Annotated in this window: 43 protein-coding genes, 1 rRNA gene and 2 pseudogenes; 24 read left to right on the top strand and 22 right to left on the bottom strand. The window is 63.6% G+C overall.

Features of this window, described 5'->3' with window-relative positions; translation table 11 throughout:
* The first annotated feature begins 2 nt into the window (after positions 1 to 2).
* The 3 genes from rrf to J9889_RS06455 all read left to right on the top strand — a co-directional run bounded on the left by rrf (position 3) and on the right by J9889_RS06455 (position 4,105).
* Positions 3 to 117: ribosomal RNA gene (gene rrf / locus J9889_RS06465) — 5S ribosomal RNA — on the top strand.
* A 373-nt stretch (positions 118 to 490) separates the two neighbouring features.
* Positions 491 to 808 carry a PTS system regulator TmaR gene (tmaR, locus tag J9889_RS06460; RefSeq protein WP_010672687.1) on the top strand — a complete coding sequence of 106 codons (318 nt, stop codon included), beginning with the start codon at positions 491 to 493 and terminating at the stop codon, positions 806 to 808.
* A 213-nt stretch (positions 809 to 1,021) separates the two neighbouring features.
* Positions 1,022 to 4,105, top strand: a complete 3,084-nt coding sequence (locus J9889_RS06455) for a transglycosylase domain-containing protein (RefSeq protein ID WP_210556144.1) — start codon at positions 1,022 to 1,024, stop codon at positions 4,103 to 4,105.
* Between the two features lie 86 nt (positions 4,106 to 4,191).
* Here J9889_RS06455 and yjgA read toward each other — a convergent pair whose 3' ends face one another.
* Entirely contained in the window at positions 4,192 to 4,716 is a 525-nt protein-coding gene (yjgA, locus tag J9889_RS06450) for a ribosome biogenesis factor YjgA (RefSeq protein WP_010672689.1), read from the bottom strand.
* A 114-nt stretch (positions 4,717 to 4,830) separates the two neighbouring features.
* On the opposite strand from yjgA, the gene pmbA reads away from it, so the two are divergent.
* The gene (gene pmbA / locus J9889_RS06445; protein ID WP_109112262.1) at positions 4,831 to 6,174 is read left to right on the top strand and encodes a metalloprotease PmbA; all 1,344 of its coding nucleotides are present in this window, start codon (positions 4,831 to 4,833) and stop codon (positions 6,172 to 6,174) included.
* A 74-nt stretch (positions 6,175 to 6,248) separates the two neighbouring features.
* On the opposite strand, the pseudogene J9889_RS24015 reads toward pmbA, so the two are convergent.
* The 6 genes and pseudogenes from J9889_RS24015 to hemC form a co-directional block, all read right to left on the bottom strand.
* Positions 6,249 to 6,643: pseudogene (locus J9889_RS24015) on the bottom strand (DDE-type integrase/transposase/recombinase); the annotation flags it as partial.
* Complete coding sequence (locus tag J9889_RS24475; protein WP_010672691.1) at positions 6,625 to 6,759, bottom strand: hypothetical protein; 135 nt, start codon at positions 6,757 to 6,759, stop codon at positions 6,625 to 6,627. The gene J9889_RS24475 and the pseudogene J9889_RS24015, both read right to left, overlap by 19 nt.
* A 58-nt stretch (positions 6,760 to 6,817) precedes the next feature.
* The gene (locus J9889_RS06440) at positions 6,818 to 7,981 is read right to left on the bottom strand and encodes a heme biosynthesis HemY N-terminal domain-containing protein (RefSeq protein ID WP_128273497.1); all 1,164 of its coding nucleotides are present in this window, start codon (positions 7,979 to 7,981) and stop codon (positions 6,818 to 6,820) included.
* Between the two features lie 10 nt (positions 7,982 to 7,991).
* A complete protein-coding gene (locus J9889_RS06435; RefSeq protein ID WP_039039811.1) occupies positions 7,992 to 9,068 on the bottom strand; it encodes a uroporphyrinogen-III C-methyltransferase in 1,077 nt (358 codons plus the stop codon).
* Positions 9,065 to 9,799, bottom strand: coding sequence for a uroporphyrinogen-III synthase (locus J9889_RS06430; RefSeq protein ID WP_039039810.1), 735 nt, complete (start codon positions 9,797 to 9,799; stop codon positions 9,065 to 9,067). The genes J9889_RS06435 and J9889_RS06430 overlap by 4 nt, the downstream gene beginning before the upstream one ends.
* Before the next feature lie 46 nt (positions 9,800 to 9,845).
* On the bottom strand, positions 9,846 to 10,775 hold the full coding sequence (hemC, locus tag J9889_RS06425) for a hydroxymethylbilane synthase (RefSeq protein ID WP_160836842.1): 930 nt from the start codon (positions 10,773 to 10,775) through the stop codon (positions 9,846 to 9,848).
* Between the two features lie 322 nt (positions 10,776 to 11,097).
* Here hemC and J9889_RS06420 point away from each other — a divergent pair, with 322 nt between their 5' ends.
* On the top strand, positions 11,098 to 13,617 hold the full coding sequence (locus J9889_RS06420) for a class I adenylate cyclase (protein ID WP_210556143.1): 2,520 nt from the start codon (positions 11,098 to 11,100) through the stop codon (positions 13,615 to 13,617).
* A 186-nt stretch (positions 13,618 to 13,803) separates the two neighbouring features.
* Here the strand turns inward: J9889_RS06420 and J9889_RS06415 are convergent, their stop codons facing one another.
* Both J9889_RS06415 and cyaY read right to left on the bottom strand, forming a co-directional pair.
* Complete coding sequence (locus tag J9889_RS06415; RefSeq protein WP_210556141.1) at positions 13,804 to 14,457, bottom strand: alpha/beta fold hydrolase; 654 nt, start codon at positions 14,455 to 14,457, stop codon at positions 13,804 to 13,806.
* On the bottom strand, positions 14,454 to 14,768 hold the full coding sequence (gene cyaY / locus J9889_RS06410) for an iron donor protein CyaY (RefSeq protein WP_010672698.1): 315 nt from the start codon (positions 14,766 to 14,768) through the stop codon (positions 14,454 to 14,456). The genes J9889_RS06415 and cyaY overlap by 4 nt, the downstream gene beginning before the upstream one ends.
* A 73-nt stretch (positions 14,769 to 14,841) precedes the next feature.
* Between cyaY and J9889_RS06405 the strand changes: the two genes are divergently transcribed.
* The 7 genes from J9889_RS06405 (at position 14,842) to J9889_RS06375 (ending at position 20,218) form a co-directional block, all read left to right on the top strand.
* Positions 14,842 to 15,042, top strand: coding sequence for a lipoprotein (locus J9889_RS06405; RefSeq protein WP_210556138.1), 201 nt, complete (start codon positions 14,842 to 14,844; stop codon positions 15,040 to 15,042).
* A 20-nt stretch (positions 15,043 to 15,062) separates the two neighbouring features.
* The gene (gene lysA / locus J9889_RS06400; protein WP_039039806.1) at positions 15,063 to 16,313 is read left to right on the top strand and encodes a diaminopimelate decarboxylase; all 1,251 of its coding nucleotides are present in this window, start codon (positions 15,063 to 15,065) and stop codon (positions 16,311 to 16,313) included.
* A gap of 62 nt (positions 16,314 to 16,375) precedes the next feature.
* A complete protein-coding gene (gene dapF / locus J9889_RS06395) occupies positions 16,376 to 17,206 on the top strand; it encodes a diaminopimelate epimerase (RefSeq protein WP_210556137.1) in 831 nt (276 codons plus the stop codon).
* 79 nt (positions 17,207 to 17,285) lie between these two features.
* Positions 17,286 to 17,966, top strand: a complete 681-nt coding sequence (locus J9889_RS06390) for a DUF484 family protein (protein ID WP_041212252.1) — start codon at positions 17,286 to 17,288, stop codon at positions 17,964 to 17,966.
* Positions 17,959 to 18,936 (top strand): tyrosine recombinase XerC, encoded by a 978-nt coding sequence (gene xerC / locus J9889_RS06385; RefSeq protein ID WP_069652019.1) that lies wholly within the window; start codon positions 17,959 to 17,961, stop codon positions 18,934 to 18,936. Before J9889_RS06390 ends, xerC begins: the two co-directional genes overlap by 8 nt.
* Before the next feature lie 95 nt (positions 18,937 to 19,031).
* Positions 19,032 to 19,742 (top strand): HAD-IA family hydrolase, encoded by a 711-nt coding sequence (locus tag J9889_RS06380; protein ID WP_069652018.1) that lies wholly within the window; start codon positions 19,032 to 19,034, stop codon positions 19,740 to 19,742.
* Between the two features lie 71 nt (positions 19,743 to 19,813).
* Entirely contained in the window at positions 19,814 to 20,218 is a 405-nt protein-coding gene (locus tag J9889_RS06375; protein WP_069652017.1) for a hypothetical protein, read from the top strand.
* Between the two features lie 151 nt (positions 20,219 to 20,369).
* Here J9889_RS06375 and J9889_RS06370 read toward each other — a convergent pair whose 3' ends face one another.
* From J9889_RS06370 to J9889_RS06360, 3 genes are all read right to left on the bottom strand, one after another.
* Positions 20,370 to 21,140 carry a gamma-glutamyl-gamma-aminobutyrate hydrolase family protein gene (locus J9889_RS06370; protein WP_043154048.1) on the bottom strand — a complete coding sequence of 257 codons (771 nt, stop codon included), beginning with the start codon at positions 21,138 to 21,140 and terminating at the stop codon, positions 20,370 to 20,372.
* 363 nt (positions 21,141 to 21,503) lie between these two features.
* Positions 21,504 to 22,313 (bottom strand): sugar-phosphatase, encoded by an 810-nt coding sequence (gene yidA, locus J9889_RS06365; protein WP_210556136.1) that lies wholly within the window; start codon positions 22,311 to 22,313, stop codon positions 21,504 to 21,506.
* A gap of 113 nt (positions 22,314 to 22,426) precedes the next feature.
* On the bottom strand, positions 22,427 to 24,091 hold the full coding sequence (locus tag J9889_RS06360) for a FapA family protein (RefSeq protein WP_349237005.1): 1,665 nt from the start codon (positions 24,089 to 24,091) through the stop codon (positions 22,427 to 22,429).
* A 394-nt stretch (positions 24,092 to 24,485) separates the two neighbouring features.
* Between J9889_RS06360 and J9889_RS06355 the strand changes: the two genes are divergently transcribed.
* Positions 24,486 to 25,001 carry a metal-dependent hydrolase gene (locus tag J9889_RS06355; RefSeq protein WP_010672710.1) on the top strand — a complete coding sequence of 172 codons (516 nt, stop codon included), beginning with the start codon at positions 24,486 to 24,488 and terminating at the stop codon, positions 24,999 to 25,001.
* Here J9889_RS06355 and J9889_RS06350 read toward each other — a convergent pair.
* Together J9889_RS06350 and J9889_RS06345 are read right to left on the bottom strand one after the other, a co-directional pair.
* Positions 24,998 to 26,173, bottom strand: a complete 1,176-nt coding sequence (locus J9889_RS06350) for a CinA family nicotinamide mononucleotide deamidase-related protein (protein ID WP_069652015.1) — start codon at positions 26,171 to 26,173, stop codon at positions 24,998 to 25,000. The two genes, J9889_RS06355 and J9889_RS06350, sit on opposite strands and share 4 nt — an antisense overlap.
* A 58-nt stretch (positions 26,174 to 26,231) precedes the next feature.
* Complete coding sequence (locus J9889_RS06345) at positions 26,232 to 27,470, bottom strand: DUF3391 domain-containing protein (RefSeq protein WP_069652014.1); 1,239 nt, start codon at positions 27,468 to 27,470, stop codon at positions 26,232 to 26,234.
* Positions 27,471 to 27,614: 144 nt separating this feature from the next.
* Here J9889_RS06345 and metA point away from each other — a divergent pair, with 144 nt between their 5' ends.
* Entirely contained in the window at positions 27,615 to 28,562 is a 948-nt protein-coding gene (metA, locus tag J9889_RS06340) for a homoserine O-succinyltransferase (protein ID WP_010672713.1), read from the top strand.
* A 6-nt stretch (positions 28,563 to 28,568) separates the two neighbouring features.
* Here the strand turns inward: metA and J9889_RS06335 are convergent, their stop codons facing one another.
* The gene (locus tag J9889_RS06335) at positions 28,569 to 29,087 is read right to left on the bottom strand and encodes a tyrosine-protein phosphatase (RefSeq protein WP_069652013.1); all 519 of its coding nucleotides are present in this window, start codon (positions 29,085 to 29,087) and stop codon (positions 28,569 to 28,571) included.
* Positions 29,088 to 29,236: 149 nt separating this feature from the next.
* Between J9889_RS06335 and J9889_RS06330 the strand changes: the two genes are divergently transcribed.
* Positions 29,237 to 29,707: an Lrp/AsnC family transcriptional regulator gene (locus tag J9889_RS06330; protein WP_010672715.1), complete on the top strand. Its 471-nt coding sequence runs from the start codon at positions 29,237 to 29,239 to the stop codon at positions 29,705 to 29,707.
* 55 nt (positions 29,708 to 29,762) lie between these two features.
* On the opposite strand, the gene J9889_RS06325 is transcribed toward J9889_RS06330, so the two are convergent.
* Positions 29,763 to 31,727 (bottom strand): LTA synthase family protein, encoded by a 1,965-nt coding sequence (locus J9889_RS06325; RefSeq protein WP_200164295.1) that lies wholly within the window; start codon positions 31,725 to 31,727, stop codon positions 29,763 to 29,765.
* Positions 31,728 to 31,984: 257 nt separating this feature from the next.
* Between J9889_RS06325 and J9889_RS06320 the strand changes: the two genes are divergently transcribed.
* Together J9889_RS06320 and J9889_RS06315 are read left to right on the top strand one after the other, a co-directional pair.
* Positions 31,985 to 32,263 (top strand): DUF2442 domain-containing protein, encoded by a 279-nt coding sequence (locus J9889_RS06320; protein WP_043154040.1) that lies wholly within the window; start codon positions 31,985 to 31,987, stop codon positions 32,261 to 32,263.
* A 117-nt stretch (positions 32,264 to 32,380) separates the two neighbouring features.
* On the top strand, positions 32,381 to 33,997 hold the full coding sequence (locus tag J9889_RS06315; RefSeq protein ID WP_160836814.1) for an alpha-amylase family protein: 1,617 nt from the start codon (positions 32,381 to 32,383) through the stop codon (positions 33,995 to 33,997).
* 55 nt (positions 33,998 to 34,052) lie between these two features.
* Here the strand turns inward: J9889_RS06315 and J9889_RS06310 are convergent, their stop codons facing one another.
* Both J9889_RS06310 and J9889_RS06305 read right to left on the bottom strand, forming a co-directional pair.
* A complete protein-coding gene (locus J9889_RS06310; RefSeq protein ID WP_160836811.1) occupies positions 34,053 to 34,583 on the bottom strand; it encodes an MgtC/SapB family protein in 531 nt (176 codons plus the stop codon).
* A 24-nt stretch (positions 34,584 to 34,607) separates the two neighbouring features.
* Complete coding sequence (locus tag J9889_RS06305) at positions 34,608 to 36,050, bottom strand: RimK family alpha-L-glutamate ligase (RefSeq protein ID WP_010672720.1); 1,443 nt, start codon at positions 36,048 to 36,050, stop codon at positions 34,608 to 34,610.
* Positions 36,051 to 36,237: 187 nt separating this feature from the next.
* Here J9889_RS06305 and J9889_RS06300 point away from each other — a divergent pair, with 187 nt between their 5' ends.
* From J9889_RS06300 to J9889_RS06285, 4 genes are all read left to right on the top strand, one after another.
* On the top strand, positions 36,238 to 36,711 hold the full coding sequence (locus J9889_RS06300; RefSeq protein ID WP_210556135.1) for an N-acetyltransferase: 474 nt from the start codon (positions 36,238 to 36,240) through the stop codon (positions 36,709 to 36,711).
* Positions 36,708 to 36,944 (top strand): DUF3624 domain-containing protein, encoded by a 237-nt coding sequence (locus J9889_RS06295; RefSeq protein WP_041212265.1) that lies wholly within the window; start codon positions 36,708 to 36,710, stop codon positions 36,942 to 36,944. Before J9889_RS06300 ends, J9889_RS06295 begins: the two co-directional genes overlap by 4 nt.
* 42 nt (positions 36,945 to 36,986) lie before the next feature.
* A complete protein-coding gene (locus tag J9889_RS06290) occupies positions 36,987 to 37,733 on the top strand; it encodes an SDR family oxidoreductase (RefSeq protein WP_052815614.1) in 747 nt (248 codons plus the stop codon).
* Positions 37,734 to 37,958: 225 nt separating this feature from the next.
* The gene (locus J9889_RS06285) at positions 37,959 to 38,384 is read left to right on the top strand and encodes a hypothetical protein (RefSeq protein WP_029313593.1); all 426 of its coding nucleotides are present in this window, start codon (positions 37,959 to 37,961) and stop codon (positions 38,382 to 38,384) included.
* Positions 38,385 to 38,465: 81 nt separating this feature from the next.
* Here J9889_RS06285 and J9889_RS06280 read toward each other — a convergent pair whose 3' ends face one another.
* Entirely contained in the window at positions 38,466 to 39,050 is a 585-nt protein-coding gene (locus J9889_RS06280; protein WP_052815615.1) for a hypothetical protein, read from the bottom strand.
* A gap of 185 nt (positions 39,051 to 39,235) precedes the next feature.
* Between J9889_RS06280 and J9889_RS06275 the strand changes: the two genes are divergently transcribed.
* Positions 39,236 to 40,411, top strand: coding sequence for an iron-containing alcohol dehydrogenase (locus J9889_RS06275; protein ID WP_080989986.1), 1,176 nt, complete (start codon positions 39,236 to 39,238; stop codon positions 40,409 to 40,411).
* 123 nt (positions 40,412 to 40,534) lie between these two features.
* On the opposite strand, the gene J9889_RS06270 is transcribed toward J9889_RS06275, so the two are convergent.
* From J9889_RS06270 to J9889_RS06260, 3 genes are all read right to left on the bottom strand, one after another.
* On the bottom strand, positions 40,535 to 41,164 hold the full coding sequence (locus tag J9889_RS06270) for a glutathione S-transferase (RefSeq protein WP_160836805.1): 630 nt from the start codon (positions 41,162 to 41,164) through the stop codon (positions 40,535 to 40,537).
* Positions 41,165 to 41,272: 108 nt separating this feature from the next.
* Positions 41,273 to 42,541: an O-acetylhomoserine aminocarboxypropyltransferase/cysteine synthase gene (locus J9889_RS06265; RefSeq protein WP_052815620.1), complete on the bottom strand. Its 1,269-nt coding sequence runs from the start codon at positions 42,539 to 42,541 to the stop codon at positions 41,273 to 41,275.
* Positions 42,542 to 42,680: 139 nt separating this feature from the next.
* The gene (locus J9889_RS06260) at positions 42,681 to 42,857 is read right to left on the bottom strand and encodes a hypothetical protein (protein WP_210556134.1); all 177 of its coding nucleotides are present in this window, start codon (positions 42,855 to 42,857) and stop codon (positions 42,681 to 42,683) included.
* A gap of 100 nt (positions 42,858 to 42,957) precedes the next feature.
* Between J9889_RS06260 and sgrR the strand changes: the two are divergent.
* Positions 42,958 to 44,675, top strand: a pseudogene (sgrR, locus tag J9889_RS06255) (HTH-type transcriptional regulator SgrR).
* A 50-nt stretch (positions 44,676 to 44,725) separates the two neighbouring features.
* A complete protein-coding gene (locus J9889_RS06250) occupies positions 44,726 to 45,121 on the top strand; it encodes a thioesterase family protein (RefSeq protein ID WP_103858697.1) in 396 nt (131 codons plus the stop codon).
* The last annotated feature ends 172 nt before the right edge of the window (positions 45,122 to 45,293 follow it).

Genomic DNA, 45,293 nt, shown 5'->3' with positions numbered 1-45,293 from the left:
TGCCTGGCGGCAATAGCGCAGTGGAACCACCTGACCCCATGCCGAACTCAGAAGTGAAACGCTGTAGCGCCGATGGTAGTGTGGCATTCGCCATGCGAGAGTAGGACACTGCCAGGCACCCAATACAAGAAACCCCGCTCACTCGATCGGGGTTTTTTATTGCCTGAAATTAAGCACTCACTGGAGTGCAAGCGGGCACTATGGTGCTGTTCGTCGTTCACTTGTTGCCTGTACCGGAAAAAGTTGCGCCTGCTCTGGCCGCATTGAACCCACATATTGGCTCTCTCCGTTCTCATCATTTTTAGCGTAATAACCCAGTCGGAGCCGTTCTGTCTAAACCCACCGCCCGCGCTGCGATTGGGGTTGTATCTGAATCATAACTCGGTAGAGTAAGGGGCATTCCGGGTTTGCCCGTGCCATGGTCTCGGTTTCTTTTTCTGGTATGGGACTCTCCGCCTGTTTTCATTCACCTTCACTCAGTGGTACCGATATGGAACAAGTAAACAAGTCAACCTTCAACGATGTGCTGGAATATGTGCGTATGTCCCGTCGTCAGAACAAGCTCAAGCGTGAAATCGCGGACAACGAGAAAAAGATCCGTGACAACCAGAAGCGGGTACTGTTGCTCGACAACCTGAGTGACTATATCAAGCCCGGTATGAGCATTGACGAGGTTCAGGCCATCATCGCCAACATGCGGACCGATTATGAAGAGCGCGTAGATGACCATATCATCAAAAATGCCGAGCTTTCCAAGGAGCGCAAGGAGCTGAGTACCAAGCTGAAGAGCATGAGCACCAGCAAATAATCCCGCCCCGCTCTCGTCAACACCGGCCTCTGGCCGGTGTTTCATTTTCATGCCGCAGCTCGGATCTCTTGCCGCGTTGCAACAATCGGCTCCCATTTTCACAATCGCCCTGTTAACATCGCTGCAAAGCGGTCAATAGATTTCAAGCCCTTGACTTGAAACGACTAAGCTTGATTGAAAGACAATAAATTGCGCAACCATGGTGGGGCTGATATGGGCGCATCAAAACAGACGGATTCAAATAAAGTGGCATCTCAGGATTCATCCGTACCTAACGCGGACGGACAACAACAGCGTAAACGCCGACCTTGGTGGCGCTGGTTGTTCTGTTTTATCTTCTTGCTTTGCCTGGCTGCCGTGATCGCCCTGGTGGGTTATGAAATGAAGACCTCCCGACTGCAGTCACAGGAGATCTCCCGCTATGCGGCCACCCTGACCTATCAGCTCGAACCCGGCCCCAGCAAGCAGATAGCCTTCCCCGACGACGGCCCGTTCGACAAGCGACTCGGTTATGTGCTGATGCCCATGATCCAGGAACGTCTCGTTCAGCGTGGCTACCAGGTGAGCGAGCAGGTCCGTTTTTCCGATGCGCTCTACAACTACGCCAGCCACGGTTTCTTCGTGCCTTATACCGAGAAGGTCCAGGCAGGATTGACACTCTATGACTGCCGTGCTGAGCCTTTCTACCAGTACAAGTATCCGACTCATTACTATCCGGATTTCAATGCCATACCGCCCTTGGTCATCCAGTCTCTGCTGTTTATCGAGAACCGTGACCTCCTGAGCAACAAGGAACCGCTGGCCAACCCGGCCGTAGACTGGCCGCGCTTTGCCAAGGCGGCGCTGTCTCAGGTGGGCAAGGCGCTGGATATGCAGGATCAATCTGCTGGCGGCAGCACCCTGGCGACCCAGGTGGAAAAGTATCGTCATTCTCCCGATGGACTGACCGTTTCGCCGACCGAGAAGATCCGCCAGATGGTCTCGGCCAGCGTTCGTGCCTATCGGCTGGGGCCCGAGACCCTGGAGGCCCGCAAGCTGGTTGCCTGGGCCTACCTCAACTCGGTCCCGCTCTCTGCGGCGCCCGGTTATGGCGAGGTGCACGGTCTCGGTGATGGCCTCTGGGTCTGGTTTGGCGCCAATGTCGATGAGGTGAATCGACTGCTGGATCCCGCTCGCAACCAGGATTCTACCCTGGCCGAGCAGGGTCTTGCCTTGCGCCAGGTTGTCTCTCTGATGATCGCCCACCGCCGTCCTTCCTATTACCTGGCGCAGGGGAGAGAGGCACTGTCTACCCTGACAGACAGCTATCTGCGACTCTTCGTGCAGGAGGGAATGATCACCCCCCCCCTGATGGAGTCGGCTCTCAAGGCCAAGCTGGTCTTCCGCGATTTCCTGCAGGCACCTGCCATCACTCGAGTCAACAACAACAAGGGGCTGCAGGTGGCTCGCACTCGTCTCAGTCGTCAGCTCGGGGTGCAGCTTTATGACCTGGATCGCATGGATCTGATGGCCAACACCACCCTCAATATGCCGCTGCAGAACGAGGTGTCACGGTATCTGCAGCAACTGGCAGACCCTGCATTCGCAGCCCAGGTGGGCCTGTTCGGTGAGCGCCTGCTCTCGCCGGAGAAGACGGGTGATGTGAAGTACAGCTTTACCCTGTTCGAGAAGACGCCGGAAGGGGTCAAGGTGAGGGTGCAGACCGACAACACGGACCAGCCGTTCGATATCAACGAGGGCAGCAAGCTTGAACTGGGATCCACCGCCAAGTTGCGGGTGCTGACCACCTATCTCGAGATTGTCACCGAGTTGCATGACAGCTACGGCAATATGCCGGTGGAGAGCCTGCGAAAGATCGAAGTGTCCGATCAGGACAACATCAGCCGCTGGGCCATCGCCTATCTGATGAGTGCCAAGGACAGAAGCCTGCCGGTGATGCTGGAGGCCGCACTGGACCGCAAGTATTCCGCAAGTCCCTATGAAGGCTTCTTTACCGGCGGTGGCATGCACACCTTCAACAACTTCCGCAAGGAAGACAACGGTCGCATCCCGCCCATTCGCGATGCGCTGCGGGAATCCATCAACCTGCCCTTCGTGCGCTTGATGCGGGACATCGTCCGCTACAGCCTCTACAAGGAGGGAAATCGTGCCCAGTTGTTGAAAGATGACAGGGATCCTCGCCGTACCGAGTACCTGGCCAAGTTTGCTGACAAGGAGGGCCAGACCTACCTGCTGAGGTTCTGGCGCAAATATCGTGGCAAGAGTGCAGAAGAGCAGCTCGATACCTTCCTCGATGGTCTCAAACCCAGCGCGGTGCGTCTCGCCGCCGTGCATCGCTATCTGATGCCGGAAGCCTCCCAGGCCGACTTTGCCGCTTTCCTGGCCAAGCGCCTGCCGCGGGAGAAATTGACCGAGAAGCGCATCGAGCAGCTCTATACCAATTACGGCCCTGGCAAATATTCTCTGCCGGATCAAGGTTATATCGCACGGGTGCATCCACTTGAGCTGTGGTTGCTTGCCTATCTCAAGGAGTTTGACAAGGCCACCTTTACCGATGCGGTAACCGCCAGCCGTGACGAGCGTCAGGAGGTCTACAGCTGGCTGTTCAAGACCCGTCATCGCAGTGCCCGGGATAGCCGGATCCGCACCATGCTGGAGGTTGAGGCCTTCCTCGACATCCATCAGCGCTGGGCTCGCCTGGGCTACCCGTTCGATCACCTGGTTCCGTCCCTGGCGACCGCACTGGGCAGCTCGGGCGATCGTCCTGCTGCGTTGGCCGAGCTGATGGGGATCATCCAGAACGGCGGCATTCGTGCGCCGACCCTGCGCATCGAGCACCTCTCCTTTGCCAAGGGGACCCCCTTCGCCACCGTCTTTGAGCCGGCGAACACCCAGGGGGCACGGGTGATACCTGCCGAGGTGGCCAACGCCTTGCGCAATGCACTCTCCAAGGTGGTGGAAGGGGGGACGGCGCGGCGCATCGCCGGGGCCTTCGCCTTGCAGGATGGTACTGTCCTGGCCCTGGGGGGCAAGACGGGGACCGGGGACAACCGGATCGAGACGGTGGGTCGCTACGGCAATGTGACCAGTTCACTGGCTCGCAACCGGACTGCGACTTTCGTCTTCTACATCGGGGATGATCACTTCGGCACGCTGACGGCCTATGTACCCGGCAGCCAGTCCGACAAGTTCCGCTTCACGTCGGCGCTGCCTGTACAGGTGCTCAAGGGGATGGCCCCCCTGCTGGTCCCCTATCTGCAACCCGCTACTCACACCCAGTGCGTGGCGGGCAGCTGAGCGGATAGCGTATGAAAAAACGGGGCCATTGCGGCCCCGTTTGATTGTGTACTGCACGCCGCCCTGAGGCGGACGTGAGTCATCACTTACAACAGATCTTCAATTTCACCGCGCAGGTACTGGTACATCTCGCGATAGGCTACCGGCGGCTTGTTCAGCTCCCGTTCCTTGTTGGCGGTGCGGATCAGCTGACGCAGCTTCTGGCGATCCAGCTCGTGGAACTGGGACATCAGCTCGTTAAGGGCGCTGTCGCCTTCGGTGATCAGCCGCTCGCGCCACTGTTCGAGGCGGTGCAGGCGGGCGTTCACGGTGGAGTGACGCATCTTGATGATGGAGAGGGCCTCTTCAATGGGGGCCACATCGCGGCTACGCATCAGACGGCCGATGAACTGGAGATGGCGACGGAAGGACTCATCCTTCTTCGGCTTGAGCTTGCGACCCAGCTCGACCGCTTCGGCGAGCTCTTCATCCAGGGGGATCTTCTCCAGCTCGCTGTGACTTAGGGAGACGATCTCTTCCCCCATCTTCTGCAAGGCCTCGGCATCACGCTTGAGCTGGCTCTTGCTGGGGCCCCAGTCTTCCCACTCGTTGTCGTCTTGATATTGACTCATCGGTCTCTGTATTCCTGTCATTCACGTTTGGCGGATATGTTACCAGCTTCTCCCGCTGGGCGCAGGGGTCTGATATGCTTAGCCCCTTTCCTTCCCTTCATACAGATGTGAGTTATGGACCAGCAAGATCAAATCCGCCAGGATCAATCCCATCTCGAGGCCGTGGTCGCCGAGGCCCTTGAGATAGCGAAAGGGCTGGGCGCCGGGCTTGCCGAAGTCTCCATCAGCAAACAGACCGGCCTCTCGGTGAACACCCGGGGCTGCGAGCTGGAAAGCATCGAGTTCAACAAGGATGGCGCACTCGGCATCGCCGTCTATCGCGATGGTTGCAAGGGGTCCTCCTCCACCACGGATCTGACCAAGCCGGCCATTCGCGCCGCCGTGGAAGCGGCCATGGAGATCGCCCGCCACACCTCTCCCGATGACTGCGCCGGTCTTGCGGATGCGGATCTGCTGGCCTGGGATGCCCCGGACCTGCAACTGTGCCACCAAATCGAGCTGGATCCCCAGCGTGGCATCGCGCTGGCCATCGAGTGCGAGCGGCTGGCCCTGGGACGGGATGCCCGCATCAAGCACTCTGACGGAGCCAGTTTCTCCAGCCACCTGGGCGTCAAGGTTTATGGCAACAGCCACGGCTTCGTCAAAGGCTATGCTGCATCGCGCAACTCCCTGAGCTGCGTACTGATCGGCGAGCAGGATGGCGACATGCAGCGCGACTACGGCTACTCCTCCAGCCGCTCCCTGGACGGGCTGTGGAGCCCCCAGCGCATCGCTGACGAGGCGGTGGAGCGCACTGTTTCCCGCCTGGGGGCTCGCAAGATCAGCACCCGCCATGCCCCTGTGCTGTTCCACCCCGATACCGCTGCCGGTCTGTGGGGCCATCTGGTGATGGCCATCAGCGGGGGCAACCTCTATCGCAAGTCGAGCTTCCTGCTGGACAAACTGGGCAAGCAGATCCTGCCCGAGTGGCTCACCATCCAGGAGTTCCCCCACTTGCCGGGAGGACATGCCAGCACCCCGTTCGACGGGGAAGGGGTTCGCACCCGCGACATGGACATCATCCGCAACGGCGAGCTGATGAGCTGGCTGCTCACCTCCTACTCCGCCCGCAAACTGGGCCTGACCACCACGGGCCATGCCGGGGGTATCCATAACTGGCAGGTTTCCAATACCGGCCAGGACTTCCAGGGCATGCTCAAGGAGATGGGTACCGGCCTGCTGGTGACCGAGCTGATGGGGCAGGGGGTCAACATCGTCAATGGTGATTACTCCCGCGGCGCAGCCGGTTTCTGGGTTGAAAATGGCGAGATCCTCTATCCGGTGGAGGAGATCACCATTGCTGGCAATCTGGCCGACATGTTCAGCCATATCGTGGCGGTGGGTAGTGATGAGGATGAGCGTTCCAGCCTCAAGACCGGCTCCGTACTGGTCGAGCAGATGAAACTGGCGGGGCACTGATCCCCTCCGTCCGATCTGGACTATGGTGTCTAGTCCTGAGATAGGTCTACACATTTTCAGCTAGCTTTTAGCACTCAGAACCCCCGATGCGTCACATCAGGGGTTCTGTATTTCAATGCCTGATGCGGTTGCTCCAGGTTATAAGTATCCACTGCCTTTCGCACTTTTCCCCGCCTGCGCCAGCCTCTGCAGGCTTTGCAGCAGTGACTCTCTTTTCAAGATCTCAGTGCATTTTGGTGACAGTTATGAGTATCTGTCATCAAGCATTTGACCCCGTGTTGTTCATGCAATGACTGATACAACCCCGAACAATACTGCACCTGGTGGTCCGAATGATGAATAAGCTTTCCGTGGTCACGTTGTTGCTTCAGTGTTTTCTCGATCACCATCGACTCGGCATTCATCTCTTAGTTGCCACTATTTTGCGTGAGCAGGTGTCCGTCACCTAGCTCAGGTAGAGCGGCCCTGAGTGTCATAACGCGTCTGCGTCTGTTTATAGGTGAGCTTGCCTTCTTCAATCTGCTCGACCAGGGCCAGTTTAAAAATCAGAGTAATTGTGTTGTGTTCGTTTACGCCCTGTCCCATCGAGATCTCCATCTATTCGGAGGAGAAGATGCAAACCATATTCAGGCAGATGCGCCGATCAGACGTCGGCCAGCTGCAATGCCTGGCGGTAGTACTCGTTGGCCTTGTTGGTCAGGCGGCGCTTGTCCATCACCTGGCCGAGGGCGTGGTAGAGGGCGGCATCCGGCGCCTTCGCCACTTCCTGCTCCAGCAGGCGCTGGGCGTCGTCCAGTTGGCCGGCCAGCAGGCAGACCCGGGCCAGCGCGGCTTCGGCGCCAGGCTGATCCTGGATCTTTCTGAGCAGGGTCAGCATGGGCTGGTAGTCGTCCAGTTTGAGCTTGGGCAGGCGGGCGAACAGCTCGGGGGAGGGATCCTTGCGTAGAGCCTCCAGCCAGAGATCGGCGGCTTCGGCATCGGCCCCCAATCGGCGCAGGCGATCCCCGTAACTGGCCAGCAGCACGGGATCCTGGCGCTGTTTGCGGGGCAGACCCTGCCAGACCGTGCGCAGGGTGTCGAGGGAGCCGCTGGCGGCCTCCAGACGACCGCACCACGCCTGGTGCAGCAGGGCCTCTTCCTGCTGGGCGGTCAGCTTGCCCACCTTGCGCAGGGCAGGGGCGAGATCGATGAGGGCCGCCCAGTCTTCACGGGCCAGATACACCTGACGCAGCTGATCCAGCACCATGGGGTGGCGCGGGTTGAGGGCATAGATGGACTCGAGGCGACCGAGGGCGCTGTCGTACTGGCCCTGCTCAATCTGCAACTGGGTCTGGATCAGGGTCAGTGCCAGCTCTGCCTTGGGGTTCTCTTCCTGAGCTTTCTGCAGGTAGTGATCCCGGCGCACGTCATCGCCCCGGGCCTGGGCCACCCGGGCGGCGCTCAGGTAGTTGAGCAGCGGGGTGTCGCTGTTGTCTGCGCCCTTGATGAGGAGCTTCTCGGCCTGGTTGTAGTGCCCCTCTGCCATGGCCAGGGTGGCATTGACGGTTTGCAGGTTGGCCTTGCGGCGGCGGCGGGAACCGAACCAGCCCTGGGTCTTGCGACGCAGGCCGAACAGGCGGGCCAGCACCCATTCCACGATGAGCAGGGCGCCGTAGAACAGCACCGCCAGGATCACCGCGCTGGTGACCGAGGATTCCACCGTGTAGTTGCCCAGCGAGATGAGCACATAGCCCTTGTTGCCGGAGGCTTCGGGCCCGAAGATGAGGCCCGCCACCATCACGGCGACTATGACGATCAGACGAATCATGGTCTCCTCCTCAGTTGCCGGCCAGGATGCGTTGCAGGCGTTCGGTCAGCACCTGTTCCAGCATGGTCTGGGTCTTGAACTGATCCGGGTAGTCAAACTGGATCTGCTCGCCTTTGAGCTTGTCGAGCTCGGACTGCATGTACTGGGTGGCGCTGTTGTCGGCATCGAAATACTGGGTCAGCCAGCGCTGGGCCTTCTCCAGGCTGTCGACATAGAGTGACTGCTGTTCACGATAGACGGCGAGCTGGGCCTGCAGCAGCTTGGTCTTGAGGTTCTCCCGCAGGAAGATCTCCTGCTGCGGGGAGAGCAGGGCTTCCACGGCGCCATCGCGGCGACGGATGGTGATGAAGTTTTCGGTGAACTTGACCCAGTTCTTCTTCAGGTTGCTCTGCCACTCGTCCGGGTTGGTGCTGACGGTCTGGTCGGGCTCGCTCTTGGCTTCCGGCATGCTGACGGTGGAGAGGGGCAGCAGCTCGATCTGGTCCGAGAGGGCGGCCAGCTTCAGGGTCAACCCTTCGCGATCGACTCGCGGCATCCCCTTGAGCTTGGCGATGTCTTCCGCCAGCGCCTTGCGGATGGGCATCAGGCTGGGGTCGTTGAGCGCCTTGATGCGCTCGTCGGCGTTGCCGAGCAATGTGATGGCGGAGACGATGTCGTGTTCGAGCCACAGCTTGCGGCCCGCCATGCGCACCAGGTATTCGGATTCGGCCAGCATCCAGTCGTTGGGGCGCTTGTCGTCCAGATCCAGCACCTTGGTCTGCAAGGCGTCCAGCGCCTCCTGCAACTGCTGCTGGCTCTTGCCGAGGGCACCGATCTGTTCGGCATCCTTGCTGCTGCCCTGATCAATCCTGGTCATGGCGTCGGCCAGTTGCTGCTTGAGGGCTACCAGTTCGGCCTGCTGGGCAACGGCGTTCTGGTGTCCGTGCACATAGAGACCACCGGCCAGCCCCAGGGCCAGCAGGATGGCGATGCCGCCAAGCACGGTGCCAGAGCTGCCCTTCTTGCTCCCTGTTGTTCCGGGAGCGGGCTTGTTGTTGTCGGCCACGGTGGCCGCGGCACTCGGCTGGACTTCTTGCTGTTCAGTCATTCCATCTTCCTCAGTTCCAGGGCGGCCACCAGAGCCTGGTTGGATGCACCTTGGGCAATCACGATACGGGTAAAACCAGCCCCTTCTGCCATCTCGGCCACCCGGGGACTGGGCACCACCAGCAGGCGGTCATAAAGCCAGGGGTGCTGCGGGCCGGGCACCAGGGCCAGCAACCGCTGCAACAATTCGCCACTGGTGATGAGCAGGCTGTCGAGCCCGGCTGCCTGCCAGTGGCGGGTCAATGCATCCCCGTCAAGATCGGGGTAGTGGCGCTCGTAGGTGGCACAATAGTGCACCAGTGCGCCCCGTGAGGCCAGCGTCCGGGCGATGAGATCCCGCCCGTCGTTGCCGCGCAGGATCAGCACCCGGCGGCCACTCACCCCTTGCAGTGCCGGCAGGGCCAGCAGCCCTTCGCTGCGGGGATCGGCCGGGCACAGGGCCTGGATGCCCGCCTCGGCGAAGGCATCCGCACTCGCCTGGCCGACTGCAAAGTAATCAATATGTGGCCAGGTCTGACCAGTTTGCAACAGAAAATGATGTGCAAAATGAACGGCATGCATGCTGACGGCGATAACGAGGTCCGCCTCCCGCAGCATGTCACCCAGGTGAGGGAGGTCGCATCCCGGCCGGGTTTCCAGCAACGGACAGCAGAGCGGTGCGTGACCCAGCTGGTGCAGCATCTGCACCAGCTGGTTGGCCTGGGCGGCCGGGCGCACCACCAGGGGGACCATCAGGGGGCGCTCCGAGCAGATGACCGCGAACCTGGCTGTGCTGCACTCATGCCCGGTAGACCTCGGCCAGGATGACGTCGGCGCCGGCGGCCAGCAGGCGCTGGGCCAGGGTGTGGCCCAGTGCCTCGCCTTCTGCCAGGGGGCCGCGGATCTCGTCGCGAATGACGCGGCTGCCATCCGGGCTGCCCACCAGGCCGCGCAGCCATACCTCTTCTCCCTGTACCAGGGCATAGGCCCCGATAGGCACCTGACAGCCCCCTTGCAGGGCGCGGTTCATGGCGCGCTCGGTCAGCACCCGGATGCGGGTCTCGGGGTGTTCGAGCGGCGCCAGCAGGGCGTGCAGCTCGTGATCGTCGAGGCGGCATTCGATGCCGACCGCCCCCTGGCCGTTGGCGGGCAGGCTCTGCTCGGGCTCGATGAAGGCGGCGATACGATGGGCCATCTCCAGTCGTTTCAGGCCGGCGGCGGCCAGGATGATGGCGTCATAATCACCGGCATCCAGCTTGGCGAGGCGGGTGTTGACGTTGCCCCGCAGGTCGCGGATCACGAGATCAGGGCGCGCAGCGCGCAGCTGGCACTGACGGCGCAGGCTGGAGGTGCCGACCACGGCCCCTTGAGGCAGCTCGTCTATCTGGTTGAAATAGTTGGAAACAAAGGCATCACGCGGGTCTTCGCGCTCACAGATGGTGTGCAGGCCGAGTCCGTCGGGGAACTCCACAGGTACGTCTTTCATGGAGTGGACAGCGATGTCGGCACGCCCTTCCAGCATGGCAGTCTCCAGTTCCTTGACGAACAACCCCTTGCCGCCGACCTTGGCGAGGGGGGTGTCGAGGATCTTGTCACCCTGGGTGCTCATGGGCACCAGTTCGACCTGCAGATCCGGATGGAGTGCCTCCAGCCGATCTTTCACAAAATTGGCCTGCCACAGGGCCAGTGGGCTCTTTCGAGTGGCAATTCTCAGGGTTCGGGCTGCCATATCAATCAGTTGTTTCATCTTTTGAGAGGAAAACGATCTTACCACCCTTTGCAGGGGCTTTCATGGCGCAGCCCGCAAAAGCGGGGCCAAGCTCAAAAACGGGGGCTGAAAATTATTTTCATTCAGCCAATAATTGATTTTAAGTTATTGAAAACAAGTAATTTTATTGCTTTCCGCTGATACCGTTACGAACGGGGTCAGAAATAATCCGGTGATTGTGTGCGGGCTTGTTTACCACTGCTGTTTGCATTGTTAACATGATCACACTTTTTTGACGTCTCCCCGTTTTGGTGCGTCATTTCTCTTCCCCATAGGTAGGGCATTGCTGGTTAAACTCGACACGCTGGTGGCGCGCTACGACGAACTCAATCGTCTCAAGACGCAACGAGCGCTGGATCTCATGAGTCGCTACGGGCAGCAGGTTTTCCACTTGCTGCCTGTCATGCTGCACTTCAATCACCCCCTGTTGCCCGGTTATGTGGCAGGGGATGTGCCTCATGGTATCTGGAGTTTTGTCGCCAACGAGGCCCAGCAGGCCTTCATCCAGGATCTCTGCCAGAACGCCAACTGCCAGGGCGGTCTCAGTACCCACGACAAGTCCATCCAGGGCCTCTACTCCATGGGGAGCACCTCCTCCATCGGTCAGTGCTGCCACTCGGATCTCGACATCTGGGTCTGTCATGTGGCTGGTCTGTCGAGCGAGCGCCTCGCCCTGCTGGAACAGAAGTGCCAGCACCTCTCCATGTGGGCCGAGCAGCGGGGGGTCGATCTCAACTTCTTCCTGATCCCCGAAGACAAGTTCCGTCAGCGCAACGATGCCCAGATGCAGGGGGAGAGCTGCGGCAGCGCCCAGCACCTGCTGCTGCTCGACGAGTTCTACCGCAGCGCCATGCTCATCGCCGGCAAGCGGCTGCTCTGGTATCTGGTGCCGGCCGAATATGACGATCACTACGACGACTACGTCAACGGCCTGTTTGCCCACGGCAAGTTGAGCCAGGATGACTGGCTCGATCTCGGCGGCTTTGATCGCATTCCTGCCGAGGAGTATTTCGGCTCCGCCCTGTGGCAGCTCTACAAGGGGATCGACTCCCCCTACAAGGCGGTACTCAAGTCGGTGCTGATGGAGGCCTACTCCCACGAGTATCCCAACACCCGGCTGCTGTCGGTGACCAGTCGCGACTGGTTCCAGCACAACGAGGGGATGCACTACCGCCTCGACAACTACTGCCTGATGCTGGACAAGGTGACCAACTACCTGAAGTCCATCGGCGACATGCAGCGCCTCGATCTGGTGCGTCGCTGCTTCTATCTGAAGGTGTGCGACGGGCTGAGCCATCCCAAGGAAGATCACTCCCCGGACTGGCGCCGGGAGCAGATGGCCCAGCTGGTGGCCTACTGGGGCTGGAGTCCGGAGCGCCTTTACCACCTTGATCACCGCCAGGAGTGGAAGGTGGAGGACGTCAAGGTGGCCTACGCCGAGTTGCTGGAGGCTCTGATGCAGAGCTACCGCAATCTCATCCAGTTCGCCCGGCGCAACAACATCAGCGAGTCCATCAACCCGGAAGACATCGGCATCCTGTCGCGCAAGCTCTATGCCGCATTCGAGAGCCTGCCGGGCAAGGTGCAGCGCATCAACCTCAAGATTGCGCCGGATCTCGGCGAGCCGGATCTCAGCCTGGTACAGGTACCCCACGGCCGCCTGAATCGCGCCGGCTGGTATCTCTACAAGCATTCCCTCGAACCCGCCGACATCATCGGCCGGGCGCCGCTCGAATATAACGGCTACATCAGCAAGCTGGTGGCCTGGGCCTATTTCAACGGCCTGCTGACGCCCCAGTCCCGGGTGCACCTGTTCAACCAGGGCTCGGATCTGCACATCGACAACCTGCATCAGTTCTGTCGCGATCTCTCCGGGACCTTCCCGGTCAAGTATCCCCGCGCGACCAACCTGGCCCTGAGCCGGCCGTGCGAGATCCGCCAGCTCTCCATCTTCCTGAACCTGGAGACGGACCCGTCCAGCCACTGGGTGGGGCAGGTGATCGAGTTCGATGCCAACGCCGCCGATGTCTTCTCGTTCGGTCGCAACCAGGAGTGTCTGGTGGGATCCGTGGATCTCGTCTATCGCAACTCCTGGAGCGAGATCCGCACCCTGCACTTCGAGGGGGAGGAAGCCGTGGTGGACGCCCTCACCACCATCCTCGGCAAGATGCACCAGGACGCTGCGGCCCCCGAGATGATCGAGGTGTTCTGCTACAGCCAGCACTTCCGCTCCCTGGTGCGCACCCGCTTCCAGCAGCTTGTGGCTGAATGCATCGAGTTGCGCCTGGCCCGGGACAAGCAGCAGTTGGTCAAGACGCTGGCGCTCGGCAAGGAAAAGTACGGCATCTTCTTCGAGCGGCGCGGGGTGTCGGTCAAGAAGCTGGAAAACGCCATCGATTTTTACCGTCACATCTCCCACAACAAGCTGGATCACCTGCCGCTGCGTCTCGACAAGACTCACAGCCAGCACCTGCCCGGCATTGTCGACGCCTACGCCAGCGAAGGGCTGGTGCAGTTCTTCTTCGATACCCGGGATGCAGGCACCAACATCTATATCCTGGACGAGGCGAACCGGGTGGAGATCTACCAGCACTTCGCCGGCAACAAGGACGAACTGGTACAGGGGGTGAACCGGTTCTACACCTCGGGTCACGAGCGATTCAGCAATGCGGGTCAGTTCAGCAACTTCAACCTGCCCCAGTACTACGAAATCGTGCAGGTGGGTGACAAACTCGATGTGATCCCCTACCGCAGCCAGAGCCCGCAGCGGGACACCCCAGGCGCGGCGCGGGAAGTAGGGTGATGTGCTGATAACAGCACCGGCAAGATGGCAAACGGCCTGCTGATGCAGGCCGTTGTCCTATCCGTGGTACGGGAATCAGGCGTGGAGGGGGCCGCAGCCCGTGGGGGATGCCGTCGAGCATCGCCGTCAGAGATGAAAGCAAACGGCCTGCTGATGCAGGCCGTTGTCTTACCCGTGAGCCGACAATCAGGCGCCGAGGCGGGCCAGCAACCAGCTGCGAATGTCGCCCAGCTGGGGGCGGCAGATCTCGTGGCGCATGGGGTATTCGTGCCACTCGGGGCTGAGTCCCACCGCTTCCAGCCGGTTCTTGGCGTCCCAGCCCATGGAGAGGTTCACCACGTCGTCATAGATGCCGTGCATGTAGCAGATGGGCAGGGCGCGGGCCGCCTCGCTCATCTCGCCGGGCAGGGTGTTGGGCGCAGCCTGGTAGGTGGACATGCAGAGCAGGCCTGCCAATGGCACCGGATGGCGCAGGGCGGTGAAGGAGGCGATGACGCCCCCCTGGGAGAAGCCGGCCAGCACGATGCGCTCGGGGGCGAAACCCTCGGCCACCAACTGTTCGATCAGCGAGGCGATACGGGCCGCTGACTCCCTGACATGGGACTCCACGGCGCGATCCGCCGGATCCTCGAAGCTCTTGATGTCGTACCAGCCGCGCATCCGGTAGCCCATGTTGATGGTGATGGGGCGTTCGGGCGCATCCGGCAGCAGATGGCGGACGGGCAGGTCGGCGGGCAGGGCCAGCGCCTCCACCAGGGGGGCGAGGCCTGCGCCGGAGTCCCCCAGCCCGTGCAGCCAGATCACCGCATGGCGGGCACCTTCGGGATGCAGATCCGTCATGAGAAGACCACGGGCTCGCCGGCCTGGGTGGTGCAGGCCCGGGTCAGCAGGGCCTTGAGCTCGTCGCCGAAGCGGTTGTCGATCCAGCTGTCACCGCGCAGCTCGAAGTGGAAGCCGTTCTCCCGGGTGGCGACCCAGATCTGGTGCAGGGGCTCCTGCTTGTTGATGATGACCTTGGTCTTGTTCTCGAAGCTCAAGGTCAGCACCCCGCCGGCGCGTTCGCAGTCGATATCCGGATACCCCTCGTCGATGGTGTCTTCCACATACTGGAAAAAGGCGTCGGTCAGGGCGTGATACTCGTGATCCTTCATCGGTTTATCCTGTTGCTTTTAACAATGTGAGTGCGATTATAGAGGGCCAAAAATTTTTTCGCAGCGAACCATTATGATTACCCAGTTCACCAAGTGCCTGTTTGCCGCGTCGCTGTCGCTCGGGTTGGCCGCCTGTGGCCTGACGGGGCCGCTTTACATGCCGCCGGCCGAACAGCCCGTACCTGCAGAGCAGACACAGCCCAAGACAGAGAGTACACCGCAAGCCGCCTCGCCTGCGACCGCTACACCGGCCTCAGAGGCCGCGCCGCAATAATCTAGGAAGGAACCGCCCCCTTGGATCACTTTAACTACGACGCAGACGGTCAGCTTCAGGCCGAACAGCTTCCCCTGCAACAGCTTGCCGACCAGTACGGCACTCCGCTCTATGTCTACTCCCGCGCCACCCTGGAACGCCACTGGCATGCCTTCGACCAGGCGGCTGGCGACATTCCCCACCTGATCTGCTACGCGGTCAAGGCCAACTCCAACCTGGCCCTGCTCAATCTGCTGGCACGCCTTGGTTCGGGCTTTGACATCGTCTCCGGCGGCGAGCTGTCCCGGGTGCTGGCGGCGGGCGGTGATCCGGCCAAGGTGGTCTTCTCCGGTGTCGCCAAGAGCGAAGCCGAGATGCGCCTTGCGCTGGAAAAAGAGATCCTCTGCTTCAACCTGGAGTCCGAAGCCGAGCTGGAGCGCCTCAACCGGGTCGCAGGCAGCATGGGCAAAAAGGCGCGGGTCTCGGTGCGGGTCAACCCGGACATCGACGCAGGCACGCACCCCTATATCTCCACCGGCCTCAAGCAGAACAAGTTCGGCATCCCCATCGAACAGGCGCCCGCCATCTACCGCAAGGCGGCGGCCATGGCCCACATCGAGATCAAGGGCGTGGATTGCCACATCGGCTCGCAACTCACTGAATTGAATCCCTTTATGGAGGCGGCGGACAAGCTGCTCAAGCTCATCGACGAGCTGGCGGCGGAAGGCATCCACATCCATCACCTGGACGTGGGCGGCGGTCTGGGGGTCAACTACGGCGCCGAGCAGCCGCCGCACCCCACCGAGTATGCCGAGGCGCTCAAGCAGAAGCTGGCGGGCCGGGATCTGACCCTCTTGTTCGAACCGGGCCGCGCCATCGTCGCCAACGCCGGTGTGCTGCTGACCCGGGTCGAGTTCCTCAAACCCGGCGAGACCCGCAACTTCGCCCTGATCGACGCCGGCATGAACGATCTGCTGCGCCCCTCCCTCTACGGCGCCTGGATGAACATCATCGAGGTGGACAGCCGGGCGACCCACGAGAAGGCACTCTATGACGTGGTGGGCCCGGTGTGCGAGACCGGCGACTTCCTCGGCAAGGAGCGTACCCTGGCGATTGCCGAGGGCTCCCTGCTGGCGGTGCGTTCCGCTGGCGCCTACGGCTTTACCATGTCCTCCAACTACAACACCCGACCCCGTGCGGCCGAGGTGCTGGTGGACGGTGACCAGGCGCACCTCATCCGTGAGCGTGAGCAGTTGGCGGATCTCTGGCGTGGCGAGCACCTGCTGCCGTGATGGATGGATTTTCAGCGTTCCTCCATGTGAGAGCGTGATTAACGGTGAGACAGGAACGCGCGATGTTGATTGAGTTTTCCAAAATGCACGGCCTCGGTAACGACTTCATGGTGGTGGATGGCGTCACCCAGAAGGTGTTCTTCAGCAACGACATCATCAAGAAGCTGGCGGATCGTCACTTCGGTATCGGCTTCGACCAGCTATTGCTGGTGGAGCCGCCCTATGACCCCGAGCTCGACTTCCACTACCGCATCTTCAATGCCGACGGCAGCGAGGTGGAACAGTGCGGCAACGGGGCCCGTTGCTTCGCCCGTTTCGTGCGTCTCAAGGGGCTGGTCAACCGGGATCGCATCGCGGTCAGCACCGCCCGGGGCCGCATCACCCTGCAGCTGGAAGGGGAGAACCAGGTCACGGTCAACATGGGGGTGCCCCAGTTCGAGCCGGGCAAGATCCCGTTCCGTGCCCAGAAGGCGGAGAAGACGTATCTGCTGCGGGCCCAGGATCACACCGTGATGTGCGGCGCCGTCTCCATGGGCAACCCTCACTGCGTCATCGAGGTGCCCTCGGTGGCCGATGCGCCGGTGGAGACCCTGGGACCCATCATGGAGCGCCACGAGCGCTTCCCCGAGCGGGTCAACGTCGGCTTCATGGAGATGGTCAACGCCAGCGAGATCAAGCTGCGGGTCTTCGAGCGCGGGGTGGGGGAGACCCTGGCCTGCGGGACCGGGGCCTGTGCGGCCGTGGTGATAGGCATCAGCCAGGGCAAGCTCAAGGAGCGGGTCACCGTCACCCTGCCGGGTGGCAATCTGACCATCGCCTGGAAGGGACCGGGTCAGCCCGTCTACATGACGGGGCCGGCCGAGCACGTCTTTGACGGCCAGATAGAGTTGTAGACAAGGAGCGGGTGATCCCGCTCCATCAACGGATCATATCGGGGCCCTTGGCCCCTTTTTCGGATGGATCAACCAAGTTATGAGCGAACTCAAACGGCAGGAATCACTGGTGGATGAAGCCACAGTGCTGGAGTACCTGGCCCGTTATCCCGAGTTTTTCCTGCGTCACGGGGCCATGCTGGACAAGATCCGCATTCCCCATGGGCAAAAGGGCACCATCTCCCTGGTGGAGCGCCAGCTGGACAGACAGCGGGAGCGCATCGAGCAGCTGGAGCAGGAGATCACCGAACTGATGGGGGTCGCCAGCGAGAACGAGCGGATCTTCCGGGTCTATGCGGATCTCTACGGGGAGATCTACGGTTGCCAGACCCTGTTCGAGCTGAGCGCCGTGATGGGCAAGGCCTTCGTCCAGCGGCTGCGACTCACCGGCCTGCGGCTCTGGCTCAATCCCAGGCATTTCCAGCTGAGCGGCCCCGAGCAGCGTTTCCTGGCGCAGGGCAAACAGCTCGAACAACTGCTGGGCCAGCGCCTGCCTGGCACGGACTACTATTTCGGTCGCCTCAACCAGAGCGAGAAGCAGGCGCTGTTTGGCAATGATGTGCTGGTCAACTCGGTGGCCCTGATGCGGCTCGGGGAGCTCGGCGTGCTGGCCTTCGCGAGCTCGGATCCCAGCCACTTCACCCCCCACAACGACACCCTGCTGCTGGGTCAGCTGGGGCGTCTGCTGCAACTGCGTCTGCCCGAGCTGGCCCGTGGCTAAGGCAACGACCCGATCCCCTGCCAGGACGCCCCCTGCCGCCGACCCCCTGCCGGTCGCACTGGCGGAGGAGCTGGACGCCTTTATCGAATACCTGCGGGTCGAGCGCCAGCTCAGCCCCCACACCCGTAGCAACTATCAGGCCCACCTGGAAGCCATGACCGCCGAGCTGGTGAAGCTCGGGGTCGACGACTGGGCCCGGCTCGAGGCGAGCCAGGTGCGCAGTCTGGTGACCCGGATGCACAAGGGAGGGCTGGCGCCCCGTTCCCTTGCCACCAAGGTGTCGGCCCTGCGCAGCTTCTGCGACTGGCAGGTGCGCCAGGGGCGGCTCACCGCCAACCCGGCGCGTGGCATCGTCACCCCCAAGCAGGGGCGGCCCCTGCCCAAGAACCTGGACGTGGACGAAATGTACCAGCTGCTCAACATCACCGACGAGCAGGATCCGCTGGCGGTGCGGGATCGCGCCATCATGGAGCTGATGTACTCCTCCGGCCTGCGCCTTGCCGAGCTGGTGGGGCTCAACCTCGCGGACGTGAAGCTCGACGAGCGCCAGCTCAGGGTGATCGGCAAGGGCTCGCGGGAGCGGGTGCTGCCCATCGGGCGGATGGCGGTGGAGTGGTTGCACAAGTGGCTCAAGGTACGCCCCCTGCTGGCCGGTGACGAGGGGGAGGCATTGTTCGTCTCCAAGCGCAGGCAGCGGCTCTCGGCCCGCTCGGTACAGGAGCGGCTCGACGGCTGGGGCAACAAGCAGGCTCTCAATGCCCACGTGCACCCCCACAAGCTGCGCCACAGCTTCGCCACCCACATGCTGGAATCCTCCGGCGACCTGCGGGCGGTGCAGGAGCTGCTGGGGCATGCGGATCTCTCCACCACCCAGATCTATACCCACCTCGACTTCCAGCATCTGGCAAAGGTATATGACAGTGCCCACCCGCGGGCGAAGCGGGATCCGGAAACGCCGGAGGATGAGTGATGTGGTGTGCGATCTGCGGGGATGACAATCTCCACGTCGCCCGGGTCAGGCGGGAGCTCGCAACGCCAGAGGATGAGGAGTAAAGAGGAACAGCCATGCAGTTTTACCGTCGCTGGCAGCCGGTGGCCGCCATCTCGTTCGATCTGGACGACACCCTCTATGACAACGGCCCCGCCATCGCGCGGGCGGAACAGTGGATGCTGGACCACCTGCGCAGCGAATACCTGGCTACCGCCATGCTGGACAAGCCGCGCTGGCTCGCGCTCAAGCGCCAGTTGCTGCTGGACCACCCGGCGCTTAGCCACGACGTCAGCCTGGCGCGCCAGCGGGGTATTCGCGAGGCCCTGGTGCAGGGGGGCATGGAGCCCGGGCTGGCGGAGCAGCAGGCACGGGCGGTGTTCACCGGCTTCATGACCGAACGCTCGAAGATAGAGGTGAGCGAGGCGACTCACGCCCTGCTGGCTCGTCTGGCGGCGCGCTACCCGCTGGCGGTGATCACCAACGGCAACCTGGATCTGGAGCAGGCGGGTCTGGCTGGCTACTTCACCCTGGTCTGCAAGGCGGGAGCGGGAGCCAGAATGAAACCGGCGCCCGACATGTTCGTGCAGGTGCAAGAGGCCCTGGGGCTGACCCCCGGTCGCATCCTCCATGTGGGGGATCACCCGGTGACCGACGTGCTGGGTGCCAGGCTGCACGGCTTTCGGGCCGCCTGGCTCAACGAGAGCGGTCAGTCCTGGCAGTCGCTGTCGCTGCTGCCGGATGTGGAGCTGGGGCAGTTGCAGGATCTGGCCACCCTGCTGCTCTGAGCTGGGGATGAGGGACAGATTCCGTGATCTATATCTGGCAATAACAACAAGGGAGCAAGGGCGTGAAGGGAATGAAGGGTGTCATCTGGCTGGCGATCCCCGTGGTGCTGGCGGGATGCGATCTGGTGCAAGACCGTTACCGGATGGAGTTCAGGGACGGATCCTGGCGGGAGATCGCCATTTCCCCGTTTTCCGACGAGGCGCGCTGGCGCGAGGGGTGTGCCACCGGCGAGATCCAGGTGGACATGACCCTGCCCCTGAAACGGGGCAAGGTGGTGAATGGTCGGGAGCAACTGCTCATCGGCGGCGAGCTGTTCGAGCTGGAGGATGCCCGGCTCTATCGCGGCAACGGCATGGTGCTCGGGCAGGCCCCGGACCATATCCAGCGGGGCCTCAAGGGGCTGGATGTCTGCCGAACCCTGCGCCCTGATCGCGGAGCCCTGCCCAAGCTCAAGGGCAAGGGATTCGGCGACTAGCCCGTCTGCTGCCTGAATGGGCAGGAGGCGTCGCCGAAGGCAGTGGACAGCTTGATGGCGTGGGGGGGTCACAGGCCCGCCACGTCGGATGCCTCCGGGCAGCCCCCGATGCACGGGGCCCTGCCCAGGCTCAAGGGCAAGGGGTCGGCGACTAGCCGACCTGCTGCCTGAACCGGCGGCAGGCGTCGCCAAAGGCGGTGAAGAGCTTGATGGAGTGGGGGTTCTCGCTGGCCTTCCACTCCGGGTGCCACTGCACCGCCAGCAGGAAGGGGGAGAGGGCGGGAGCGTGGATCGCCTCGATCAGCCCGTCTTCGGCATGGGCCAGGGGGGCCAGCCCCTTGGCCAGCGTCTTGATCCCCTGCCCGTGGAGGGAGTTGACCGGAATCGACGGCTGCCCCATCAGCTCGGCCAGCCAGGTACCGGGCACCAGCTCGACCTGATGGCTCTCGCCATACTGCTCGTCCACCGGGTCATCCGCATCCTCCCGATGATCGTCATAACCCGGCTCGCAATAGACCTTCTGGTGAATGTCGCCTCCCAGGGCCACGTTGATCTCCTGCATGCCGCGGCAGATCCCGAGGATCGGCAGGCCACGGTCGAGGGCGGCGCGCACCAGGGGAATATCGAACAGATCCCTGTCCCTGTCCTGGGGCTTCTCCGGGGTGAGGTTCTCCTGGCCATAGAGGGCAGGATCGATGTTGGATCCGGCACCGCTCAGATAGACCCCGTCGGCGAGGTCCAGATACTGCTCCAGATCCTCGGTGCCACAGCAGGTGGGCACCAGCAGCGGCACGCAGCCGCTGATCTCCACCAGAGGCTTGATGTATTTGTGGGTCATGACCTGGTAGGCGTGGCCACTGCGGGCCTGGGCCCCCATGGTCATCAGCACGACGGGTTTGTTATGGGAACTGGGGTTGGGCATAGGTCACCTTGGCTATCCTTGGCGGTCTCATCCTGCGCCTTGGGAAGGCCCTTGCCGCCTCGGCTCGCAAGGGCATGCCTCAAGGCATGGTCGTGGGATCAGGGTCGCGCCAGCGTGCCAGAATCGTCGGTCAGCCTTGGCAACGACAGCCTGGATCCTGCCTCCAGTCTGCCAAGGCCGTTCAATATGTCAAACAAAATGATGCAATTATGTTAACCGTTGATGCCGGGATACGGCTCTGAGTCCCATTTAAAGGGGCTTGAGGAGGGATGCCTGGTGCGGCGAGAGATTTGATGGTGGATATATTAAACATCTGGCCGGGCGGCCGGATAGCAGAAGGGGCCCACAGGGCCCCTAGTCGACTCAGGCGTTCAGGATGAAACGTTCGATCACCTGGGCGACCCCGTCTTCATCGTTGCGCCCCGTGGTGTGCTGTGCCAGCGCCTTGATCTCGTCGGTGGCGTTGCCCATGGCGACCCCGAGTCCGGCGTAGGCGATCATGTGGTGATCGTTGCCCGCATCCCCCACCGCGATCACCTGGGAGGCATCCAGCCCCAGGTGCTCGGCCAGGGCGGCGACGCCGGTGCCCTTGTTGCTGCGCTTGTTCATGAACTCGAGGAAGTAGGGGGCGCTGCGCACCACGGTATAGCGCTCGTGGAGTTCGGGGGGCAGCTGGGCGATGGCACGGGAGAGCAGGGGCTCTGGGTCAATCATCATCACCTTCATGATCTGCTCGTCGTCGGGCAGGGTGGCGAAGTCCACCAGGTTGATGGGTTGACCGATGAGGCGGGATTCGTGCTCGGTGTAGGGGCTGATCTTTGGGCTGATGAGCCCCTGGCGGACGGAGAAGCCGTGGATGTTCACCCCCAGCTCACAGGCCAGGTGGGCGATGGCACGGGCATCGCTGCCGGTCAGCAACTGGCTGCGGATGATGCGTTGCTCGGACACCTGCTGCACCAGGGCGCCGTTGTAGCAGATGACGTAGTCATCCTGGCCGGTGAGGCCCAGCTCGGTCAGGGCGGCGGTCATGCCTTCCAGCGGGCGGCCGGAGGCCAGCACCACGGTCACGCCCCTGGCGCGGGCTGCCGCGATGGCGGCCTGAGTGCGGGGGGAGATTCGGCCCTCTGGGGTCAGCAGGGTGCCATCCATATCCAATGCGATCAGCTTGTACATCTTCTCACTACCTGAGTCTGGCCGGCCCGCCCGATGGGGCCATGGGGAGGCCGAGTGTAGCGAAAATCGCCGCCGGGATCACGCCGCCTGCCGACGCGGGGGCACGTTGCCCCTCAGCGCTGGCCCTGGTAGGGGGTCAGTTGCAGCTGATCTTCCCGGATGGCGAAGTGGATGGGGCCGTGCTCGATGTCGACCCTGTTGTGGTGATGGGCCATCTCCACCTCGACGCCGGGGAAGAGGCGCTGGGTGGCGATGATGTCCATGTTGGCCATGAGCGCCTGCAGTTCCCGCTGCGCCTCGGCGAGCTGCTCGTCCAGGCTCTTGCTCTCGTCGAACTGGCGGGTGCGCAGCGCCTTGATCTTCTGCAGGGTCTCGGGATTGCGCTTGTCACGGGGCAGTTGCAGCAGACGCAGGATGAGATCCTGCAGCTTGTCTATCTGCTCGGCGCAGGTCTGTTTGCGCTGGCGCAGCGCCAGCTCCTGCTCCTTCTGGCTGAAATAGCCACCGAGGATCTGCAACCGGGTCCGATTGGCCGCCGAGGCTCCGAGCACCGGTGCCATGATGAGCCGGTTGGCGATGTTGATGCCGCCGATGAGGTGCCCCTTGCGCATGGCGCTGTCCCCCACCTTGAGATCCTGGCCGCTGCGGCAATAGCAGTGGCTGAGCTGGCTCAGGATATGGATGTCGCCATCGGCCTCCAGCCTGGCGTACTGGGCATAGCTGGCGTGGATCTCCCCCCCGGCGTTGAGGTGGCAGAGGTATTCGTCGTCCGCCAGCTTGCGCCCTATGATGCCGTTGCGCACCGTGATGGTGCCGCCGGATTCGATGTAGCCGCCCTCGACGAAGCCGCCGATCACCACGTCCCCGCTGGTCTTGACGCGCATGCCGGGCATGACGTCCCCGGTGACCAGCAGCGATCCCTCGAACTCGACGTGGCCGTGGCGGATGTCGACCTGCTTGACGTTGAGTACCTCGTCGACCCGCATCCCGGCACGCTCCTGACAGGGGAGCCCCGGGCGGGTCGCCAGCAGCAGGTCCGGATCCTCGGGGGAGAGGCAGGTGCCGTCACCCGGCGTCATGGCGCTCTCCTTGCCGTGGCGGGCGGTCAGGGTCTGGCCCGTCACGGTGAAGCCGTCGATGCCCTGGGTGGCGGGGTGCCTGCGCATCAGCAACGCCCCCGCCTTGACGGTGAGCAGGGTGCCGAGGTCGCGCATGTCCACCTTGCCGTGATCCCGCTCCTGGGGTTTTAGGATCCGCTCGGCTGCGGTCTCCACCAGCCGCTCCAGGCGGGTATCCAGGCCGTGCCTGGCGGCCTTGCCGAGGGCGATGACGGGATTGAGCTGGGCACCAGGGGCCGCCTCACCCGCTGCCTGGATGGCGGCGGCAAGCAGCCGCTCGCTCACCCCCTGCTTGACCGTGCTGGCCGCCAGGGCCTCCTGCAACTGGGCCAGGGTCAGGGGCTGGCCACCCCAGTCCGCGGTGATCTGCGCCCTGGCGCTCATCTGGTCCTTGTCCACCTGGATGCGCAGCCTGGCATCCTGGCGCCGGGCAATGGGGACTGGCGGATGCGCGGGGGCATCCGGCTCTGCGATGAGGGCGTTGAGCAGGGTGACGGCTTCGCGGATCCCCTCGCCGAGGGGTTCGTAGCGCCGACAGTTGGAGAGTCGCAGCAGGGCCAGGACGTCGCTTTCCTGGATGGGCTCGGTGAGGCCCGGGGTGATGCGCAGGCAGACATAGCTCATGTCGGCCGACAGCTGAAACCACGCTTTGCTTAACACCGGGCCCTCCTTCGTTGTCCCTGTCCGGTTTGCCCCATGTCGGGGCCTCTCCTTGCCGGCATCCAATGCCGCCGGGGCGGATCCAACGCGCAGTATTCGGGTATTTTTCCTTCCGGGTCAACGATCTGAATGCAAATGGGTGAGCCGGGTTGAGGAAATATCGGCTGACGGGAGAGGGGCAGAGCCGGCCATGCCATGGGCTCCATTGCAGTTTTTTAGCGCAATATGCTGACGTTTTATGCTTTCGCTATCCAGAGTGTCCATCATGTTGAAGGTGGCGATGCAAATCACCTTGCCAGGCAGGAATAGAAGGATTTTAATCTGCCGCCGCCTCAGGGCGAGTACCCTGGTCGCCACCGATCAGCCCCTTTTTCTGTCCAACCGAACGAGCCCCATGACCGCCCAAGGCCACCTGCTGTTTTCCGTCACCTGCGTCCTGCTTGCCCACAAGGTCGAACTGACTCCGGCCCTGGCCGATGCCAGCCTGTGGCACATCGTCCCCATGGCCCTGGCGAGCGCCCTGCTGCCGGATCTCGATCACCCCCGCTCCCTGCTCGGGCGGCAACTGCCCTGGATCTCGGGGCCGCTCTCCCGGCTGTTCGGCCATCGCGGCTTCACCCACAGCCTGCTGGCGGTGGGGATGGGGGTCTGGGGGCTGGCCCAGGTGGAAGCCCCCTGGTTGCTGTCGGGGGCGGTGAAGGATGCCCTCATCGTGGGCTATCTCAGCCATCTGCTGGGGGACTGGCTCACCCCCATGGGCATTCCCCTGCTCTGGCCCTGGCGTCGGCGCTTTCGCCTGCCCGGCCTGCCCCTCAAGAGCGGCGGGGGTTACGAGAGGGCCTTCTGCCTGCTGACCCTGGCGCTCGCCGGGTACTGGGTCCATGGCGGTGCAGGCTTGGCTCACTTCTAGTCCCGGGCGCCCTCCTGGCACCTGGCCGTTCGGGTCAGGGTGAGGTAGTCGGCGAGCACCGGCAGCCCCAGCAGGTGGCGGCGCAGCATGTCGAGGGCGGCGAAGGCGAGGATCCGGTGCCCGCTCTCGGGATCCGGGTGGCTGACCTTGAGGGTCTGGCCAAACTGCCGCCCGTCGGCGCACAGCAGCAGGGGCACGCCGTCCGGCCCGGCACGGCCTATGGTGAGGCTCAGGGGGGCGGCGGGCACTGCCAGCTGCATCAGGTCGGCGGGGAGGCTGTGGATGAAGTGCGCCTCCAGCCCGGGGTGGGAATGGCACATGGCCAGCAGGGCGCCCCGGCTCTCCCCTTCCTGCAAGTGCAGCGACCGCTCCCCCAGCAGATCCAGGATCTGCTGCGCCGGCTCCTCATCGCCCCGTCCTACCAGCCAGGGCTCGATGGCCGCGAGCAGCCGCGCCTCGGCGGCGTCCATGTCCGCCGTGCTGGCGCCGTGGCCAATAAGCTTCAGCTCGATGAGCGGCATGGAGGAGCGGTAGCCGAGCTCGATGCCGGCGGGCCAGGGCGCGGCATCCAACATGTCGCTGAGGGCTGACTCCGAGACGCCGAAGGTGTAGAAACGGCGCAGTTCGGTGTCGGTCTGCTCGCCAGCCAGCGCCTTGAGGCGCGGCATGATCTGCTCGCGCACCATCTGCTTGAATTCGAACGGCACGCCCGGGGTGAAGAAGAGCCGGCTTGGGCCCTGGTGGCCTGTGTGGGTGACCACAAAGCCGCAGGCGGTGCCGACCGGGTTGTCGAGGATCTCGCACCCCTGCGGCAGCCAGGCCTGCTTGGCGTTGCTGGCGGGCATGGGCCTGCCGCGGTTGGCGTAACGCGCTTCGATGGTGGCGAGCCAGTCCGGGAACAGGGTGAGCGGCTGGTCGAAGGCTTCGGCTGCCGCCTGGGCGGTGAGATCATCGGCGGTGGGGCCGAGCCCGCCGCACACCAGTACCACCTCGGCGCGGCTGGCGCTCTCTGCCAGCACGGCCTTCAAGTCCTTGAGGTTGTCCCCCACGGTGACGCGGCGGCGCACCTGCCAGCCCTGCTCCAGCAACAGGGCGCTCAGCCAGGCGGCGTTGGTGTCCACCACCAGACCCGTCACTATCTCGTCTCCGGTGCTGATGATTTCGATGCGCATGGCGGGCTCCTCGGGGCTGACGGCTGGGCTGGGGGGGCCACCTGGGTGGCCGGGTCGATCAGGGCTTGGTGTGTTCGAAGTAGTAGCTGATGCGGGTGCGCGGGTTGAGGTACTCAAACACCGCCGGCGGCAGCCGTTTGGGATGGATCACCTTGGCGATGGAGAGCTCGGCCGCGTCGAGGTCGATGATGGCCGCCTCCTGGCGCGGGATGCGCGGATCGTACACCAGCACCGAGGGGTAGAGCAGGCGGGAGGCGTTGACCGACATCACCAGCCCCACCTGGCCGTTGGAGAGCTGCACCACGCTGCCGGGCGGGTAGATCCCCATCAGCCGGATCAGCATGCCGAGGTAGTCCGGGTTGAACTGGGCCTTGCGCTGCTTGTAGAGGCCGCTCAGGGCCGAGTAGGGTACCTTGGCCTGCATGTGGCAGAGGTTATCGTACTCGTTGATCAGCGACACAATCTGGGTGAGCGGATCGAGCTGCCCCTTCTTGAGCCCCTCCGGCCCGCTGCCGTCCAGGTATTCGTGGTGGTGCAGCACGATTCCCTTCGCCTCGGCCGGGAAGTCCTTGGCCAGATTGAGCAGATCCAGCCCGTAGCGCGGGTGCTGGGCCATCAGGTTCTGCTCCGGCTTGGTGAGCGGCTCGGTCTTGCGCAGGATCTGGCTCGGGATCTTCAGCTTGCCGATGTCGTGGAACAGGGCTCCCATGCCGACCTGGCGGATCTCGTCGGCCGACATGTTGCACTCCTTGGCCAGCAGCATGCTGAGCACGCTGACGTTGAGGGAGTGGAAGTAGAGGTTGTTGCCGTCCTCGCTGTCGGAGACCAGGTGCAGCACCATCTCGTCCACCGACAGCAGCTGCTCGGTCATGGCGTTGATCAGCTCCTGCGCCTCGCCGATGGCATTGAGGGGGCGGGACTGGATCTTGCTCATCACGTTGCGCACCTGGGCCAGCGACTGCTGGAACTGCTTCTCGCACTGCTGCAGATCGCGGCGATACTGCTGCAGCTGCTCGATGCGGCGCTCCTTCTCCAGCTGCATCTCGGCCTGACGCTGGGAGGTATCCGGCGCCTCTACCGGCTGGGCCTGGATCTGGTTCAGCGGTTTGGGCGGCGCATCGCTCTTGTCGGGAATGATGGTCACCAGCTTGAGGCCAAGGCGACGAATGAGCTCGATCTCCTCCTCGCTCTTGAGCTTGAAGCTGGAGAACAGAAACGGGTGCTCACGCCATCCCAAAGGCAGGGAGACATAATTGCCGACTTGCAGCCGTTCTACGGAGATCTTGATTCCTGTCATGGGGTTGGGTACGAGGGACACACTGAGCCGTATGCTAGTCAAAGGGCGGGGTGAATACAAAAGGTATCTGATGACAGCGGGAGCGCTTTATTATAGGCTTCTAGATGTCCAGACATATTTACCGATGCAGTACAGGGAGTCAGCATGCCGATCAAGATCCCGGACCAGTTGCCCGCCGCCGAAGTGCTGGGGCAGGAGAACATCTTCGTGATGACGGAATCCCGGGCCGTCACCCAGAACATCCGCCCGCTGCGGGTGCTCATCCTCAATCTGATGCCCAAGAAGATAGAAACCGAGATCCAGCTGATGCGGATGCTCTCCAACTCGCCCTTGCAGGTGGACGTGGATCTGTTGCGCATCGACGATCGGGAGTCGAAAAACACGCCCCAGGCGCACCTGGAGAACTTCTATCACGACTTCGAGCAGGTGAGAGGCAACAACTACGACGGCATGATCATCACGGGGGCGCCACTCGGGCTGGTGGAGTTCGAGGAGGTGGTCTATTGGCCCCGCATCGTCGAGATCATCGAGTGGTCCCATCAGCATGTCACCTCCACCCTCTTCCTCTGCTGGGCGGTGCAGGCGGCGCTGAAAGCCTTGTACGGCATGGAGAAGCAGACCCACGGCGAGAAGCTCTCCGGGGTCTATCGCCACCACCGCCTCGACGAGCACGAGGCGCTGCTGCGCGGCTTCGATGATGAATTCGTGGCGCCCCACTCCCGCTATGCGGCCTTCGACGGGGATCTCATCCGCGCCCACACCGATCTGCAGATCTTCGCCGAGTCGGAAGAGGCGGGCGTCTATCTGGCCGCCACCAAGGATTGTCGCCAGGTGTTCGTCACCGGCCATCCGGAATATGACGCCCTGACCCTGGATGGGGAATACCGGCGGGATCTGGCGGCCGGGCTCACCCCCGTCATTCCGGTCAACTATTACCCGAACAACGACCCAAGCCAGACCCCGCGCGCCACCTGGCGCAGCCACGGTCACCTGCTGTTTTCCAACTGGCTCAACTATTACGTCTACCAGTTGACCAGCTACAAGGTGGAAGACATCGGCAAGGTGTTTACCTACCAGCAGCCCAAGGGATAGAGCCCATCAGTCCGCTCCGGCCAGCCGCCGCCCACGGGTATCGAGCCAGTGACGGTGGCAGGCCAGGGTGAAGGCACGTGGCCGTCTGGCCCGGATGAGGGTCATGGCCTCCTGCTGGGGCAGCCCCTGGGTCATCAGCAGCAGGGCGGCCGCCAGCCCGGTACGCCCGCTTCCGCCGTGACAGTGAATGGCAAGGTGCCGTCCCTCGCGTAGCAGGGCGAGCAGTCGGGGTTGCACCCCGGGCCAGGCCTGTTCGAAGGCGGCATCCGGTGCCTCGTCATCCGCAATGGGCAGATGGAACCAGCTCATGCCTCTGGCCTGCACCAGCTGCCCGAGAGAGAGGGACCCGCACAGGGCCAGCTCCTCCACCGTCATCAGGGTCAGCACCCCGCCGGCACCGGCCAACTGCAACTGGGCAAGGGCGTCGGCCATGGGGACCTGCTGGCTGCCGGGGCAGGGGGTGAGCAGGAGCTGGCCGTCGAGCCGTGGAACGTCCAGGCTCCAGAAGGGATGGGCACTGAGCATGGGGTTCCTCGTGGTGGTCGGGGTCAACGGGATCGGCATCCTGCGGGTGCGGCACAGCATAGAGGGGCCGGAGGCGATGTCAATCTGCGTTGTGTTCGGCCCGGTTTACGGGCAGAGTCTAAAAAAATCGAGCGATGCAAGGAGTAAAGATGAGAAACCTGGATCAACTGGACTTGGACATCCTGGCCCATCTGTTTCGCGATGCGGGCATGACCAACAAGGATTTGGCGGCCTTGGTCGGGGTGGCGCCGTCCACCTGTCTGGAGCGGGTGCGCAAGCTGCAGCAGGATGGCGTGCTCAAGGGGGCGCACTGCGAGGTGGATTACCAGGCCCTGGGCGGTCACATCCAGGCCATGGTCTCCCTGCAACTGGCCCGTCACAGCCGCCAGATCATCGATGCGTTTCGCGACGCCATCCTGGCCCTGCCCGAGGTGATCAGCCTGTTCCACATGGGCGGCAAGGATGATTTCCTGGTGCACCTGTGCGTCTCCGATACCGAACACCTGCGCAATTTCGTCTTCGATCACTTCACCTCCCGGGAAGAGGTGGTGCACCTCGAGACCTCCCTGGTGTTCGAGCACAGGTTCAGCCGCTCGCTCCCCTGCTTCCCTCACCCCTGATGGGGCGAGCCGCAAGAAAAAACCGCCCGAGGGCGGTTTTTTTGTGGGCGGTTCCTCAGTTGAGAGCCAGCCGGCTGTCCTGCGCCGTCCGGTAGAGCCCCTGCTGATAGGCCAGGCTGCCCCACAGGACCAGCCCCAGGGCGGCATCCTTCATGGCGCCCGGCTGCGGCGCCGGGGTGAGCGTTTCGGTCGCATCCTCGTAGATGAAGCCTTCCGGCGCCCGCTCGGGCTGCAGGATCACCACATCCCTGCCACGCATCAGGGCGAAGTTCTTGTCGTACTGCATGATGGCGCGTCCCGGCCAGTCGGCGGGCATGCGGGTGAGATCCTTGCCCAGCATGGGGTAGTCGGCACTTATGCCCATGAGGGAGAGCAGGGTCGGGGCCATGTCGATCTGGCTGACGATGCGGGGATCCTTTCTCGGTGCTATGCCGTCCCCCAGGATGACCCCCGGGATGTGGAAGCGGGGGATGGGCACCAGGCTGGCTCCCCCGACCCGGCTGTCGTGATCGGCGATGACCAGGAACAGGGTGTCCTTCCAGTAGTCCGATGCCCTGGCCTTCTTGAAGAACTCGCCGACGGCGTAGTCCGCGTACTTGGCGGCGTTGTTGCGGGTCTGCTTGGGCTGCTCGTACAGGGCGATGCGGTTGTCGGGGAATTCGAAGGGGTCGTGGTTGCTGGAGCTGAACACCAGGCTGAAGAAGGGTTTGCCCTCCTTGTGCAGCGCCGCGAAGGTCTCGTTGGCCTTGGCCATCAGATCTTCATCCGAGGCGCCCCAGGATCCCTCGAACACCGGGTTCTTGAAGTCCTTCTGCTCGACGATGGTGGTGAAGCCATTGCCTAGGAAGAAGCTGCGCATGTTGTCGAAGTGGCTCTCGCCACCATAGATGAAGCTGGTGTCATAGCCTCGCTGCTTGAGCAGGTCGGCGATGGTGAAGAAGTTGGTCTGGCTCTTGCCGAGCTTGACCACGGCCTGGGCCGGGGTCGGCGTGAAGCCGGTGAGCACCGCCTCGATGCCGCGTACCGAACGGGTACCGGTGGCGTAGAGCTGCTCGAACGCCCAACCCTCTTTCGACAAGGCATCGATGTTCGGGGTGAGCGGCAGGCCGCCGAGGGAGCCGACGAACTGGGCCCCCAGACTCTCTTGCAGCAGGATCACCAGGTTTTTGGGCTTGCCCTGGTAGCTGGCCGTGTTGAAGGTCTGGCTCGGCAGATCGGCAGAGGTGAAATCGCTGAGAGGGCGACCGCTCTCCTCGCGGACTATGTCGAGTACCTGATGGTCAGCCATCTTGCCGTAAAACTGGCTGGTGTCCTCCTCGGCCCCCATCTGCTTGATGGCAAAGAAGAGGGAGTAGGCGGAGTTGACGGTGAGAGCGTTGACCAGGGGATCGTCGGCAAAGGCCACCATGGCCGGATTCAGGGCGCGATGGCCGAGACTGGAGCGGGCGCCGAGGAAGCCGACGGCGAGGATCAGCAGGGCGAAGGCGGGGCGCCAGTACCAGCGGGGGAAGCTTAGGTCACGCACCAGGCGGCCGCTCAGCCACCAGCCACCGCCCAGCACTGCACCGCTGAAGATCACGGCCAGCAGCAGCTCGCCCTTGCGGCCAGCCCACAGCATGGAGAGCACCTCCTTCGGATAGATGAGGTACTCCACATAGAGACGGTTGGGGCGCACCCCGTATTCGGTGACGAAGGCGGGAGTGGAGATCTCGAGAAAGAGCATCAGCCAGAGCCCCAGGGTGAGCCAGATCCGGATCAGCTGCATCCAGAGCCGCCCCGGCGCGTGGGGCCCGGCCAGCAACTGGGTCAAGACGGCGGGTACGCCCCAGACCCAGCAGAGGGTGGCAACGTCGACGCGAATGCCTTGCAGCAGCATCTCCTGCCAGCCAGAGACGGCATCCACCCGTTCCAGTTGCCAGAGGCCCAGGCCAAGGCGGCTGACGGTCAGGGAGATGAGCGCGATCAATGAAAAGACGGCGATGGGCCAAACCGGTCCCAGCCATTGTTTGATGGTGGTCATATTGTTCCTGCAAACCTGTTTGCGCCCAGTCCCCGGACGCATTGTTGTTATGGTGCAGGAGTATGACAGTGGCGCCTGGCAAAGGTTGCATGGGGGTGAGGTATAAATGGAGAAGCTGGCACGTTTTATGATTTTTTGTGACGGGATGCAGGGTTCGAAGAGAGCATAAAACGCTGGGGAAACTGTGATCCTGCTGGCACATCGAGACAATGGTCGTGCCTATAATTGCGCCGGATTTCTCAATCGGAGCCGAAGGGATGCCGGTCTTCATCGATGTGGAATATATGCAGGGCTGGTCTCTGTTCGTGGTGCTCTCCGACGGCACCACAGGCGTGCTGGATCTCACCCCCTGGCGCGGCCAGCCGCTGTTTGCGGCCATGGAGACCGAGCGTCGCTTCGCCCGTGTCTTCATCGATCATCGCCATCAACTGGCGTGGCCCTCGGGCTTCACCCTGGCGGCCCACGAGGTCTACCACCTGATCCTGCCCATCGACGAGCGCGCCGCCTTCCCCGATCGCAACATGCATCGCTTCTGACATGCTAACTCGTTGAGTCAGGTAACGTTTTCAGTCACAGACCCGCGTCGGTCAGGTCGTTATCATGACCCCAGTGCGGCGCTTTGGGCGCCCATCCACCACAGCGGGAACATAACAATGAAACAAGGAACGTTGCGTCGTGGCGGCCTCATCGGGGCCGCCCTGTTACTGACGGCTTGCGGCAGCGGGGGAGGCGGTGGCAGCAGTGACCCCCAGCCTCCGGTGGTCAATCCGCCCCCCGCGTCGGCCAGCCGCGCCTGCTACGGCAATGATCAGCCAGCCTGCAACCTGCGCACCTACCAGGTGATGGTGGAGTCCTTCGTCGACGGCGATGGCAGCGCCAACTACGGCGTCGGCTACGGCCCCTCCCGGCACAACGGCGATCTGCAGGGGATCATCGACAGCCTCGACCACATCAAGAGCCTCAACGTCAACGCCATCTGGCTCACGCCGGTGTTTGACTCCTGCGCCGGCCAGGCCGGGGACGACCGGCTGGATGCCACCGGTTACTTCGCCTGCGACTTCTTCAACGTGGATCCCAACTTCGGCAGCAACGCCAAGCTTAAAAAACTGGTGGACGGGGCGCACCAGCGCGGGCTCTATGTCTTCCTCGACGGGGTGTTCGGCCACGTCAACAAGGTGGGGGTGAGCAAGCCTTCACCAGAGGGGCGGCTGCCTGCCCTCAAGAGCGGCGGCGCAGGCTACCCGGGTCAACTGGTGGATTACGGCCAGCCCGAGAGTCTGGCCTACTTCAAGGAGGTGGCCCGTTACTGGGTCGAGCAGTACGGCATCGACGGCTGGCGCCTCGATCAGGCTTATCAGTTGGGGCTGGATGACTGGCGCGCCATTCGCAGCGAGGTGGCCCAGGCCAGCGCGGCGCGCAAGGCCGCCGGCCAGCAGTGGGGCACCCTCGGCTACATGGTGGGGGAAGTGTGGAAGGGCGCCGACGAGATCCGCGCCCAGGCCTATGGCCCGAGCGACAACCCGGCGCTCTCTTCGGCGTTCGACTTCCCCCTGCGCTACGGCCTGGTACAGGCGCTGGCGGTGGAAGAGTCCGGCAAGGGCGGGCAGGGGGCCAGCGTGCTCGACGCCAGCTGGAACAAGGTGGAGAACTACCCGGACCATGCCATGCCCAACCTGATGCTGGGCAACCACGATCTGGTGCGCTTCGGCGATCTGCTGGAGCGGGGCAACTTCAATGGGGCGGACTACTGGCAGCGCCACAAGGCGGCCTTCAGCTTCATGGCCGCCCGCTCCGGTCCCATTACCTTCTACTATGGCGAGGAGTTTGGCGACGAGGTGCCTGGCTTTGCCAGTCAGGTGGGGGGCGACTGTGCGGCCCAGGGGCTCTGCGATGATCACGTGGCCCGCAGCGATGGCAAGGTCCCCGGTGTCACCGGCTTCGTGCCGAGCAGCGAGCAGGCCGAGCTCAAGCAGTGGCTGAGCGCTCTGCTGGCCCTGCGCGCCGCCCACCCCGCCCTCTATCAGGGGGAGCGGGTCAAGCTGGTGGCCGAGGGGAGCGTCTATGGCGACATCAAGCAGACGGCGGGCGAGCAAGTAGTCTACCTGCTCAATGTCTCCACCACGCCTCAGAGCTACGCCGTGCCGGTCGGCAAGCTGCGCAGCGGCAGCGCCCTGGTGGATCTGCAGAGCGGCGAGAACCTGGCCATCGGTGGCAGCAGCGTGACGGTGGACTTGCCGCCCCTCACCGGCCGCTTCCTGCTGGTGCGCTGAGGGAGGCAGACAACAGAAAGGGCTCCATAGTGGAGCCCTTTTTCATGGTGGCGGCTTACTTCTCGATGCCGCTGCCCAGATCGTCCCGGCGGGAAGAGACCGAGGGCTCGGCCCCGTGGCGCCAGTGTTCCAGCCGATTGTGCACCCCGCGGCGCAGGCTCTTGAAGCTGGCTTCCAAGTAGTCCACCCCCACCAGGATGGAGAGGGTGACGCCGGTGAGCAGCAGCGCCTGATGCAGCATGTCCATGCCGATGAGGGCGCCGAGGGCGGCCAGCATCCAGATGGCGGCGGCGGAGGTCACCCCCAGCACCTGACCATCCCGGGTCATCATGACCCCGGCCCCGAGAAAGCCGACCCCGGTGATGAGCTGACCCAGCACCCGCGCCTGATCGGCGCCCTGAGGACTGACGGCGGCGCCGATGGCGAGAAAACAGTAGGTGCCGAGCACGATGAGGGAAGAGGTGCGGATCCCCACCGGCTTGCCGCGAAGCTGCCGCTCCAGCCCCACCAGGGTGCCACACACCAGACAGACCAGGATGTTCTCCCAGCCAAGGGGCGCGATGTCCCACCACTGCATTGTCATCATATCCACCTCTGCTCGCGATGCTTGTTATCCTGTCGCGCTCTGCCCCCGGTTCTCCAGCCGCTGGCGGAAGGCCCGGGCGAGGCGCTCGTAGAGGTCCTTTGCCTCCCTGTCTTCAATATCGCCACGTATCCAGGGGTTGTCGATGATTTCCAGCAACACGCAGCCCTGACCCTGCTGGCGCAGATCCACCCCGAACAGGCCGTTGCCGAGCTGGTGCACGGCGCGGCGGGCGGTTTGCAGCACCCGCTCCGGCACGTCGCTGAGGGGCAGCGCCTCGATGCGGCTCATGTCGAGGGGGTGTTTGCGGCGACGGATGCGGTTGCCGGGTTCGGGTCGGTAGCGGCGGCAGGCGAACAGCGGCGAGCCGTCGAGAAAGCCGATGCGCCAGTCGAACTCGGCAGGGATCCGGCTCTGGACCAGCAGCAGGGCGGAGCGGGCCAGCCCCTCGTCCAGCAGGCGGGCGAGCTGGATGTCATCGCTGGCCATGGCGAGGTCGCGCCCCTGGGCGCCGTCGGGGATCTTCACCATCAGCGGCAGACCGAGGCGCTGCACCAGTTCGTCCACATGCTGGCGGCCGCGGCGGGTCACGACGGTGGTGGGGGGCATGGGCACGCCGCTGCGCACCATCAGCTCGTAGAGATAGAGCTTGTTGCTGCAGGCGAGAATGGCACGGGAGCTGTCGATGACCGGCATCTTGAGCTGCTCGGCACGGCGGGCAAATTCGAAGGTGTAGTGGCCGACCGCGGTCTCGGCGCGCAGCCAGAGGGTGTCGAACTCCGGCAACCGCTCGATGGCCGAGGGAGGCAGGATCTCGGCCTGGATCCCCTGGGCAGCGGCCGCCTTGATGAAACGCTCCAGCGCCAGGGCATCGCTGCTGGCGCGGCCGTCGTTGGGGTCGACCAGGATGGCGAGCTGGTAGCGTGGCGCCGTCTGTTCCTCGTCCCCCGTGCCCACCAGCGCCTGGGCGTGCTGCACCATCAGCGCCTTCTCGCTCGGGCTCAGCGCCAGCGGTGACAGGCTCTCCTGCTGGCGCACCGACCAGCCGTGGCGACCGCGCTTGAGGGTCAGCTCCTGCAGCGGCAACTGGCTCAGGCCGTAGTAATAGCGGGCGAGCCCCGCCAGCTCGCTCTGTTCGCACTGGCCGAAGATGGCGCGCACCCGGATCCTGTCCTCGCTCTGCTGGGCCAGCCAGCCCTGCAATTTGCGCCACAGCTTGGCGGGAGGCTGCTGGGGTTGCAGCCTGCTGATGGCCTGCAATCCCGGCAGGCAGTGGTGGCCGCGGGCCTGGGCCAGCAGGGAGCAGTAATAACCGGCCCCCAGGTGTTCCAGGCTGCGGCAGAGGTTGATGATGCGCGGACGCCCCCCTGTGGTGGGCAGACCGTGTTGCAGGTAGGTGCGGGCGGTCAGCAGATAGTCGGCATGGCAGGGCCAGTCGCCCGGCTCCTCGACGATGACATAGGTACTCATATTTTCAGGCTCCACAGAAAGGACTGCCAGAAACGGCAGGATCCCCAGTGGGCTTCGATGCACCGACAAGCACGACAATGGCGCGAGGGGAAACAAGAGGTTACAGTGCCTAATATTCTGCCTTGGTAACTTGTGATACAAGTCGCATTTCTGGTGCTGAGGATAAATAACCGAACAAGGACTCCCCGTGTTGACCGTGCGCGCCGCCCGAGCCGATGATTTGGGCGCCATCGTGAAGCTGGAACGCTACTGTTTTCCCCCCGAGGTCGCCTTCGGCCGCAGCCGCTGGCACTATCTGCTCAATCAGGCCAAGGGGCGCACCCTGCTGCTGCAAGACGAGAAGGCGCAGGTGATGGGCTATGTGAGCGTGCTGGAGCACAAAGGCTGGGATCGTCTCATCATCCAGACCCTCGCCATCCGCTGGACCATCCGCCGTCAGGGGTGGGCACGCCGCCTGCTGGAGCAGGTGATCCGGGAAGGGCGCGAGGCCGGCTGGGGGGCGATTCGCCTCGAGGTCGCCGACGCCAACCCAGAAGCCAGGACCCTCTATCAGGGGCTGGGGTTTCGCCCCGGGGTACGGCTGCCCGATTATTACGGGCCCGGCCAGCATGCCCACCGCCTGGTGCTGGCGCTGGGGAATAAGCGGCAGGCGCCATCATGAGTTGCGAAGATTGCCTGGCTACGGCCATCAGGGCCAAGCTCGGGCGCTGCCCGGTCTGTGCCGCCCAGACCTTTCTCATCGGGGTCGTCGGCTGGCTGGTCTGGTGGTGGTGCGGCGCCGATACCTCGGTCAACGCCCTGACCGGCCTGCTGTTTGCGCTGGGGGGCTCGGGTCTCTTCCTGCTGCATCTGGCGGTGTTCGCATGGCGAAAGCTGGGCAAACGCGACATATAACGTGCTGATTTTTCAAGAAGACAAATAACAATGGAGGTTCACATGATTGCAATGGTAACGGGCGCCTCGTCCGGCTTTGGTGAGGCCATCAGCCGCCTGCTGGTGAGCGCTGGCCACCGGGTGATCGGCACCGGGCGCCGCGGCGAACGGCTGGCCGCCCTGTCCGAGGATCTGGGCGAGCAGTTCCTGCCCCTGGTGTTCGACGTCCAGGACAAGGCTGCCACCCGCGCCGCCATCGAGGGGCTGCCGACCGAATGGCAACAGGTGGACCTGCTGGTCAACAACGCCGGCCTGGCACTGGGGCTGGAGCCTGCCCACAAGGCAGACCTTGAGGACTGGGAGCAGATGATCGCCACCAACATCAGCGGCCTGACCCTGATCACCCGGTTGCTGCTGCCGGGCATGGTGGCGCGCAACTGCGGCCACGTCATCAATATCGGCTCCATCGCAGGGACCTATCCCTATCCGGGCGGCAACGTCTACGGCGCGACCAAGGCGTTCGTGAAGCAGTTCAGCCTCAACCTGCGTGCGGATCTGGCGGGCACGGCGGTGCGTGTCACCAACGTGGAGCCCGGCCTGTGTGGCGGCACCGAGTTCTCCAACGTGCGCTTCCACGGCGACGACGCCAAGGCGGCCACCGTCTATCAGGGGGTGCAGGCCATCCTGCCGGAAGACATCGCCAATACCGTACTCTGGATCAGCGAGCAGCCTGCCCACGTCAACATCAACAGCATCGAGATCATGCCGGTGGCCCAGACCTTCGGTCCGCTCCACATCAGCCGTCGCTGATGTCATGACGAGCCGACTTCTGTCCACAAGAGGCGCCTTCGGGCGCCTTTTTTTGATGGGTCTGGTCGCACTCGTCATGGAGTGCAGAAGGAGGCGTGTTGCAACCCCGTGCTGAAACGTCGAAAGAGGGGGGTACTCAAGTTGGCCTGCATTTTGCTGTCTCCGGCCCATGGCGGGGAAACCATCCCCGGAGCCGGCGAGGCCGGCAGTGAGCGTGGAGCCTTCATGGATATCAAACCCTATGGTCATCAACTCGCCCAGAGCGCGTCCCAGAACCGAGCCCTGGCGACCCTCAGCGACAGCGACGACAAGCAGAGCGGCTGGTCTCAGCAGGTCAGCCTCTCCAGTCAGGTGCTGACCGGCAAGGCGCAGCAGGCACTGACCTACGAGCATCTGGCCAGGAACGGCAAGAACACAGTCCTGACCGGTGGCGTCAAGGATGCGCGGGTGCAGCAGATGGTGGACAAGGCCCTGGGCTTTGATCGCAAAAAATTTGACGATCTCGAGCGTCAGCTCAAGGGGATAGCGGATGACAAGACGCTCTCTGCCGAGGAGCGCGAAACGCAGAGCAAGGACCTGGCCGCGCAGCGCGATGCCATGCTCAAGGAGGCCATGGATCGCCTCACCGGCAAATCCGCCTCCCAGGCATGATGTGATTCAAACGGAAATCATTGGGCGTTAAAGGCAAGGGGTTGCCCCCTTGCCACGGGGCTGGCAGGCCGTGGTCAGGGCTCAGGGACTCTGGGGGGCGATCCCGATGGCGATGGCGGTGGTCTGTACGGCTTTGATCTGGTCCCCCTTGGCGATGAGGGCGAACTGGGCCGGATCCTGCACCTTGAGGGTCAGGGTATGGTCGACCCCCTTGACCCGGATGGTCTGGTGCGCCTTGTCCACGTCGATGACGTCGGCATAGATGGTTACCTGCATGCCAGCGCCGGCAGCGGGTTTCTCCCCGGCGGCCGCCTTGCCCCCTTCCACTTCCACCACCCGTTTTCTCACCCCGGCGGTGCCCTTGAGCAGGGTCAGGTCCAGCAGTTGCAGATATCTCAGGGCCACGACATCTCCCACCTTGAGCTGGGGAAGGTTGGTCACCTCCTCCCCGGCGATCAGGTCCAGGGTCTGCCCTTCGGCATTTTTCAGGCTGACCTTGCGGGTGGCCAGGTCGATGGCGGTGACGGTTGCCCTGGCGGTCAGTTCTTCGGCCAGGCTGGCTTGTCCGGGGGCCACGGCCACATGGGTGGTGACCTCGGCGGCATAGAGCAGGGGAGGGGCACAGAGGGTGAGGACACCCGCAATCCAGGCGTGCTTCAGTTTCATGATAGAGACCCTGTGAGTGGGAAAGGGACCCCGGGAGGGGCTTGAGGGGGCGACGAACTCGTCTTCCCGCTATCACCATAGCAAAGCCGGGCAGGAGCGCCCGGCATCGGCAGGCTGGCATCGTATTTTTGACGACAGGCTCCCGTTTTTGACCTGATGGCACGGCAGGCGCACAATTCCCCGGCATGCAATCAACCGAGGGCTCTGCCGTGTACAACTTCCAATATGCCAATCCCACCCGCATCTGCTTTGGTGAAGGCCAGATCGCCAGGCTGCCCGAGCTGATCCCGGCCGGCAGCCGTCTGCTGGTGCTCTACGGGGGTGGCAGCATCAAGCAGAACGGGGTCTATGAGCAGTTGACCCAGGCGCTGGCGGGCCGGGAGTGGCTGGAGTTTCCCGGCATCGGCGCCAACCCCCAGTACGATCAGCTGATGGAGGCGGTGGCTCTGGTCAAGCGCGAGCGCATCGACTTCCTGCTGGCGGTGGGTGGCGGCTCCGTGGTGGATGGCACCAAGTTCGTGGCCGCCGCTGCCTGCTTCGAGGGGGACGATCCCTGGGAGATCCTGCGGGACAAGGCCCCCATCAAGGCAGCGCTGCCGCTGGGCTGCGTGTTGACCCTGCCGGCCACCGGCTCGGAGAGCAACCCCGCCGCCGTGGTGAGCCGGGGGGAGGCCAAGCTCTCCTTCTACAATCCGCTGGTGCAACCGGTGTTTGCGGTGCTGGATCCCGCCACCACCTACAGCCTTCCACCGCGCCAGGTGGGCAATGGCGTAGTGGATGCCTTCGTCCACATCCTCGAGCAGTACCTCACCTTCCCGGTGGGGGGCGAGGTGCAGGACCGGCTGGCGGAAGGGCTGCTGCAGGTGCTGGTGGACAACGGTCCGCGCGCGCTGGCGGAGCCCACCAACTACCAGGTGCGCGCCAACCTGATGTGGGCGGCCAGCCTGGCGCTCAACGGCCTCATCGGTCGCGGCGTGCCCCAGGACTGGTCCACCCACGCCATCGGTCACCAGCTCACCGCCCTGCACGGGCTGGATCATGCCCAGAGCCTGGCTGTGGTGTTGCCCTCCCTGCTGCGGGAGCAATCGGCCCAGAAGCAGGAGAAGCTGGCGCAGTTCGCCGAGCGGGTATGGCACTCCAGCCGCGAGGACAAGGCGCTGCGCATCGAGGAGGCCATCATCCGCACCGAGCAGTTCTTCCAGCAGATGGGGGTGGGTACCCGGCTTGCCGACTACGGGCTGAGCGAGAGCTGCATCCCCGGTATCTGCTCCAACCTCAAGCGTTTCGGGCTGACCGCCCTCGGGGAGCAGCAGGACATTGATCCCGACAAGGTAGCCAGGATCCTGTCCCACGCGCTGTAAGTCATCCTGGCAACCATAGTGGCGCGGATCCTTTCCCTCGCCCTCTGATCACCGGCTGGCCAACGGAAAAGAAAGCGCCCCGATCATCGGGGCGTTTTGCGTGGTGTCGCCGGGCACTGCCGTTTATTCGGCGCTGCGGTCCAGCTCGCGCTCCAGCGCCGCCGCCTTCTGGCGGGCCGGATGGGTATTGAGGCGCTGCCAGTAGGCTTGCAGATGCGGGAACTGGGCCAGCTGGCCGCTCTGGGCCAGCAGATCCACCAGGAAGGAGTTCAGGATGTCGGCGCCGGTGAGGCGATCGGCCACCAGGTAGTGGCGGCTTGCCAGCACCTCATCGAGGTAGCCCAGCACCTTGGTACACTCGGCTTTGGCGTAGTCCGGCAGGAAGCGCATCGGGCTGCCATCCTTGCGCACGAACATATCGAGCAGCAGCGGCAGAATACCGGAGCTCTCGGCGAAGTGGAGCCACTGCAGGTATTCGGGATACTCCGGGCTGTCAGTGGCCGGTGCCAGCCGTTCCGGAGCGTGGCGGGCGATCAGGTATTCGGTGATGGCACCGGATTCCGCCAGCACCCGGCCGTCAAACTCGATGACCGGCGACTTGCCGAGGGGGTGGACGGCCTTGAGCTCGGGCGGCGCCAGGAAGGTGGCGGCATCGCGCTGGTAGGCCTTGATCTGGTAGGGCAGGCCCAGCTCTTCAAGCAGCCAGATGATGCGCTGGGAGCGGGATTTGTTCAGGTGGTGCAGGACTATCATGGAAACCTCGACGCAGTGACGGAAGGCGGTGATACGCAGCGCCCCGGCAGCAGGTTCACTTATGGATGAAAAAGAGCGGGCGTGGTGCCCGCTCCTTCGTCGATTGACTCAGGCCTCCAGCGCCTGATCCAGATCCGCCAGTATGTCCTCGATGGCTTCGATTCCCACTGACAGCCGGATCATCTCAGGTTTCACTCCAGCCTTGGCCTGCTCCTCTTCGCTCAACTGGCGATGGGTGGTAGAGGCGGGGTGGCAGGCCAGGGACTTGGCGTCGCCGATGTTGACCAGCCGCTTGAAGATCTTGAGGGCATCGTAGAAGCGCACGCCCGCCTCGTAGCCGTCCTTCAGGCCGAAGGAGAGGATGGCCGAGGGGCGACCGGCCATGTACTTCTCCGCCAGCGGGTAGTGGGGGTGACCCGGCAGACCGGCGTAGCTGACCCAGGCCACCTTGGGGTGGTGCTTGAGGTGGTGGGCCACCCGCAGAGCGTTGTCCACGTGGCGCTCCATGCGCAGGCTAAGGGTTTCCAGCCCTTGCAGTAGCAGGAAGGCGTTCATCGGCGCCAGCGCCGCCCCGGTATTGCGCAGCGGCACGGTGCGCACCCGGCCGATGAAGGCAGCCGGGCCGAAGGCCTCGGTGTAGACCACCCCGTGATAAGAAGGCTCGGGTTGGGTCAGCTGGGGGAAGCGCTCGGCGTGATCCGCCCAGGGGAACTTGCCCGAGTCGACGATGACGCCCCCCAGGGAGTTGCCGTGGCCGCCGACATATTTGGTCAGGCTGTGCACCACGATGTCGGCGCCGTGTTCGATGGGTTTGCACAAGACCGGAGTGGCGACCGTGTTGTCGACGATGAGCGGCACGCCGCGGGCGTGGGCGGCCTTGGCCAGGGCGGCGATGTCGACGATGTTGCCGGCCGGGTTGCCGATGCTCTCGCAGTAGACCGCCTTGGTTTTGTCATCGATGAGGGCGGCGATGGCCTCGGCGCTGTCATCCTTGGCGAAGCGTACCTCGACCCCGAAGCTCGGCAGCATGTGGGCGAACAAGGTGTAGGTGCCGCCATAGAGTTGGGGGGTGGAGACGATGTTGTCACCGGCGGCGGTCAGCGCCTGGATGGCGTAGGTGATGGCGGCGGAGCCCGCCGAGACCACCAGGCCGGCGATGCCCCCTTCCAGCGCGGCCATCCGCTGCTCCAGCACATCGTTGGTGGGGTTCATGATGCGGGTGTAGATGTTCCCCGGCACCGCCAGATTGAACAAGTCCGCCCCGTGCTGGGCGCTCTCGAACTCGTAGGCCACCGTCTGGTAGATGGGCACGGCAACGGCCTTGGTGGTGGGGTCGTTGGCAAAGCCGTGGTGCAGGGCCAGGGTCGCATCTTTCATCACACACTCCTTGTTGGATGTCACCATTATGGATGGATAGACGTCCAATCTAGCAGTCCTGGCGCCGATGTAAACCACCCATTCCGGCAAAGCAATGCCGGGGGATGGGGGTGACCGGATGGCGTCGGTGACGGCAACCTCAGAGACGGCGGCGATACTCCCTGTCGTCTATCTGGTGCATGTCCCACTGCATCAGGCGGTTGAGCTGCACCATGGGATCTTCGACCAGCTTCAGAGGGCGGGGCAGGATCCTCAGGAAGTAGCGACGAAGGGTTTGCTGGATCCGGTTCGGTTTGAGGGGGTTGGCATGGCTCATGATGGTGCTCCTGTGCAGTGGTTCTCACGTTCGCCAGCAGTATTGAGCTAAAATGCGGAAGTAAAAACTGATGACTTTCAGAGACAGGATTTCCTCTTTTATGCCTACCACCCGCCTTTATCAGCAATTTCAACGGCTCACCCAGCAGCTTGGCTGCGATGAGCGGGAGATCAGCCTCGCCGAGGTGGCGATCTGCTCTGCTGCACCACGCGCAATGCCCGCCTGCTGCTGCGCCGCATGGAAGGGCAGGGCTGGCTGTGCTGGACGGCGGAGGCAGGGCGGGGGCGGCGCTCCCGCCTCACCCTGCTCGACAACCAGGAGAGCCTGACCCGGCGCCGATTGCGGGATCTGCTGAGTCAGGGCCAGCTGGCGCAGGCGGTGCGGCTGGCCGAAGATCGCCTGGATCTGCTCACCCCGCTGCTTATCGAGCAGCTCGGCCAGGCCACCCGGGAGGGGCGCCAGATCCTGAGGGTGCCCTACTACCGGCCCCTGCCCAGTCTGCTGCCCACCGCGCCCTTGCGCCGCTCCGAAATTCACCTGAGCCGCCAGATCTTCAACGGCCTCACCCGGCGAAATGAGGAAAATGGGGAAATCGAGGGCGATCTGGCTCACCACTGGGAGCAGGTCGGCCCTTGTCACTGGCGCTTCTACCTGCGCCCGGCGGTGCGCTTTCACCACGGGCGTGAGCTGGTGGTGGAGGATGTGATGGAGAGTCTGCTGGCCTTGCGGGATCGCCCGTTGTTCGCCCATCTGGCGCGGCTGGAGAGCCCCTGGCCGCGCACCCTGGATCTCTATCTCGACAGCCCGGATCCTCTGCTGCCCGACCTGCTGGCCGAGCCGGTGGCGGCCATTTTGCCGCGCGAGCTCAAGGGGGAGGCGGGCTTTGCCCTGCAACCGGTGGGTACCGGCCCCTATCGGGTGATCGCCAACGACCCGCTGCAGCTGCGCCTCGCCGCCTTTGACGACTATTTCGGCCTGCGCGCCCTGCTCGACGAGATCGACATCTGGATGTTGCCGGAGCTGGCGGAGCGGCTGGAGAGCCACCTGCAGCTGGGTCGCGACAGCCCCGAGCTTGGCACCATGCGCGGCGAGTCGGAGCTCGAATCGGGCTGCTACTTCCTGCTGCAGGACGAGCGCTCCCGCGCCTTGCAGGATCCTGCTCTGCGCTACTGGATCATTCAGCTGCTCAGTCCGGTGGCCCTGATGGCACGGGTTTCCCCCGAGCTGCAACGGGGCTGGACCAGCGCCCTCGGCATGCTGCCCCACTGGCGCGAGGCGCTGCCACCGCCGCCGCCCCGGCCACAGAGCCTGCCACAGCGGCTGGTGCTCGCCTGCTTCAACCAGCATATCGAGTTCAATGAGTGTGCCGGTGCCATGGCCGATCTGCTCGGGTCGCAGGGAATTGAGCTGGAGGTGCGTACCCTCGACTACGGTCGCTGGGTGAGCGGTGAGGACGAGGATGTGGATCTCTGGCTTGGTACCCTCAACCTTGAACATGAGGGGCCCTTTGCCCCCTACGGCTGGTTGCAGGGCACCCCCTTGTTGCGCCGGGTGTGGGCCAGCCAGCAGGCCCTGTGGCAGGGATTGACGCAGTGGCGCGCCCATGGTGAAGAGCCCGGCCCCCGCGCCCTGCTGGCCGAGGTGCAGCGCCAGAGCTGGTTTGTGCCGCTGTTTCACCACTGGCTGGAGCTGGAGAGCCGTACTGGCGTGCACGGGGTGCGGATGACGGCGCTCGGCTGGTTCGATTTTCGCAGCGCCTGGCTGCGACCCGAGCTGGTTGGTCAGGCACAGGGCGATGGCGGGGAGCTTGAGTCCTGATGCGGGGCGCGTTAGCCTGAGCGCGGTTCAACGACAAGGAGTCACCAGCCATGCTGGAAATGCAGATCCAACCCCGCTTTCAGGAGACAGATGCCCTCGGCCATATCAACAATACGGTGCCGGCGGTCTGGTTTGAGTCGGCGCGGGATCCCCTGTTCCGGATTTTTTCGCCCGAGCTGGATGTGCATGACTGGCACCTGATCATCGCGGGCTACACGGTGCAGTTCAAACGGGAGCTGTTCTACGGCCAGCCGGTCACCATCAAGACCGGTGTGCGCCGCATTGGCAGCAGCTCCTTCACCATCTGGCAGGAAGCCTGGCAGCAGGGGGAGCTGGCCGTCACTGGCGAGACGACCCTGATCCATTTTGACTATCGGGCACGCCAATCCATCCCCCTGAGCGAGACTCACCGGGAGGGACTGAGGGTCTGGCTGGTAGAGAGTTAATCCGGCCTTCGGGCCCACCACAGGACACTTATACCAATCAGATTAAAGATGTGATCTAATTGCTCTATTCTGGTTTCACTGTACTCAGTATGTCCGATCCAATCGATTTCTTGGCCCTCGCCAAGGCAGAAACCAACGCCAGGAAACGCATGCGATTCCTGGCGTTAGCACA

This window comes from Aeromonas sp. PrichA-15 (assembly GCF_017939245.1).
Lineage (GTDB): Bacteria > Pseudomonadota > Gammaproteobacteria > Enterobacterales > Aeromonadaceae > Aeromonas > Aeromonas caviae.
This window is presented reverse-complemented; position numbering and strand designations above follow the sequence as displayed.

What these genes read in the sequence shown, in the direction of transcription:
- tmaR (WP_010672687.1), top strand. Translation starts at nt 491, where the DNA reads ATGGAACAAGTAAACAAGTCAACCTTCAACGATGTGCTGGAATATGTG.
- J9889_RS06455 (WP_210556144.1), top strand. Translation starts at nt 1,022, where the DNA reads ATGGGCGCATCAAAACAGACGGATTCAAATAAAGTGGCATCTCAGGAT.
- yjgA (WP_010672689.1), bottom strand. Translation starts at nt 4,716, where the DNA reads ATGAGTCAATATCAAGACGACAACGAGTGGGAAGACTGGGGCCCCAGC.
- pmbA (WP_109112262.1), top strand. Translation starts at nt 4,831, where the DNA reads ATGGACCAGCAAGATCAAATCCGCCAGGATCAATCCCATCTCGAGGCC.
- J9889_RS24475 (WP_010672691.1), bottom strand. Translation starts at nt 6,759, where the DNA reads ATGGGACAGGGCGTAAACGAACACAACACAATTACTCTGATTTTTAAA.
- J9889_RS06440 (WP_128273497.1), bottom strand. Translation starts at nt 7,981, where the DNA reads ATGATTCGTCTGATCGTCATAGTCGCCGTGATGGTGGCGGGCCTCATC.
- J9889_RS06435 (WP_039039811.1), bottom strand. Translation starts at nt 9,068, where the DNA reads ATGACTGAACAGCAAGAAGTCCAGCCGAGTGCCGCGGCCACCGTGGCC.
- J9889_RS06430 (WP_039039810.1), bottom strand. Translation starts at nt 9,799, where the DNA reads ATGGTCCCCCTGGTGGTGCGCCCGGCCGCCCAGGCCAACCAGCTGGTG.
- hemC (WP_160836842.1), bottom strand. Translation starts at nt 10,775, where the DNA reads ATGGCAGCCCGAACCCTGAGAATTGCCACTCGAAAGAGCCCACTGGCC.
- J9889_RS06415 (WP_210556141.1), bottom strand. Translation starts at nt 14,457, where the DNA reads ATGACGGATCTGCATCCCGAAGGTGCCCGCCATGCGGTGATCTGGCTG.
- cyaY (WP_010672698.1), bottom strand. Translation starts at nt 14,768, where the DNA reads ATGAAGGATCACGAGTATCACGCCCTGACCGACGCCTTTTTCCAGTAT.
- J9889_RS06405 (WP_210556138.1), top strand. Translation starts at nt 14,842, where the DNA reads ATGATTACCCAGTTCACCAAGTGCCTGTTTGCCGCGTCGCTGTCGCTC.
- dapF (WP_210556137.1), top strand. Translation starts at nt 16,376, where the DNA reads ATGTTGATTGAGTTTTCCAAAATGCACGGCCTCGGTAACGACTTCATG.
- J9889_RS06390 (WP_041212252.1), top strand. Translation starts at nt 17,286, where the DNA reads ATGAGCGAACTCAAACGGCAGGAATCACTGGTGGATGAAGCCACAGTG.
- J9889_RS06380 (WP_069652018.1), top strand. Translation starts at nt 19,032, where the DNA reads ATGCAGTTTTACCGTCGCTGGCAGCCGGTGGCCGCCATCTCGTTCGAT.
- J9889_RS06375 (WP_069652017.1), top strand. Translation starts at nt 19,814, where the DNA reads ATGAAGGGTGTCATCTGGCTGGCGATCCCCGTGGTGCTGGCGGGATGC.
- J9889_RS06370 (WP_043154048.1), bottom strand. Translation starts at nt 21,140, where the DNA reads ATGCCCAACCCCAGTTCCCATAACAAACCCGTCGTGCTGATGACCATG.
- yidA (WP_210556136.1), bottom strand. Translation starts at nt 22,313, where the DNA reads ATGTACAAGCTGATCGCATTGGATATGGATGGCACCCTGCTGACCCCA.
- J9889_RS06355 (WP_010672710.1), top strand. Translation starts at nt 24,486, where the DNA reads ATGACCGCCCAAGGCCACCTGCTGTTTTCCGTCACCTGCGTCCTGCTT.
- J9889_RS06350 (WP_069652015.1), bottom strand. Translation starts at nt 26,173, where the DNA reads ATGCGCATCGAAATCATCAGCACCGGAGACGAGATAGTGACGGGTCTG.
- J9889_RS06345 (WP_069652014.1), bottom strand. Translation starts at nt 27,470, where the DNA reads ATGACAGGAATCAAGATCTCCGTAGAACGGCTGCAAGTCGGCAATTAT.
- metA (WP_010672713.1), top strand. Translation starts at nt 27,615, where the DNA reads ATGCCGATCAAGATCCCGGACCAGTTGCCCGCCGCCGAAGTGCTGGGG.
- J9889_RS06335 (WP_069652013.1), bottom strand. Translation starts at nt 29,087, where the DNA reads ATGCTCAGTGCCCATCCCTTCTGGAGCCTGGACGTTCCACGGCTCGAC.
- J9889_RS06330 (WP_010672715.1), top strand. Translation starts at nt 29,237, where the DNA reads ATGAGAAACCTGGATCAACTGGACTTGGACATCCTGGCCCATCTGTTT.
- J9889_RS06325 (WP_200164295.1), bottom strand. Translation starts at nt 31,727, where the DNA reads ATGACCACCATCAAACAATGGCTGGGACCGGTTTGGCCCATCGCCGTC.
- J9889_RS06320 (WP_043154040.1), top strand. Translation starts at nt 31,985, where the DNA reads ATGCCGGTCTTCATCGATGTGGAATATATGCAGGGCTGGTCTCTGTTC.
- J9889_RS06315 (WP_160836814.1), top strand. Translation starts at nt 32,381, where the DNA reads ATGAAACAAGGAACGTTGCGTCGTGGCGGCCTCATCGGGGCCGCCCTG.
- J9889_RS06310 (WP_160836811.1), bottom strand. Translation starts at nt 34,583, where the DNA reads ATGATGACAATGCAGTGGTGGGACATCGCGCCCCTTGGCTGGGAGAAC.
- J9889_RS06305 (WP_010672720.1), bottom strand. Translation starts at nt 36,050, where the DNA reads ATGAGTACCTATGTCATCGTCGAGGAGCCGGGCGACTGGCCCTGCCAT.
- J9889_RS06295 (WP_041212265.1), top strand. Translation starts at nt 36,708, where the DNA reads ATGAGTTGCGAAGATTGCCTGGCTACGGCCATCAGGGCCAAGCTCGGG.
- J9889_RS06290 (WP_052815614.1), top strand. Translation starts at nt 36,987, where the DNA reads ATGATTGCAATGGTAACGGGCGCCTCGTCCGGCTTTGGTGAGGCCATC.
- J9889_RS06285 (WP_029313593.1), top strand. Translation starts at nt 37,959, where the DNA reads ATGGATATCAAACCCTATGGTCATCAACTCGCCCAGAGCGCGTCCCAG.
- J9889_RS06280 (WP_052815615.1), bottom strand. Translation starts at nt 39,050, where the DNA reads ATGAAACTGAAGCACGCCTGGATTGCGGGTGTCCTCACCCTCTGTGCC.
- J9889_RS06275 (WP_080989986.1), top strand. Translation starts at nt 39,236, where the DNA reads ATGCAATCAACCGAGGGCTCTGCCGTGTACAACTTCCAATATGCCAAT.
- J9889_RS06270 (WP_160836805.1), bottom strand. Translation starts at nt 41,164, where the DNA reads ATGATAGTCCTGCACCACCTGAACAAATCCCGCTCCCAGCGCATCATC.
- J9889_RS06265 (WP_052815620.1), bottom strand. Translation starts at nt 42,541, where the DNA reads ATGAAAGATGCGACCCTGGCCCTGCACCACGGCTTTGCCAACGACCCC.
- J9889_RS06260 (WP_210556134.1), bottom strand. Translation starts at nt 42,857, where the DNA reads ATGAGCCATGCCAACCCCCTCAAACCGAACCGGATCCAGCAAACCCTT.
- J9889_RS06250 (WP_103858697.1), top strand. Translation starts at nt 44,726, where the DNA reads ATGCTGGAAATGCAGATCCAACCCCGCTTTCAGGAGACAGATGCCCTC.